The sequence below is a fragment of the Thomasclavelia saccharogumia DSM 17460 genome, from assembly GCF_000686665.1.
Taxonomy (GTDB): Bacteria; Bacillota_I; Bacilli_A; order Erysipelotrichales; family Coprobacillaceae; genus Thomasclavelia; species Thomasclavelia saccharogumia.
In genome coordinates this window covers 57672-115342 of record NZ_JMLH01000001.1, presented here as the reverse complement: position 1 = coordinate 115342, position 57671 = coordinate 57672, and the positions used below count along the sequence as shown (strand labels likewise).

49 protein-coding genes and 1 pseudogene (2 of these 50 cut by a window edge) are annotated in these 57671 nt (G+C 29.1%); 39 read left to right on the top strand and 11 right to left on the bottom strand.

Annotated elements, in window-relative coordinates; all coding sequences use genetic code 11:
- On the bottom strand, positions 1-388 hold the 5' portion of the coding sequence (locus tag BR82_RS0100530; protein ID WP_024721358.1) for a response regulator transcription factor. It extends 314 nt beyond the left edge of the window; only the first 388 of its 702 coding nucleotides appear in the window; it begins with the start codon at positions 386-388; its stop codon lies beyond the left edge, outside the window.
- A 140-nt stretch (positions 389-528) separates the two neighbouring features.
- Here BR82_RS0100530 and BR82_RS0100525 point away from each other — a divergent pair, with 140 nt between their 5' ends.
- The 4 genes from BR82_RS0100525 to BR82_RS0100510 all read left to right on the top strand — a co-directional run bounded on the left by BR82_RS0100525 (position 529) and on the right by BR82_RS0100510 (position 5194).
- Positions 529-2967, top strand: coding sequence for a YfhO family protein (locus BR82_RS0100525; protein WP_027088540.1), 2439 nt, complete (start codon positions 529-531; stop codon positions 2965-2967).
- A complete protein-coding gene (locus BR82_RS0100520) occupies positions 2939-3346 on the top strand; it encodes a GtrA family protein (RefSeq protein ID WP_027088539.1) in 408 nt (135 codons plus the stop codon). The genes BR82_RS0100525 and BR82_RS0100520 overlap by 29 nt, the downstream gene beginning before the upstream one ends.
- Positions 3333-4277, top strand: coding sequence for a glycosyltransferase family 2 protein (locus BR82_RS0100515; RefSeq protein ID WP_027088538.1), 945 nt, complete (start codon positions 3333-3335; stop codon positions 4275-4277). The genes BR82_RS0100520 and BR82_RS0100515 overlap by 14 nt, the downstream gene beginning before the upstream one ends.
- Positions 4278-4348: 71 nt before the next feature.
- On the top strand, positions 4349-5194 hold the full coding sequence (locus BR82_RS0100510) for a hypothetical protein (protein WP_027088537.1): 846 nt from the start codon (positions 4349-4351) through the stop codon (positions 5192-5194).
- Positions 5195-5511: 317 nt separating this feature from the next.
- Here the strand turns inward: BR82_RS0100510 and BR82_RS0100505 are convergent, their stop codons facing one another.
- Positions 5512-6192, bottom strand: coding sequence for a PIG-L family deacetylase (locus tag BR82_RS0100505; RefSeq protein ID WP_027088536.1), 681 nt, complete (start codon positions 6190-6192; stop codon positions 5512-5514).
- Between the two features lie 344 nt (positions 6193-6536).
- Between BR82_RS0100505 and nrdD the strand changes: the two genes are divergently transcribed.
- The 16 genes and pseudogenes from nrdD (at position 6537) to BR82_RS0100425 (ending at position 27373) form a co-directional block, all read left to right on the top strand.
- The gene (nrdD, locus tag BR82_RS0100500; RefSeq protein WP_027088535.1) at positions 6537-8696 is read left to right on the top strand and encodes an anaerobic ribonucleoside-triphosphate reductase; all 2160 of its coding nucleotides are present in this window, start codon (positions 6537-6539) and stop codon (positions 8694-8696) included.
- A 2-nt stretch (positions 8697-8698) separates the two neighbouring features.
- Positions 8699-9223: an anaerobic ribonucleoside-triphosphate reductase activating protein gene (nrdG, locus tag BR82_RS0100495; RefSeq protein ID WP_027088534.1), complete on the top strand. Its 525-nt coding sequence runs from the start codon at positions 8699-8701 to the stop codon at positions 9221-9223.
- A gap of 162 nt (positions 9224-9385) precedes the next feature.
- Complete coding sequence (locus tag BR82_RS0100490; protein WP_027088533.1) at positions 9386-10000, top strand: CDP-alcohol phosphatidyltransferase family protein; 615 nt, start codon at positions 9386-9388, stop codon at positions 9998-10000.
- Positions 9997-10872, top strand: coding sequence for a phosphatidylserine decarboxylase (locus BR82_RS0100485; protein WP_027088532.1), 876 nt, complete (start codon positions 9997-9999; stop codon positions 10870-10872). Before BR82_RS0100490 ends, BR82_RS0100485 begins: the two co-directional genes overlap by 4 nt.
- The gene (locus tag BR82_RS0100480) at positions 10872-11642 is read left to right on the top strand and encodes a ParA family protein (protein ID WP_024721348.1); all 771 of its coding nucleotides are present in this window, start codon (positions 10872-10874) and stop codon (positions 11640-11642) included. Before BR82_RS0100485 ends, BR82_RS0100480 begins: the two co-directional genes overlap by 1 nt.
- Entirely contained in the window at positions 11632-12546 is a 915-nt protein-coding gene (locus BR82_RS0100475; protein ID WP_027088531.1) for a ParB/RepB/Spo0J family partition protein, read from the top strand. Before BR82_RS0100480 ends, BR82_RS0100475 begins: the two co-directional genes overlap by 11 nt.
- A 79-nt stretch (positions 12547-12625) precedes the next feature.
- A complete protein-coding gene (locus BR82_RS0100470) occupies positions 12626-13318 on the top strand; it encodes an ABC transporter ATP-binding protein (RefSeq protein WP_027088530.1) in 693 nt (230 codons plus the stop codon).
- Between the two features lies 1 nt (position 13319).
- Positions 13320-14876 (top strand): putative ABC exporter domain-containing protein, encoded by a 1557-nt coding sequence (locus BR82_RS0100465; RefSeq protein WP_027088529.1) that lies wholly within the window; start codon positions 13320-13322, stop codon positions 14874-14876.
- Positions 14877-15204: 328 nt separating this feature from the next.
- Complete coding sequence (locus tag BR82_RS0100460; RefSeq protein WP_027088528.1) at positions 15205-15777, top strand: DUF2232 domain-containing protein; 573 nt, start codon at positions 15205-15207, stop codon at positions 15775-15777.
- A gap of 35 nt (positions 15778-15812) precedes the next feature.
- Positions 15813-17774: a GGDEF domain-containing protein gene (locus tag BR82_RS0100455; protein WP_027088527.1), complete on the top strand. Its 1962-nt coding sequence runs from the start codon at positions 15813-15815 to the stop codon at positions 17772-17774.
- Positions 17774-18220: a 50S ribosomal protein L9 gene (rplI, locus tag BR82_RS0100450; protein ID WP_027088526.1), complete on the top strand. Its 447-nt coding sequence runs from the start codon at positions 17774-17776 to the stop codon at positions 18218-18220. The genes BR82_RS0100455 and rplI overlap by 1 nt, the downstream gene beginning before the upstream one ends.
- A 9-nt stretch (positions 18221-18229) precedes the next feature.
- Entirely contained in the window at positions 18230-19600 is a 1371-nt protein-coding gene (dnaB, locus tag BR82_RS0100445) for a replicative DNA helicase (RefSeq protein WP_027088525.1), read from the top strand.
- A 13-nt stretch (positions 19601-19613) separates the two neighbouring features.
- Positions 19614-20122 (top strand): annotated as a pseudogene (locus BR82_RS14915) (thymidine kinase).
- A 326-nt stretch (positions 20123-20448) separates the two neighbouring features.
- On the top strand, positions 20449-21525 hold the full coding sequence (gene prfA / locus BR82_RS0100435) for a peptide chain release factor 1 (protein ID WP_027088524.1): 1077 nt from the start codon (positions 20449-20451) through the stop codon (positions 21523-21525).
- The gene (prmC, locus tag BR82_RS0100430; RefSeq protein WP_027088523.1) at positions 21525-22382 is read left to right on the top strand and encodes a peptide chain release factor N(5)-glutamine methyltransferase; all 858 of its coding nucleotides are present in this window, start codon (positions 21525-21527) and stop codon (positions 22380-22382) included. The genes prfA and prmC overlap by 1 nt, the downstream gene beginning before the upstream one ends.
- Positions 22383-22648: 266 nt before the next feature.
- Entirely contained in the window at positions 22649-27373 is a 4725-nt protein-coding gene (locus BR82_RS0100425; protein ID WP_027088522.1) for a TIM-barrel domain-containing protein, read from the top strand.
- Between the two features lie 251 nt (positions 27374-27624).
- Here BR82_RS0100425 and BR82_RS0100420 read toward each other — a convergent pair whose 3' ends face one another.
- Positions 27625-28068 carry a hypothetical protein gene (locus tag BR82_RS0100420; protein ID WP_027088521.1) on the bottom strand — a complete coding sequence of 148 codons (444 nt, stop codon included), beginning with the start codon at positions 28066-28068 and terminating at the stop codon, positions 27625-27627.
- Positions 28061-28582, bottom strand: coding sequence for a CarD family transcriptional regulator (locus BR82_RS0100415; RefSeq protein ID WP_027088520.1), 522 nt, complete (start codon positions 28580-28582; stop codon positions 28061-28063). The genes BR82_RS0100420 and BR82_RS0100415 overlap by 8 nt, the downstream gene beginning before the upstream one ends.
- Before the next feature lie 257 nt (positions 28583-28839).
- Here BR82_RS0100415 and BR82_RS0100410 point away from each other — a divergent pair, with 257 nt between their 5' ends.
- From BR82_RS0100410 to BR82_RS0100385, 6 genes are all read left to right on the top strand, one after another.
- Positions 28840-30381, top strand: coding sequence for a prolyl oligopeptidase family serine peptidase (locus tag BR82_RS0100410; RefSeq protein WP_027088519.1), 1542 nt, complete (start codon positions 28840-28842; stop codon positions 30379-30381).
- A gap of 134 nt (positions 30382-30515) precedes the next feature.
- Positions 30516-30890, top strand: a complete 375-nt coding sequence (locus tag BR82_RS0100405; protein WP_027088518.1) for a YbaN family protein — start codon at positions 30516-30518, stop codon at positions 30888-30890.
- The gene (locus BR82_RS0100400; RefSeq protein WP_027088517.1) at positions 30883-32616 is read left to right on the top strand and encodes an ABC transporter ATP-binding protein/permease; all 1734 of its coding nucleotides are present in this window, start codon (positions 30883-30885) and stop codon (positions 32614-32616) included. The genes BR82_RS0100405 and BR82_RS0100400 overlap by 8 nt, the downstream gene beginning before the upstream one ends.
- A complete protein-coding gene (locus tag BR82_RS0100395) occupies positions 32603-34249 on the top strand; it encodes an amino acid ABC transporter ATP-binding/permease protein (protein ID WP_027088516.1) in 1647 nt (548 codons plus the stop codon). Before BR82_RS0100400 ends, BR82_RS0100395 begins: the two co-directional genes overlap by 14 nt.
- Positions 34249-34542, top strand: coding sequence for a nitrous oxide-stimulated promoter family protein (locus tag BR82_RS0100390; protein ID WP_027088515.1), 294 nt, complete (start codon positions 34249-34251; stop codon positions 34540-34542). The genes BR82_RS0100395 and BR82_RS0100390 overlap by 1 nt, the downstream gene beginning before the upstream one ends.
- A 47-nt stretch (positions 34543-34589) precedes the next feature.
- Positions 34590-35084 carry a GNAT family N-acetyltransferase gene (locus tag BR82_RS0100385; RefSeq protein ID WP_027088514.1) on the top strand — a complete coding sequence of 165 codons (495 nt, stop codon included), beginning with the start codon at positions 34590-34592 and terminating at the stop codon, positions 35082-35084.
- Positions 35085-35869: 785 nt separating this feature from the next.
- On the opposite strand, the gene BR82_RS0100380 is transcribed toward BR82_RS0100385, so the two are convergent.
- Together BR82_RS0100380 and BR82_RS0100375 are read right to left on the bottom strand one after the other, a co-directional pair.
- Positions 35870-37102 (bottom strand): ATP-binding protein, encoded by a 1233-nt coding sequence (locus BR82_RS0100380; RefSeq protein ID WP_027088513.1) that lies wholly within the window; start codon positions 37100-37102, stop codon positions 35870-35872.
- A 489-nt stretch (positions 37103-37591) separates the two neighbouring features.
- Positions 37592-38791 (bottom strand): ATP-binding protein, encoded by a 1200-nt coding sequence (locus BR82_RS0100375; RefSeq protein ID WP_027088512.1) that lies wholly within the window; start codon positions 38789-38791, stop codon positions 37592-37594.
- Between the two features lie 717 nt (positions 38792-39508).
- Between BR82_RS0100375 and BR82_RS0100370 the strand changes: the two genes are divergently transcribed.
- From BR82_RS0100370 to BR82_RS14910, 9 genes are all read left to right on the top strand, one after another.
- Entirely contained in the window at positions 39509-41440 is a 1932-nt protein-coding gene (locus BR82_RS0100370; protein ID WP_240474473.1) for a PP2C family protein-serine/threonine phosphatase, read from the top strand.
- Between the two features lie 184 nt (positions 41441-41624).
- Complete coding sequence (gene tilS / locus BR82_RS0100365; RefSeq protein WP_240474472.1) at positions 41625-42860, top strand: tRNA lysidine(34) synthetase TilS; 1236 nt, start codon at positions 41625-41627, stop codon at positions 42858-42860.
- A gap of 25 nt (positions 42861-42885) precedes the next feature.
- Positions 42886-43416: a hypoxanthine phosphoribosyltransferase gene (gene hpt / locus BR82_RS0100360; protein ID WP_027088509.1), complete on the top strand. Its 531-nt coding sequence runs from the start codon at positions 42886-42888 to the stop codon at positions 43414-43416.
- A gap of 9 nt (positions 43417-43425) precedes the next feature.
- The gene (ftsH, locus tag BR82_RS0100355) at positions 43426-45372 is read left to right on the top strand and encodes an ATP-dependent zinc metalloprotease FtsH (protein WP_027088508.1); all 1947 of its coding nucleotides are present in this window, start codon (positions 43426-43428) and stop codon (positions 45370-45372) included.
- A gap of 141 nt (positions 45373-45513) precedes the next feature.
- Complete coding sequence (gene hslO, locus BR82_RS0100350; RefSeq protein WP_027088507.1) at positions 45514-46383, top strand: Hsp33 family molecular chaperone HslO; 870 nt, start codon at positions 45514-45516, stop codon at positions 46381-46383.
- A 227-nt stretch (positions 46384-46610) separates the two neighbouring features.
- Complete coding sequence (gene dusB, locus BR82_RS0100345; RefSeq protein ID WP_027088506.1) at positions 46611-47603, top strand: tRNA dihydrouridine synthase DusB; 993 nt, start codon at positions 46611-46613, stop codon at positions 47601-47603.
- Between the two features lie 48 nt (positions 47604-47651).
- Positions 47652-48500 (top strand): bifunctional methylenetetrahydrofolate dehydrogenase/methenyltetrahydrofolate cyclohydrolase FolD, encoded by an 849-nt coding sequence (gene folD, locus BR82_RS0100340; protein ID WP_027088505.1) that lies wholly within the window; start codon positions 47652-47654, stop codon positions 48498-48500.
- 1 nt (position 48501) lies between these two features.
- Positions 48502-48684, top strand: coding sequence for a DUF951 domain-containing protein (locus tag BR82_RS0100335; protein WP_034863767.1), 183 nt, complete (start codon positions 48502-48504; stop codon positions 48682-48684).
- Between the two features lie 114 nt (positions 48685-48798).
- Entirely contained in the window at positions 48799-50331 is a 1533-nt protein-coding gene (locus BR82_RS14910) for an LTA synthase family protein (protein ID WP_051592706.1), read from the top strand.
- Positions 50332-50486: 155 nt separating this feature from the next.
- Here the strand turns inward: BR82_RS14910 and BR82_RS0100325 are convergent, their stop codons facing one another.
- Together BR82_RS0100325 and BR82_RS0100320 are read right to left on the bottom strand one after the other, a co-directional pair.
- A complete protein-coding gene (locus tag BR82_RS0100325) occupies positions 50487-50978 on the bottom strand; it encodes a hypothetical protein (protein ID WP_027088503.1) in 492 nt (163 codons plus the stop codon).
- 90 nt (positions 50979-51068) lie between these two features.
- Positions 51069-51962 (bottom strand): M15 family metallopeptidase, encoded by an 894-nt coding sequence (locus BR82_RS0100320; protein ID WP_027088502.1) that lies wholly within the window; start codon positions 51960-51962, stop codon positions 51069-51071.
- Between the two features lie 427 nt (positions 51963-52389).
- On the opposite strand from BR82_RS0100320, the gene BR82_RS0100315 reads away from it, so the two are divergent.
- Positions 52390-53127 (top strand): acyl-[acyl-carrier-protein] thioesterase, encoded by a 738-nt coding sequence (locus BR82_RS0100315; protein WP_027088501.1) that lies wholly within the window; start codon positions 52390-52392, stop codon positions 53125-53127.
- Between the two features lie 374 nt (positions 53128-53501).
- Positions 53502-53603 (top strand): peptidoglycan-binding domain-containing protein, encoded by a 102-nt coding sequence (locus tag BR82_RS17390; RefSeq protein ID WP_084300635.1) that lies wholly within the window; start codon positions 53502-53504, stop codon positions 53601-53603.
- Positions 53604-53789: 186 nt separating this feature from the next.
- Here the strand turns inward: BR82_RS17390 and BR82_RS0100310 are convergent, their stop codons facing one another.
- The gene (locus BR82_RS0100310; RefSeq protein WP_027088500.1) at positions 53790-54965 is read right to left on the bottom strand and encodes a hypothetical protein; all 1176 of its coding nucleotides are present in this window, start codon (positions 54963-54965) and stop codon (positions 53790-53792) included.
- Positions 54966-56164: 1199 nt separating this feature from the next.
- Positions 56165-56509 carry a hypothetical protein gene (locus BR82_RS0100305; RefSeq protein WP_027088499.1) on the bottom strand — a complete coding sequence of 115 codons (345 nt, stop codon included), beginning with the start codon at positions 56507-56509 and terminating at the stop codon, positions 56165-56167.
- 410 nt (positions 56510-56919) lie between these two features.
- Between BR82_RS0100305 and BR82_RS17545 the strand changes: the two genes are divergently transcribed.
- Together BR82_RS17545 and BR82_RS17540 are read left to right on the top strand one after the other, a co-directional pair.
- Positions 56920-57174, top strand: a complete 255-nt coding sequence (locus BR82_RS17545) for a hypothetical protein (protein ID WP_240474471.1) — start codon at positions 56920-56922, stop codon at positions 57172-57174.
- A 64-nt stretch (positions 57175-57238) separates the two neighbouring features.
- Positions 57239-57487, top strand: a complete 249-nt coding sequence (locus BR82_RS17540; protein ID WP_240474470.1) for a hypothetical protein — start codon at positions 57239-57241, stop codon at positions 57485-57487.
- A gap of 90 nt (positions 57488-57577) precedes the next feature.
- Here BR82_RS17540 and BR82_RS0100295 read toward each other — a convergent pair whose 3' ends face one another.
- On the bottom strand, positions 57578-57671 hold the final stretch of the coding sequence (locus BR82_RS0100295) for a methyltransferase domain-containing protein (RefSeq protein WP_027088498.1). It continues 713 nt past the right edge of the window; only the last 94 of its 807 coding nucleotides appear in the window; the start codon falls outside the window, past its right edge; the stop codon is at positions 57578-57580.

Here is a 57671-nt window from a genome sequence, read left to right as displayed (position 1 = left end):
ATTTATCAACTTTTCCTTGATAGATATAATATCTTCTTAATAATGCTTTAACTCTTGTTGTTAGTTCATTGTAAGAAAAGGGTTTTGAAAGATAATCATCGCCACCACTAGAAAAACCAAGGGTTTTGTCACTTTCTTGAGTTTTAGCTGTTAAAAATAAAATAGGAGCATTTGATTTTTTACGAATTTCGATACATGCTTGATAACCATTTATAACAGGCATCATAATATCAAGAATATATAAATCAATATCAGCATCAATTAAGTTAATTACTTCTTGACCATCTTTAGCTTCAATAACTTCATAACCTTCACTAGATAAAAGTACATTTAGAACTTCTCGAATCTCAGGATTATCATCAGCAATTAAAATTTTATTATTTATCATATATTCACCAACTTTCGTATTTATTATACATTATATTGATTATTAAGAAATTAATAAACCAAAAATTAAGAAATATTTAGATGTTCTTTAGGCTGTTCTTAAGGAATATGGTAGATAATACTAAACAGGAGAAGATTGTAATGAAAAGAAGAAATGTTTATCCGTTTATATTTTTAACATGTTTAGCTATATTGATAGTTTATTTTATTATGCCTTCTTTAAGTATCTTTGGTTCTAATACAGATTGGCTTTCGCAACATGTTAATCTGGCTGATTACATTAGAAATGTAATGTTAGAAAACAAAACGATTTTTCCTGACTTTGCTTTTAACATTGGTGCTGGACAAAATATTTATAATTTATCTTATTATGGTTTATTCAGAATAGATGTATTAATTAGTTGTCTATTACCGTCAGTAGAAATGAAAGATATAATAATTACCTATATGCTAATTAATATAGTTTTAAGTGTTAATTTATGCTATTACTGGTTAAAACGTAAGCAATTTAATATTTGGTTATGTTTAACTGGTGCAGTTACATTACTATCTTCTTCTTTGCTTTTTCAAAGTCATCGCCAAATAATGTTTGTTGATTATATGGCAATGTTGATTTTAGCGTTAATAGCAGTTGATATATATATTGAAAAAAAGAAAGTAAGTCTGTTGATCGTGGCAGTTGTAGGAATAATTACAAATAGTTATTTTTTTAGTATTGCTGCTTTATTAGTGATTTTTAGTTATTATTGTTTTGAAATGATAAGACTTGAAAGAAAATTAAGTTTTAAAGAAGTACTTTTCTTTATCAGGCCCTTAATAATAGGAATAATGATTTGTGCTGTTTTACTGTTGCCTACCGCATATGTAATGCTTGAAAATCATCAAAGCAGCAATACGTCAATAAATATAGGGAGTTTATTGATTCCAAGATTTAATTTTGAATCATTATTGTATGATCATTATGGATGTGGACTTGGTTATTTTGCCTGGATAGGATTGATATTGGGATTAAAAATCAAAAAAGTTCGTTATTTAAGTATCTGGCTATTATTACTTTTGTTTATTCCCGTTTTTTCATTTGTTTTAAATGGTTTTTTATATCCCAGAGCAAAGATTTTAATACCCCTAATTCCTTTAATAATATATTTAACTATTTATGTATTACAATATTTTAAACAAAATTCAATAAAGCTGGATTTCAAGATAATTATTTTATTACTTTTACCAGTAGTAACAATTTATCGACAGCCGTTAGTTGTTTTGGATATGGCAGCATGTATGATAGCTTTGTTATTATATTTAAAATTTACAAAATCTAAAGTTTTGTTATTAATGACATTTCCCCTTATTATAAGTTATTTTGATAATCAGACCGAAAATTTTGTTACAACTACGACATATCAACAGGTCTCTAAAATAAATAATCTTAAATATGATAATGATAGTCGAACAGATATTTTTAAAGAGTCTTTAAATACCGTAAATCAGGTAAAAGATAATATTTTTAGAACTTCTATTTATAGTTCAATCAGTAATTCGCGATATAACCAATTTTATTATGATATTATTAATAATCCGATAAGTATCCGAAATAGAGTTGCGTGTTTATCTAATTCAAATATATTTTTTCAAGGACTGATGGCAGTAAAAACAATATATAGTGAAACGATCGTTCCTATCGGTTATCAAGAAATAGAAAATCATGTGTATCAAAATAATGATGTATTACCATTAATATATGCTTCAAGTGATATTTATGGTGAAGATGAGTTTGATAAATTAACTTTTCCGAAAACACTAGATACGATTTATAATAACACAATTGTAAAAACTGATCGAAGTGATTATCAAAGTAAAGTAGAATCAATTGATTTAAAAACAACAATTAATAATAAAAGTGACGATTTAGGGATAATTAAGTTAGATAATGGTTATCGTATAAATACAAAGAAAAAATCTGAGCTGGTATTAAGTCTTGAGCAGAATTTAGAAAATAAGATTTTAATTATTGAGTTTGATTTAAAGAAAGTGAAATTGATAAAAAATACAGATACAAGTATTACGATCAATGGCATCAAAAATAAATTATCAGCAATGAGTGCTCCATACCCTAATCATAATGATCATTTTACATATGTATTAAGTCAAAATGAAAGATTAGATAAATTAGCGATTGAATTTTCAAAAGGACGATATGACTTATCTAATATAAAGATTCATGTAATCGATTATGATGTTATAAAAAACCGTAATCAGGAAATTGATGCTTTTAAAGGTGAATATAATCAAAGAAATACGCTTGCAAAAGGCATGATCGATGTAAAAGAAGATGGCTATCTTGTAACCTCATTTGTTTATCAAGATGGTTATAAAATATTAATTGATGGTAAAGAAGTAAAAAATGAATGCGTTAATAAGGCTTTTTTAGGGGCAAAAATATCTAAAGGAAAACATCAAGTTACAATTATGTTTAATGCTCCGATGAAAAATGCTAGCCTTTTAATAAGTTGTTTAGGAATTATTTTATTAGTTTTTCAAGGGAGATGGCAGGATGAAAAAAGAGTTAAAAGAATTGATTAGTTATGTGTTTGTAGGTGGTTGTACAACCATGGTTAATTTTGTTATTTATTGGTTCGTTATTAAGATCATTAATCAAAACTGGTTGATTGCAAATGTTGTTTCATGGATCGGGGCAGTAATTTTTGCATTTTGGGCTAATAAGCGTTTTGTTTTTAAAAGTATTAATGAAGCGGGAAGGGAAGCTTATCATTTCTTTGCAATGCGTTTAGGAACATTAATCGTTGAAAGTGTCTTATTGTTTGGGTTCATCCAGCTATTGGGAGCTAATGAGCTGCTCTCTAAAATAGTCGTTAGTATAATTACTGTTATTTCAAATTATAGTTTATGCAAATTTAGTATTTTTGCAGTGAGAGGGGATCATGAATATGGACAAAATTAGTGTTATTGTTCCTTGTTATAATGAAGAAGAGGTCTTACCATTATTTCATCAAGAAGTAACTAAAGAGTTGGAAAAAATTGAAAATATTGACTATGAAATCTTATTTATTGATGATGGCAGTAGTGATCATACGATCAGTTTATTGAAAGATATTTGTGCTATAGATGATCATTGTAGTTACTATTCTTTTTCTCGTAATTTCGGAAAAGAGGCGGCAATGTTTGCAGGGCTAGAAAAATCTGCAGGTGATTATTGTGTTATTATGGATGCTGATCTCCAGCATCCGCCTAAATTATTAGCTCCAATGTATCAGGCCGTTAGTCAAGAAGGATATGATTGCTGTGCTGGAAAACGGATGGATCGCGAAGGAGAAGGCGCTTTACGTAATTTTTTAAGTAAATCTTTTTATAAAGTTATGCAGCGTTTGTCAAAATTGGATATGTCAGATGGCGCTGGTGATTTTAGGATGATGAGTAGATTGATGGTAAATTCGATTTTAAAAATAAGGGAATATAATCGTTATATGAAAGGTCTATTTTCTTATGTTGGTTTTGAAACTAAATGGATTCCCTTTAATAATGTCGAAAGAGCTGCGGGATGTACAAAGTGGAATTTTAAAAGTTTATTTTCTTATGCTTTAGAAGGAATGTTTTCTTTTTCTACAGCACCACTAAAATTAGCAGGAGTTTTTGGAGTATTTCTATTTATTGGATCAATAATTTTATCTCTTTATACCGCCATATCAACTTTATTATTTGGAAATAGTGTTAGTGGTTATACAACAATAGTTTGTTTAATTTTGTTTCTAAGCGGGACACAAATGCTACTGATTGCTATAATAGGAGAGTATGTGTCTAAAGACTATATGGAAAATAAAGCACGACCTATTTATATAGTTAAAGATAGTAATCGTAAACAGGAATATAATTAAAGAGAAATCCTTTTTTGACTTATAGAATAAAAGGAATTATAATTAGATTAGAGGATATGGAGGTATATAAAATGAAAAAATTTTTAAATATACTTTTAACAGTTATTATGGTGGGGGTAACTATAATATTATGTGTAAATTTATCAATTCGAACAATGTCGACAAAAACAGTAACTAATGCAGTTGTTGTTCAAGAGGCAAGCACTGGAATTAAAGAAATTTTAAATAGTACATTTCCAGATGTTAGTAATGAAACTATTGATAAAGTTGAAGATGTAATCAAAAATAATGATACATTAAATAATGTTACTGGTGATTTATTAGATCAGATTACAGAATCTATAAATAATGGCAGAGAAGTGAAGACGGATGAAATTTTATCACAATTATCAGATGCTCTAGATAAAAGTATTCCTGAAATCGAAGAAGCAATTGGAAAAGAAATTCCCCAAGAACAAATAGATAAAATTCAAACTAAATTAGCTGATGAAGACAGTACATTACAAAATAAGATAAAAAGCACAGTGGAAAAGATTCAGACAGCAACCCCAGGAACAAAACAGTTTATTAAAACATATAGTACTTTAAGTGATACTTTTACTAGAGTGGCTTGTATAATTAGTTTAATAGTTATTATTGTATTATTAGGGGTGGTTAATAAATCATATTTTAAATGGACTTTATATAGTGGAATTAGTTCATTGAGTTCAGGAATAATCATTGGCTTATTCTTACCTTTAGTAGTTAATGCCATGGAATTCACTATTGGAATGAGAGTATTAGGTATGAGTATTGATATTCCTGTCGACAGTTTACATTTTTCAGGCTTGATTTGTGGTGTAATAGGTGTCGTGTTGATTATTGTTTATATGATTTTAAAGCGTAAATATCCTACATATGATCGTAATTATTATTGAGTGTTATAAAGTAGCACTCTTTTTTAATGATATTATTGCTCATAATAATAGATGATATTATTATGGTTTAAGGGCAGGAAAAATATAATATTTATAATAGCTTTTTTCGACAGAATGTATGTAATGTTTTTGGAAAAAATAATTACATAATACAAACGTGTTAAGTAATTAAATAAAAAACTTGCGACAATAGAATGCAACAAAATTCTAGTTTACTGTAACAAAAAAGTCTAAATATTATTTTACTTAGCATATACTAAGAATTAATAATTTAGACTTTTTATTCATTTAAAAAGATATTAAGTAAAAAATATACTTTAATGCCAGTCATTATAACTGATCCAATTTTCATATGGGAACATATGACTTAGATTATCACATACTTTCTTCTGAGAGCGATAATTAGAAATCAGCTGATTTTTTTGTATTAATAAATTATCATCATAAGTATATTTCATTGGTAAAATAGGATTGCTTTTTTTATAGTAACGACCAAAATAAAATAAATTATTAGTGATTTTTAAATTTTTAACGATATTTGTAACAATAGTACTAGTCATTTTATGATGCTCATGGCCGTATTCACCTTGGGGGTTATGGGTAACGATTGTTGAAAAGGAATGATTAGCTAATATGTAATTTAAATCAGCTTCAATTTCATGATAAACTTTTTTCCAGTTATCACGTTTACCATTAGTTTTATCAGGATAATCAAGAATAATCCCAGTATTATGACTTTGATTCATAACTTTCTCGAATTCTTTAGCACGAATCTGATTATTTCCATTAGTTAAGCAAATTACAAGATAATCATCTTGTAAAAGATGGCCACCTCCCCAAATTGTTTCATCATCAGGATGTGCTGCGATCATAATATTTTGATAATTAGAAATATTAAATTTATCAAATAAATCTTTATTTTTTATTTGCTGTATTTTAACACTAGCATTTGTACAGCCGCAAAGTAATATTAAACAGATAACGATAATTTTTTTCATGTTTTAATTTTAACATGATAATGAATTAATAAAATAAAAGCTTTCTTAAAAGAACTTAAGATTATCTAAATATTGATTTATTTAGATATAATTGTTAAAATCTCTTTCGTTGGTTTAAATAGATATTTGGTTGTTTTAGGAAAAAGCAACAATGTAAATTATTGAGGAATGAATGAGTTTGAATTTTTATTTACTAATTTTCTAAAATTGAAGAAATTCGTTGTGATTTCAGTTATAATTAGTAATTGTTTGAAGATAAGATGCTAGTAATGGTGCATATTATTTTTATATTTGGTTATTTTTTGATACGATGGATATAGAATTTTTAGGAGGGAAAAGGTAGTATGAAAGTAGTAAAAAGAGATGGACAAAAAGTTGAATTTAACGCTGAGAAGATCGAAAATGCGATATTAAAAGCAATGAAATGTGGAAGTGGCATCGTTGATGAAAAATGTGCTCATGATATTGCAGTAGAAATAGAAGATTGGCATAAATATGATGGAAATAATATTTCAATTTATCGTATTGAAGGACAAGTTTTTGAAAAATTGATTGAAAAAGGTCAGATTTTAACTGCAAAAGCGTATGAAGGTTATCGCAAAGTAAGAGAATTTCAACGTGAAACTAATACAATTGATAATGAAATTTATGGAATCGTAAATCAAACTAATAAAGAGGCAATGGAAGAAAATTCTAATAAAGATGCAACTGTTTTAGCAACGCAAAGAGATTTGATTGCTGGTGAATTTTCTAAAGATTATTGTCGTAGACTACTTTTGCCTCCGAAAATCGTACAAGCTCATGATGATGGAATCATTCATTTTCATGATATGGATTATTACATTCAAAAAATGCATAATTGTGATTTAGTAAACTTAAAAGATATGTTTGCTCATGGAACAGTAATTAATGATAAATTGATTGAAACACCAAAATCATTACAAACAGCATGTACAGTGGCGACACAAATCGTTCAGCAGGTGGCCAATGGTCAATATGGTGGTCAGACGATTTCTTTAGCACATTTATCACCATATGTTAGAATAAGTTATGAAAAACATCAACGTAATGTTCGTCATGAAGGACGTTTGATCGGTATTGAATATACTGATGAGCAAGTAGAAAAAATTGCCAATACAAGATTAAAAGATGAAATAAAGGCAGGAATCCAAACAATTCAGTATCAAATTAATACATTTTCTACTACTAATGGTCAAGCACCATTTTTGTCAGTATTTATGTATTTAAAAGAAGAACCAGAATATATCAAAGAAACAGCAATGCTTATTGAAGAAACATTACGGCAACGCTATGTTGGGATGAAAAATCCAGTTGGAGCTTATGTAACACCAGCTTTTCCAAAACTGTTATATGTGTTAGATGATAATAATGTCCCTCAAGATAGTGAATATCGTTATTTGACTGATTTAGCGGTTAAATGTGTTTCTAAACGGATGATGCCAGATTTTATTTCGGCTAAAGTTATGAGAGAAAATTATGAAGGACAAGTATTTCCATGTATGGGATGTCGAAGCTTTTTATCGCCTTGGAAAGATGAAAACGGTGAATATAAGTGGTATGGACGTTTTAATCAGGGAGTCGTTACTTTAAATTTAGCGGATGCTGGATTATCTGCTAATCATAAACTTGATAATTTCTGGAAAATTTTAGATGAAAGATTAGAATTATGTAAAGAAGCTTTATTATTACGTCACGAAAGCTTGAAAGGAACATTAGCTGATGTAAGTCCGATTCATTGGCGTTATGGAGCTTTAGCCCGTTTGAAATCAGGAGAAAAAATTGATAAATTATTAGAAAATGGTTATTCAACGATTTCTCTTGGCTATATAGGATTATATGAATGTGTTGTGGCATTGATAGGGCAAACTCATACTTCAAAAGAAGGTAATGAGTTAGCTACTAAGATCATGGAACGTTTAAGAGAAGCTTGTGACAGCTGGAAGGAAGAAACAGGTCTTGGTTTTGGATTGTATGGAACACCAGCAGAATCGACTACATATACTTTTGCGAAAGCCTTGAAAAAACGTTTTGGAATTATTGAAGGAATTACGGATAAAGATTATTTAACTAATTCATATCATGTTAATGTAAAAGAACATATTGATGCTTTTGAAAAATTAGAAGTGGAAGCTAAATTTCAAAAAGTTTCTTCTGGAGGGGCAATCAGTTATGTTGAAGTAACTAATATGTCAGAAAATTTAGATGCCCTTTCTGCTTTGATCGATTATATGTATGAAACGATTCAATATGCAGAAATCAATACTAAATCTGATTATTGTCAAGAATGTGGTTTTGATGGTGAAATTTTATTAGATGAAAATCGTGAATGGTATTGTCCAAATTGTGGCAATCGTAATCATAAGACATTAAATGTATGTCGTCGGACATGTGGATATCTAGGTGATAATTTCTGGAATCAAGGAAGAACTCAAGAAATTGCTGAACGTTTTGTTCATTTAGATAACCATTTATATGAGGAATAATAATGAGATTTGCTCAGATAAGAAAAACAGATATTGCTAATGGCGAGGGAATAAGAGTTTCGCTATATGTTCAGGGATGTCATCGTCATTGTCCTAATTGTTTTAATCCAGAAACATGGGATTTTAATGGTGGAGAAGTATTCGATGATGAAATTGAAAATATTTTGATTGAGTTAATAAATCAGCCGCATATTGTCGGTTTAACAATTCTTGGTGGTGAACCGTTAGAACCAGAAAATCGAAAAGATATATCTAACTTATTAAAGAAGGTCAAACAGCACTGTCAAAATAAAACGATATGGCTTTATTCTTCTTATCTATATGAGGAAATCGAAGAGTTTGATGAAGAGATATTATCATATATAGATATATTAGTAGATGGACCTTTTATAGATGAATTAAAAGATCGTAAATTGAGGTTTCGGGGTTCTTCTAATCAAAGAATAATTGATGTTCAATTAACTTTAAAAAAGCAGGAGATCATTTTATATAGTGGCAGTCGTTATTATAATAAAGAGTTAATGTAAAAGATTTGCGCAGCCTAAAAACTACCTTTAATTAGGTAGTTTTTAAATAATATTGTGCCTGTTTAAAACATTATTTGAGTTACAAAATTTAGATTAATGTACCTTATTAGTTAAATATGTGCTATACTGTTTTTGTTGAAAAAATTATTAGGGAGTAGAAAAATGATCGGTTATTATAGTTATACGGTTATTCTTACATATTTATCATTAGTATTTGCAATGGCTGGAATTCATCTATCATTTAATGGCATGTACCAGTGGGCTTTTATTTGTTTAATTATGTGTGGTATCTGTGATACTTTTGATGGAATGGTAGCGCGCAGTAAGAAAAATCGTACTGATGAAGAAAAACGTTTTGGAATTCAGATTGATTCATTATGTGATTTAGTTGCTTTTGGTGTATTTCCATCTATTTTAGGTTATAATGTGGGCTTAAGTTCGATGGGATGGCTAGCAATTGAAATATTTTATGTTTTGGCTGCAGTAATAAGATTAGCTTATTTTAATGTTCAAGAAGAAACAAGACAAAAGGAAACTAACGAAAAGAGAAAATATTATCAAGGCTTACCAGTAACAACATCATCATTTATTTTACCAATGGCATATGCTTTACGTTATGTGGTTTTTGATTTATCATATGTATATGGGACATTAATGTTGATTACGGGAATTTTGTTTATTGTAGATATTAAGGTTCCTAAGGTTCAATCAAAAGGATTAGTAGCACTAGGGATTCTTGTTATTGTGGAATTAATTCAGATTGTGGTGATGAAATGATAGTCGTTGATCGTTTAGGAAATGTTATAACTAAAGGGGAAAATCAAAATAATTTATTAAAAAAATTATATGGCACATTTTTAGGAAGATGTGTTTTAAAAGTCCTTGTTTGTAGATTTGTAAGTAATATTGGCGGCTGGTACATGAATTCTAGTTTATCAAAATCTAGAATCGAAGGATTTATTAGAGCTAATGAAATTGATATGAGTCAGTATGAGCAAAGGGAATATGCTAGTTATAATGACTTTTTTACGCGTAAAATTCTTGATGGAAAAAGGCCTTTTTTAGTAGATGATAATGTTTTGATCAGTCCAGCAGATTCTAAATTGACTTGCTATAAAATTGGTTTAGATAGTCATTTTACGATCAAAGATACTGTTTATTCATTAGTGGATCTATTAGATGATGAAAAATTGGCTAATGAATATTTAAATGGTTATTGCATGATTTTTAGATTAACAGTAGATGATTATCATCGTTATAGTTTTATTGATGATGGGAAAATTATAAGAAGTAAATACATCCCAGGGATATTTCACACAGTTAATCCAATAGCTAATGATTATTATCCAATTTATAAACAAAATAGTCGAAATTACACTATTATTGATTCCAAAAATTTTGGAATGATGATTCAAATGGAAGTTGGGGCAATGATGGTTGGTAAAATAGTTAATCATAATAAAAAATATTGTCTTAAAGGTGAAGAAAAAGGATATTTTGAATTTGGCGGTTCTACAGTAATTATTTTATTAAAAGAAAATCAGGTAGTCATTGATAACGATATTATAGAAAATACAAATAAGAATAAAGAAACAGTAGTTAAACTAGGTGAAACTATTGGCCGGAAGTACTTAAAGGAGGTTAAATAATGACGAAAATAATTGCGATTACAAATCAAAAAGGTGGCGTTGGGAAAACAACAACCAGTATTAATTTAGCAGCAGCATTAGCAAATGCTAAAAATCGGGTACTTCTAGTTGATATGGACCCCCAAGCCAATGCTACTCAGGGAATTGGAATTGATCGTGATAATATTGAACTATCTACTTATAATATTATAGTTGAAGAATGTGATATGAAAGATGTGATCATCCCTTCATATATTGCTAAACTCGATGTGGCACCTGGCAGCATTGATCTAGCTGGAGCTGATTTAGAATTAGCAAATGTTAAACGTGGTCGAGAACAACGATTAAAAAAAGCTTTAGATGCTGTTAAAAAGAATTATAATTATATTATTATAGATTGTCCTCCGGCACTAGGTTTATTAAATACAAATGCCCTTACTGCATGTGATTCTGTTTTAATCCCAGTCCAATGTGAATATTATGCCCTTGAGGGATTGACACAGTTATTAAATACGGTACTGTTAACACAAAGTGTGTTTAACCCGAAACTAACGATTGAAGGTGTTTTATTAACGATGCTGGATCAAAGAACTAATTTAGGAGTTGAGGTATCTCAGGAAGTTCGTAAATATTTCAAAGAGAAGGTCTATAAAACAGCAATTCCTAGAAATGTTAAATTATCAGAAGCACCATCAGAAGGATTAGCAATTTTTGATTACGATAATAATTCTGAAGGTGCTAGAGCATACCGAGATTTTGCAAAGGAAGTGTGTAAACGTAATGCCAAGTAATACAACTAAAAAAACGACCGTAAAAAAAAGTGGGACAGTAAAAAATAAAAAACTAGGAAAAGGTTTAGACGCTATTTTTGGCGGAGATATATCAACTTTAATTGATGATATAGAAAAAAATACGCCTGAATCAAAACAAGTAAAAGTTGCATTAGATGAAATTCGTCCTAATCCTTATCAGCCACGACGATTATTTGACGAAGAAAAATTACAGGAATTAGCAGTTTCTATTAAGGAACATGGAATCTTTCAGCCAGTTATTTTAAAATCATCGATTCAAGGATATGAAATTGTTGCGGGAGAAAGAAGATGTCGAGCAGCGAAAATTGCTGGATTGACAGAAGTACCAGCGATAATCGTTGAATTTAGCGATGATCAAATGATGGAAATAGCTTTACTGGAAAATATTCAAAGAGAAAATTTGAATTCAATTGAAGAAGCAAATGCTTATCAAGCAATGATGGAAAAATTAGAACTTACGCAAGATCAGTTAGCGAAACGGATTGGTAAATCAAGAAGTTACATTGCTAATACTTTAAGATTATTGCAATTACCAGAAATGATCCAAAACTATGTCTTAGAAGGTAAACTGACAATGGGGCATGCTCGAGCTTTAATAACTTTACCTAAAGAAAAAGCTGAGAGTTTAGCTAAAAGATGTATTGATGAAGGGCTATCAGTTCGCGATATCGAAAATATCGTTAAAGGAATTGAACTGGGAAATAGTCGCAAAGATCGTCCTAAAGTAGAGAAACCTAAAGAATATACTTATGTTGAAGGGTTGTTACGAAAGAAATTTAGGACAAAAATCAAAGTTGATGATAAATCGGTGGTAATTAAGTATACGGATACTAAGGATTTGAATCGAATTTTGGAATTAATGGGAGTTATTGAGGAAAGTTAGATGATTATCTAACTTTTTATTATTATATTTGCTAAATATAAATAATATATATTAATATTATTATTAAGGGAGGTATTTTATGATTGAAGTTATAAATCTAACGAAACAATATGATGGTTTTAAAGCTGTAGATAATCTTAATTTTGAAGTTAAACCAGGGAAAATAACAGTTCTATTAGGACCAAATGGTGCTGGTAAATCAACAACGATCAAAAGTATTGCTAATTTATTGAATTTTGAAGGTAAAATAAAAATATGTGGGTATGAAAACGATACGATTGAAGCTAAAAAGTGCTTTGGTTATGTACCAGAAACTCCAATTTTATATGATTTATTAACGATTGATGAACATATTGATTTTATTGGTAATGCTTATCGAATTAAAAATTATCAAGAAACTGCTCAAAAATATCTTGAATTATTTAAAATTACAGAAAAAAGGAAGAGTATTGCTAAAGAATTATCAAAAGGAATGACTCAAAAACTTAGTATGTTATTAGCTTTATTAATACAGCCTAAAGCATTGTTAGTAGATGAACCAATGGTTGGATTAGATCCTGGAAGTATTGAAGATGTACTGAATATTTTTAAACAATTAAAAAAAGAAGGGTGTGCAATTTTAATAAGTACCCATATTATTGATATTGTAGATGACATTTATGATGAGGCATATATTATGAATAAAGGAAAAATTATTAAACATGTTTTAAAAGATGAGTTAGAAAAAGAAACATTAAAAGAATACTTTTTTGAATTAACGGATGGTAAATAAGATGGGGATATTATTTAAATTATGGTTATTGAAATTAAAAGGAACGCTTAGAAACTTATTTAAACATAAACTTAGTGGTGTTTTTGTAATTATAATGATTATATTTTATGGAGCGATAATTGTTAGTCTTTTTAATATTGATAATACGCAAATGATTTCAACAAATAAAAATGATTTTCATATAAGTATTTTAATTTTAATTGGTTTTCTAGCTTTACTGCTCTTTTCAACTTTGATGCAGTCTAAAAAAGCTTTGTTTTATGGTGAAGATGCTTTTTATTTATTTACAGGACCATTTACTAAAAGGCAAATCATGAGTTATTTAACATTTCAAACGACAGTTCAATCAGCATTGCTGAGCCTGATAGGGTTAGTTATTTTTGCTTTTTTTAGTATAGGAAGTGGTTATACTTTTACATTTATTTTTCTTGCTTATTTAGTATCAACATTAGTAGTATTTTTCTTTTTGTTATTAACAGATTATCTTTATGTTTTATCGATTGGTGATGAAAAATATCGTATTTATTCAAAGCTCATACCTGCTATGATCATAGCTTTTGTTGCATTGATTATTATAGTTATATATATCCAAACTGGTAATTATAAGACATTGTTTATAGATTTTATAAAATCTGATTTATTTTATATTGTACCGGTTTTTGGCTGGATGAAATTAGTATTGGTGGCATATGTAGAACAAAATTATCAGTTGGTATTATTGGGATTTGGCTGTTTATTAGGAATAATAATTCTAGTATATGCGCTTTTTATTAATTATAAAGGAAACTTTTATGAACAAGCTTTACAAGATGCTTTGGATTTATCAAGAAGAATGAATAAAGCAAAGGCTGGTAATCAAGATGCTCTTAGAAATATAAAAATAAAAAAGAGTGTTTCTGGAAATTTTAAACAAGGTGCTTATGCAGTTATGTCTAAAAACATATTATTGATGAAAAAGACAAATAATTTTATTGGCATCAATGATTTAATTTCAATTGGTATTTATATTGTGGTAACGATCGTTACAGATATTGGTTTTGGGATGTTTGTTTATATGATGGTTATATGGGTTTTTTCATCATTACAAAATTCTGCTTTGACAAATGAATTGAAGAATTATCAAATATATTTAATTCCCGATAAACCATTTAATAAATTAATAGCTGTAATCGTGCCTACATTTATTAAAATATTTATTGTAACAGCAATTGCTTTTATTTTAATGGGATTATATTATCAAATTAATTTAGTAATGATTTTTACTTACTTATTATATGTTTTAGGATATACAAGTATTTTTATTAGTGGTAATGTTTTATCACTTAGAATTCTTAAGAGTCGTTCTTCAGCAATGTTTGAAAATTTTATGAGAATGATAATAATGTTAATAGGATCTATTCCTAGTGCCATTATCATTGTTGTAATTTATCTTATTGTTGGAAGTAGAGCTATAATATGGGGAAGTTATGTGAGTTTAATAATGAATTTTGCTGTTAGTTTTTTAATTTTATATGGATGTCAAAATATGATGAATGGACGAGAATTAAAAAGTGAGTAGTAAACGTCATGATAAAATAATTTTTTAAAGAACATATATTAATAACAAATAATTGATATTAATATAATAAAAAAGGGCGCAACTGGGAGAGGTTTAGTTGCGCCTATTACTAATTATAGACCAAATTATTAATATTATACAATATCATAAAAGTCCTAAATAGGTTAAAGAGTCCTTTTGTAAAATGAAAGTAAAAATATATAGTGTTTAAATTTGTTGAAAACATGATAATTGAATATAAGTCATTAATATGTTATTATTTGATAAATTAACGCACAAATATGTCTTAGATGATTAGCAAAAGTGTTTTGATATAATGGAGGTAATTATGAGTGGAAGTAAAGTTAGAATAATGGCTCAAGGAGCAATGTTAGCATCGTTATTTGGCGTATTAGGAATTATTAATATCTATACTGGTAGTTTTTTTGATATTATTTTTGCTTATATAATGGTTTTAGGATTAACTTACTACACTTATTTATATGGTTATAAAGCTGGATTAAGTGTTTTAGCTGTAACTTTTGTAGTATTGTTTTTAGTTGGTGAGATGTTCTTTACATTTTATGCAACCGCTACATTAAGTATGGGAGTATTTTATGGTTATAGTTTAAAAAGTAAAAAAACGAAGCGCTTTTCTAAATATGGGTTAATGATTATTTCTGCAGTTAAAAATTTCTTGATTTTCTTTTTATTGGGAGGTCTTTTAGGGATCGATGTTTATCAAGAAGGTTTAGAGATATATAGTGATATTATTGGAATGATTCCATTTTTAAAAAATGTGTTTACACCGGAAGTTACATTTGTTTTGTTATGGGTGTTCATGTTTATTTGTGAATCATATGTTATTAGAGTATATTCAGATATATTAATAAGTAAGTTAATGAAAAGAAAATTGAATTAAGGTATAATAAAGTTATTGACAGGATGGTGAGGAAAATGACGGTAAAGATGACACGACTTAGAAATGGAATTATAATCTTATTGTTGATTGAATTGGTTATTGGAATGTTAGGTTATATCTTTTTTTCAAGTAGAACATCTTTAGTGTTGGCAATATATATTTTTGTTAAAAACATTATTATTTTTGGTTTGCTTTTTTATGTAACTAGTTTGATTACAGAAAATAATTTAAGTGTTAGTGAGATTTTGAATGATGAGGCTAAAAATGCGTTTATTTTTGGAGGAATTGGATTAATTAAATATGATGAAAATAGAAATATTTCATGGATAAGTGATCTATTTACAGAGATGAAAATAAATATTGTAGGTAAAAAGTTATTAGAGTGGCAACCGTTATTAGCATCGTTATTTGAAGATGATGATATAAAAATTATTGATATTAATTCGCGAAAGTATGAAGTATATAATAGTAAAGAAAATAGAATCCTTTATCTTAAAGATGTCAGTGATTATGTTGGGATTTCAAAAGAATTTGAAGATCAACAAATTTGTGTGGCTTATATCACTGTTGATAATTATGATGAATCGATTGAACAGGCAGATGAACAGACAGCAGCTTCGATTCAATCAACAACAAGACAAATAATTATTGATTGGGCTAAAGAAAATGGTGTGGTTTTAAAAAGATATAAAAGCGATGGATATATAGCTGTCTTTAATGAACGTACTTATCGAAAGCAGGTAGAAGATAAATTTAAATTATTAGATTATTTTAAGGAACAGGCAGAACAGTTAGGTCAAGTAATGACATTATCGATTGGAATAGGACGTGGCAGCAACATTTTGCGTGAATTAGATGAATTAGCTTTTTCAGCTTTATCATTGGCCTATTCTCGAGGTGGTGATCAGGTTACCGTGAAATCAAATGATGAACCTATTCGTTATTTTGGTGGTAATAGTGAAAGTTATGAAAAATCTAGTATGATTAGAGCTCGGGTTATTGCTCAAACATTATCGACAATAATAAAACAGTCAGACAATGTGCTTATTATGGGGCATAAGCAATCGGATTTTGATTCTTTTGGTGCTTCTATTGCAATGTATGCGATGTGTAAGGCTTATGAAAAGAAAGTATCGATCATTATTAATTATGATTCTTTAGAAGAAAAAACTAAAGTAATTGCTACAAGTCTTAGAGATGATGAAAGATATCGCGGAGTATTCGTATCACCACTAAGAGCTCAGGAGCTGTGTCAGGCTAATACTTTATTAGTGATCGTAGATAATCATAAGCCATCTCTAGCAATCGATTATAATATTTTAGATTTAGTAAAAAATAAAGTAGTTATCGATCATCATCGTCGGGGTGAAGAATTTATTGAATTACCATTACTGACATATCTAGAACCTGCTGCTTCGTCAACAGTTGAGCTGATTGTTGAATTATTTGAATATCAAAAAGAAAAAATCAGTGTAACTGAACGAGAAGCAACAATTATGTATACTGGAATGTTAATTGATACAAATTATTTTAGAACAAGAGTTGGAACGAGAACTTTTCAAGCTGCAGCAAAATTAAAAGAACTGCAGGCAAATGTTAGTGAAGCATATAAGTATTTAGAGGATGACTATGATACGACTTTAACGAAATTATCAATTACGCAAACTGCATATCGCTATGGAAGTGATATTTTGATTGCTTTTGGCAGGTCTGATAAAATTTATAGCAGAACTTTATTAGCTAAAGCGGGTAATGAACTGTTAGGAATTAGCGGCGTAAAGGCAGTCTTTATAGTTGGAAAAACTGGTAAAGAGGAAGTTTCCATCAGTGCACGTAGTACAAGAGATATAAATGTTCAGTTGATTATGGAAAAACTTGGTGGTGGCGGGCATTTTTCGATGGCTGCCTGTCAATTAAAAACAGAAGAAGTTACAAGAGCGATAAATTTATTAGAAGAAGCAATAAATACATATTTAGATGAAAGGAAGAGTGAATAATGAAAGTTATTTTATTACAAGATGTAAAGAAATTAGGAAAAAAAGGAGATATAGTTAAGGTTGCAGATGGCTATGGACAAAATTTTTTAATTAAAAATAAATTAGCTGTTTTAGAAACTGATACAAGTCGTAAAATTGTTGAACATGAAAAAGAAGCAGCTCATCAACTAGATTTAGAAAATCAAGCAAAGGCTAGAGAACTAGCAAAGCAAATAGAGTCAGTGACTCTTGAATTTACTTTGAAATCAGGTAAAGATGGAAAAACATTTGGAAGTGTTTCAACTAAGCAAGTAGTAGAACAGCTAAGAGATAAATATGATATTAAAATTGATAAAAGAAAGTTTGTTGATGCTCATCCAATTGGAGCACTAGGATATACGAAGTTAAAAGTTGAGTTATATAAGGGAATAATTGCAACAATAAATGTTCATCTAAAAGAACAGTAGGAGAATAGTATGGCAAATCGAGAGTATCCTCATGATATTGAAGCAGAAAGATCATTGCTTGGGGCGATGTTAATATCGAAGGATAAATGTATTGACATTTTAAATAAGACTAATGAAGATGATTTTTATGATAATAATCATCAAACTATTTTTAAAGCAATGGCTGCTATTAATGATAATAATACACCAGTAGATGTTACTACCGTAACATCTTATCTTATGGATCATAATCAATTAGATAAAGTCGGTGGTGTAGACTATTTATTTCGTTTAAGCGAATCTGTTCCCACTGTAGCTCATAGTGATTATTATTTAAAAATATTGCATAACAAGGCAATACTTAGACGGATCATTAAAGAAACTACTAAGATTGCTGAAAGTGCTTATGATGATGTAGAGAACATAGATGTTTTTATTGACGAAACAGAGAAAACGATTTTACAAGTTACTCAAGATCGTAGCGCTGGTGAATTTAGAGAAATTCGTAGTGTTATCAAAAGTGTCACAGATCGTTTAAATTTATTGCAAAAGATCGATGGAAATATTTCTGGTGTTAGATCAGGATTTCGTGATCTTGATAGAATTACTTCAGGTTTTCAAAAAGGTGATTTAATTATTCTGGCAGCACGTCCAGCGATGGGAAAAACAGCTTTTGCTTTGAATATTGCTCATAACGCCGCATATAAAGCAGATGAACCAGTAGCTATTTTCTCATTAGAAATGCCAGCTGAACAATTAGTTCAGCGTATTATTTGCTCTATGGGAAGTATCGAAGGTTCTTCAATGCGGACCGGAGAAATTTTAAAAACTAATGCTAATAAATATTATGCTGCTGCAGAGCGGGTTTCTAAATGTAATTTATATATTGATGATAGCCCAGGAATTAAAATCAATGATATTGTTGCAAAAAGTCGAAAATTAAAAACGGAGCATGGTTTAAAAATGATTGTAATCGATTATTTACAATTAATTACTTCATCTTCAAAAAATCGTGAAAGTAGACAACAGGAAGTTTCTGAAATTTCTAGAACATTAAAAGCGTTGGCAAGAGAATTAGAAGTTCCGATTATTTCGCTTTCACAATTATCACGTTCAGTGGAACAACGTCCTAATAAGCGTCCGATGATGTCAGATTTAAGAGAATCAGGAGCAATCGAACAAGATGCTGATATAGTTTCGTTTATTTATCGTGAAGATTATTATAAAGATCCTAGTGAAGGTGAAGATAATGGATTGACAGAAATAATCATTGCAAAACATCGAAATGGGGCTACAGGAGAAGTCAATTTAGCGTTTGAAAAAAACTATAGCCGTTTTTCGGATTTAGCCCAAATAGGACCAGATGGCACTAGTGAGGGTGTTCGTGATCTTAGAAGCTAAAAGGAGGGCTTAGATGTATCATCAATATCGTGAAGGCTGGCTAGAAGTAATTTGTGGTTGTATGTTTGCAGGTAAAACAGAAGAGTTGATTCGTAGAATAATGTATTAAGTTATGCTAAAATGAAGATTATTGTTTTTAAACCTCGGATAGATGATCGTTATTCAGCTATAGAAATTGTGTCTCATTCAGGAATTAAAGTACCATGTTTAGTAATTAATAAAGCTGAGAAAGTATTAAAAGAGATAAAAGCAGATACACAAGTTGTTGCGGGATTGGATAAAGATTTTAGAGAAAAACTTTTTGGGGTGATGCCACAATTACTTACAAGAGCTGAGTTTGTTACTAAGTTAACAGCTGTGTGTACTAAGTGTGGTGCTCCTGCAACCAGAACCCAGCGATTGGTTAATGGCAAACCAGCATTTTTCAATGATTCGATTGTATTAGTAGGTGCAGTTGAGCATTATGAGCCAAGGTGTAGACATTGTCATGAAATTTTTGATAAACCAAATAAATTTGAATAAAAGAAAGTTTTATATCGACTTGCTTTTATTATAAATAATTATATATGTGATTATTTTAGTAAATAAAATTTTATAGATATTTTAACGAAAATAAAGACAAGTTACTTTTGGGTAACTTGTCTTCGTTTTCTATGATTAAAGGGAGGGGTAGTTTTCTTACTACACTTATATAATAAAATGATTAGGTGAACTCAATGTGAACTATAATTATTATATAATAATTTTTTTACTAAAATTATACTATAAGTAAAATTAAAACAAATAAAATATATTTTGCTTATTTTCTATGTTTATTATATAATATGAGAGGTTTGGAGGTATAAATCATGAATGAAAGTATGTTAGATCGTTTAAAAACAATGGAAAACAGATATGAAGAATTAGGACATATGCTGATGGATCCAGATATTGGCAGTGATATTAAAAAAATGACTGAAGTTACTAAAGAACAGGCGTCATTACAAACAGCATATGATTTATATCAAGAATATAAAGAAATTGAAGCGGGAATAGAAGATGCTAAAGAATTAACAAAAGAATCAGATCCCGAGATTAAAGAAATGGCTAAAATGGAATTAGCTGAATTGGAAGAAAAATTGCCAGAAATTATAAAAAAGCTGGAAATTGAATTAATTCCTAAAGATCCAAATGATAATAAAGATGTAATTATGGAAATTCGTGGTGCTGCAGGTGGAGATGAAGGAAACATCTTTGCTGGTGATTTGTATCGGATGTATGTAAAATATGCAGAATCTCAAGGTTGGAAAATCGAAGTAATGGAAGCAGTTGATGCTGAAGCTGGTGGTTATTCATTGATTTCTTTTATGGTTAAAGGCGAAGGGGTATATGGAAAATTAAAATTTGAATCTGGTTCTCATCGTGTTCAACGTGTTCCAAAAACAGAAACTCAAGGCCGCGTGCATACTTCTACTGCTACCGTTTTAGTTATGCCGGAAGTTGAAGAAGTAGATGTTGAAATTAATAAAAGTGATTTAAGAATTGATACTTATCGTGCTAGTGGGGCTGGGGGTCAACATATTAATAAGACAGATTCAGCAGTAAGAATTACGCACCTTCCAACGGGAATCGTTGCAGCCAGCCAAGATGGTCGTTCCCAACATGATAATAAAGATAAAGCAATGAGAGCTTTAATTGCTAGAATCTATGATTATTATCAACAACAGCAAGATGAACAAGTTGGAAATGAAAGAAAGAGTAAAGTTGGTTCAGGTGATAGAGCAGAGAAAATTAGAACTTATAATTATCCTCAAAATCGAGTAACTGATCATCGTATTGGTTTGACGATTCAACAGTTAGATCGAATTATTGATGGTAAATTAGATGATATCATTACAGCTTTAATCAATGAAGATCAACGTTTAAAAATGGAAGGACAGCATTAATGGCAACTGTAAAGGAACTAATTAAACAAGCAGAAAGTCGCTTAGATGATGATAATAAAGATGTTAATGTTGCAAAAGTATTGTTTTATCATTTAGCTAAAAAAGAACCGCATGAGTTATACTTAATGTATGATCAAGAGGTTGATGATGAATTAAAAAAGGAATTTTTAGCGGGAATGGAAGAGTATTATAATGGTAGACCAATTCAATATATCAAGGGAGTAGAAACATTTTTTGGTCGTGATTTTAAAGTAAATGAAGATGTTTTGATTCCTCGTTATGAAACAGAAGAATTAGTTGAAAATATTTTATATCGTATAGATGATTATTTTGCGGATTATCAGACAATTACTTTATGTGATGTTGGTACTGGGAGTGGGGCTATTGCTACAAGTTTAGCGTTAGAAGAGCCAAGATTAAAGGTATATGCAACAGATATTTCTGTAAATGCTGTTAATGTGGCTAAAGAAAATGCTAAAAATTTAAATGCAGATGTTGAATTTATGGTCGGTGATATGCTGGAACCATTGATTGATCGTAATATAAAGGTAGATATTTTTGTCTCTAATCCTCCTTATATTCCTCAAGAACAGGAGATAGAAGCTATTGTTAAAGATAATGAACCACATGTTGCTCTTTTTGGTGGTGCTGATGGTTTGTATTTTTATCGTAAGATCTTCAAAGGCGTGAGAAGTTTATTGAATGATCGTGCACTGCTTGCATTTGAAATGGGGTTTGATCAACGGGAACTAATGGAAGAAGCATTACAAAAATATTTTCCTGATGATTGTTATGAAATTATTAAGGATATTAATGGTAAGGATAGAATGTTGTTTATTTATCATAATTTGAAATAATAAAAAATACTAAGATAAAGTGTGTGGATAAGTAATGAATTAACTCATGTTATTACACACTTTTTGTTTTTAAAATATTATGGCTATATAATTCTTTGTAAAAAAGTATTTTTTTCATCAAGGATGTAATTATTGAAATAAATAATTACAAAAATCAGTAATTGTAAGCGCATGCAATAATTGTTATTATATAATCAGATTGGTATGTGTTGTATTTTGGCAGGGGTAAAGGAGTGACATGATATCAACGTGAAAGGAGAAGGAAAATGATTAGGAAAATCAAAAAAAGTACATGTTTATTATTAGTAGTAATGATTTGTATTTCGACATTTTTAGGTTTAAGGGTTGATACCAAAGTATTAGCTGCTACGGAAAGCGTAATAGGCAATTATACAGATCATAATAATAATGAAGATGGAAATGTGCTTATTTTCAACAATGAAAATGCACAAGTAAAAATTGAATTATGTACTGCTAGAACAATAAGGGTACAATTATCACTTGATGGTAAGGAAGGATATCGACCAGAAGATCCACAATATTATATGGTCCAAAAAAATGATTGGCCATTAGTTGATAAAACGGTTACTGATCAAGGTGATTATATTCAAATCTTGACAGAAGCGATTGAAGTCAGAGTACAAAAAGATCCGTTTCGGGTTGGAATGTATGATTTAGAAGGAAATTTAATTAGCAAAGATGCTGATGATCAAGGAATGTATTGGAATGATTCAGGTGTTCGGGGAGTAAAAAAAGTAGAAGGTCAAATAAATGCTGGTGGTATTTTTGGATTTGGTTCAGGGGATCATGGTCGAAGAAGTAATCTAAATCGGTATGATCAAGATTTTTCAGAATTTTCAATGTCTCACGGTAGAGTAGTAGCACCGTTTTTTATGAGTACTGTGGGATATGGGATGTTTTTAAACACGATAGAAAAAGAAACGACATTCTTTAAACACGGTGGTGGATTTCAGACTAAGAATTATTTAGATTATTATTTTATGTATGGTCCTGATTTTAAGACAATATTGAATGAATATGCAGAAATTACTGGAAGAATGGAAATGTATGGTAAATGGGCCCATGGATTTATGTTGTCTAAATATGGAAACGATAATGCAACTCAAGAAGAATTTTTGGAATGGATTCATCGTTTAAGAGATGAAGATTATCCAAGTGACTGTTATGTTTTCGATTTTGGCTGGCGTGGCGATGTTGCTGATAACGGTGGAAATCAAAGCGGTGCTGGTGAAAAGTGGGGGAAACAAATGTGGAGTAATGATACTACCAAATTCCCTGATATTGCAGCTATGTTTGAAGAAGCTGATGAATTAGGTTTTAGAGTGGGTCTTCATAACAACGCAGGAACTCCAGAAGCTTCTGGTGGAGCAGAGTTATATAAACCAGAAAATGAAGAAATATGGGTAAAATCATATATGGACAGTGTCATTACAACTGGTTATGGAGATTGGTTCTGGCCTGATGAATTTGATGTTTTGGGAAGTAATACAGCACCAACTTTTTCATCAAAAGGGGCATATGAGGCTTGGCAGGAATACACAGATCAAAGTCGTCCGATGTTTATAACTCGTGGAAGTTATGCAGGGCAGCATTATGCAACTGCCTGGTCAGGTGATATTAATCCAACTTCACAAGAATTAATCAATCAAATCGGTTATAGTATTGATACTGGGCTAATTGGTTATTGGGCAACATCACATGATCTTGGCGGATTCATGAAAAGACCAACTGATGAATTGTATACTCGCTGGGTTGGAGAATTTGGAGCTTGGAATGGGATTATGCGGACTCATGGTCATGATGGTCGTGAACCTTGGGATTATAACGAAACAGCTCAAGAAACATTAAGAGAGAATTTAAAAATACGTTATTCTTTATACCCATATACATATTCACTTGCTTGGCAAGGATATAGTCAAGGTGTTCCAATCATGAGAGCAATGCTTTTGGAAGATGATAGTCAATATAATCCTGATGCTTGGGATTTAAATGAACAATATTATTATGGGGATTATTTTTTAGTAGCACCTGCTGCAGATACTAAAGATACAGTGGTATCAGTTTGGTTGCCACCAAAAACAACATGGTATAATTATTATAGTGGTGAGCGCTATGAAGGTGGCGAAAATGGAAAAACTATTAGAGTAGCAGCTCCATTAGATGAAATACCAGTATTTATAAAAGCAGGGGCAATTGTACCAATGGGGCCTGATGTAAATTATGCTGATGAAAAACCATTGGATCCATTAACTTTAGATATTTATCCAAAAGGTGAAAGCACATTTACATTATATGAAGATGATGGGCAGACACGTGAATATATCACTAAAAATGCTTATACTACAACTAAATTTGATTGTGCAGTAAATGGAACAGAAATTAATTTTAAAATTAATGAAAGAGTAAATGGGAATGCAGATGTATATACGCCAGTAGATCGTAATTACAATTTGAAATTTAACCATATTGAAGCATTAGCTGGTGTTTATGTTGATGGTTTAGAGATTACTGAAGTGAAAACTTTAGATGATTATAACAATGCTACACAAGCATATTGGTTAGATACAGAAAATAATCTTGTTTATGTAAAAACTAAAGATACGGGAACAGAAATTAATATCAAACTACTTGATGTTGTTGAAAAAGAAGTAGAATTGGGTGAAGAAGAACAAAGTGTTCCACCACAAAAAATCAATGATGGGGATGTTTTTGAATTAGAAGAAGCTAAAATGTATGGTAGTGTCTCTGTTGATACAGAATGGAAAGGGTATACCGGAACAGGATTTGCTAAAGGATTTAAAACAGTTGGAGATGCAGTAGAATTTAGTGTTGATATTCAAAGAGCCGGAGATTATAACTTAGTATTAAATGTTAATAATGGAATTAAAAATGATTCAAGATATGATAATAGTCCACGACAGGGAACAATGTATTTGAATGGTCAAAAGCTTCAGGATATGGAATTTGCGATAACTGATAAGTGGGGTGAAACGGTTAATGGAGTAAAACAAGGCGTATGGGTCAAATATACAATTGAAAATGTTCCTTTAGAAGCTGGTGTAAATACATTTAAATTTGTCGCCGAAGGGGATACAAATCCTGGAAATTATAACTTAGATTCATTGACATTTAATCGAATTGATCGTTCTATTGACGCATTTAGTCAAATAGAGGCAGAAAATGCTACTGCTTCAAAAGGATTTACAATTATTGACGATGATGCAGCAGGTAATCGCAAAATTATGTCAACAAATACAAGTGGTTCTTGGCTAGAGTTTAATGAAGTTAAAGGTGAAGACAAAGGTGGTATTGCAATTAGATTAAAGAGTAGTACTGGTGGGAAGATTACAGTATATGAAAATGGTATAGGTGATAAGATTCTAACCACTTTAGATATACCAAAAGATGATCAGTGGACAACATTAGAAGTAATGTGTAAAGATACAGATGCTATTGAAAGTAATATCTTTTTAGAATTTAATGGTATAGATGATACTGATTTTCAGTGTGATGTTGACTGGTTCTATTTTGAGCCTAAATTACCAGAAATTAATCCTGGTGATATTTTCGAGTTAGAAAATGGTGAAGGAGTAACTGATTCATCAAAAAATCAATTAAGAATTGATAGAGAATGGAAAGGATATTCAGGAACTGGTTATTTGGCAGGATGGAAAAATGTCGGAAACTATGTGCAATTCACAGTTGATTTAAAAGAATCTGGTATTTATAATTTAGTATTAAATGCTGGATGTGGTAAAAAAGGATCAGCAGTTTATGATGATACACCACGAACTGGAGCATTATATATTAATGATGAAAAAAGAGCTGATTTTGAAATTGAAGTAACACCAACATGGGGTGATAGTCAGAAAAATGGTGTATGGAATGAAGTTGCAATCAGTAATATAGCATTAAAAGCTGGTAAAAATACCATCATGATTCGCTCAGAAGGCGATATTAATCCAGGAAACTTTAATCTTGATTATATGCGTTTTGATAAAGTTGAAATCAATAAAGATGAATTACAAGGATTATATGATGAATGTTTAACTCTTAAAGAAGAAAACTATACATCCCAAACTTGGGCATCATTTATTGAGACAATGACAGAAGCTAAAAATATATTAGATAGTGAAGAGGCAACTCAAGCAGAAGTAAATAATGCAGTAATATTGTTACAAACTGCAAAAGATGCTTTAGTTGAACAAGTAATCGAAAGTGATAAAACAGCTTTACAAATTGCTATTGAAATGGCAGAAAAAGCCGACTTAGAAAATATCGTACCAGTTGTAGTAACAGAATTCAACGAAGCTTTAACAAATGCAAAAGAAGTATATGCAAAAACTAATGCCACTCAAAGTGAAGTAGATAATGCCTTTGATCGACTAGCAGATGTAATGCATATGCTACAATTCTACAAAGGTGATAAGAGTGCATTACAAAAACAAGTAGATCAAATCAATGGTTTAGATGAAAGCAAATACGTTGAATCATCATGGTCTGATATGTTACCAGTATTAGATAAAGCAAATTATGTATTGGACAATGTTAATGCAATGCAAGGTGAAGTTGATGAAGTATATAGTGAATTAGTAAAAGCGTTCTTGAACTTAAGATTAAAACCAAATAAAGACTTATTACAAGAGTTGATCAATAAGGCAAATAACTTAAACGCGGCAAACTACAGTGCTGAATCATGGGCAGTAGTCACAGATGCTTTAAATGAAGCCAAGGCGGTATTAGAAGATCCAGAAGCAACACAGGATCAAGTTGATAACGCTAAAGATATCTTAGCAAAAGGGTTAGCTAGATTAGTAGCTAATGAAGGAAATATTAATCCAGCAGTAAAAGCCGGAGATACAACGGTAAGTATCAAGACTGGAGATGACAGTTTAATTGGTTTATTTGCAGGACTTGGATTATTAAGTATGGCTACAGTTGTAACGAGTTACAAAAGAAAAGAAGACTAATGTATAAGTCATAATAGTATCTATAGATATCTTATTTATAGATACTATTTTTATTTATCTTTACAATGATAATAAAGATATTTGTATATTGTTTTTGATATAAAACGAAAAATGATTTTTAAATAAAAATGAAGCTGTCTATTCGACAACTTCATATAAAGTAATTTTAATTATTACTTGTTTATTTGATAAAAGTGACTCATTATTTGAAATATCTTATTTTTAGTTGTTTATTACGAATAATTATAAATTTAAAATTCCATGATCTTATTTTTAATATAATCATCTACTTTATCAATTGGCATATTTAATACAATTGCAACTTCTTCATGAAAAAGAGTTTGGGTTTGTTTTAAATAATCTAATTCATATGACTGAGCTTTATGAAAACGATGGCGCAAATAAATTGTTTTTATTAGTTTGATCCATTCTATTTCTAAGTAGCTATCAAACGTTTTTCGATATAGTTCTTGACGAAAGCGTTCGCTTGTTATTTCTAGAGTGCGGATATAGGGAATTCGCTCAATAATTTCTTCGAGTTCCTTTTTAGTTGTGACTTTTCGAATAATATCTTTAGAATCAGCTAAAATAGAGTTGTTGTTTAAAGGAGACTTTAAGGTGATCTGATTATTTATTGCAATGATTTGATAAATATGATTATTTTGATGAATTACGTAATCATTGATACTATACATTATTGTTACCTTTTTCGTTTAATTTAATGTTTTTTAAAATAAAAGGAAGAACCTCGTCAGGTTGAATGTCTAAAGTATAAGAAAATTCTTCATAAAGCATTTTTTCAGCGGCATCAAGTAAATACATGTCTTGAACATGAAATTTTTTGCCTTTTTTTATTTGCTCTTGTTTGTTTAAATACAAAGTTTTGATCAGTTTGACGATTTGTTCATGGTCACCTTTTATAATAATTTCATTATACTTTTTTTTTCGTAAATTTTTATCTTTTATCCAAATAGTTTCATTATCAGGCATAGCTTCAATAAGTTTATATATTTCTTCTTTTGATAAAATTTTACGCATTTTTGCTAAAGAAAGTTCATTATCTAAAGGAACAAGAATTTTCATTTTATTGCTGGAAGAAGTCAAGAGATAAAATTTTTTTTCTTGATTATTGATTACTCTTGAAACAATATCTGTTATTTTACATACCCCTTCACTACCATATAAAACATTTTCACCAATTTTATACATTTATTATCCTCCTATAATTAAAAAAGTGTAGTTGCAACTGGATTTACGTTCTGCAAACTACACGTTGATCTGTTTATATTATAACATTTTTAAATCAACATTTCATATTAAAATTTCAAATTACATATCATAAATTTATTGTTTTTTCAAGACTAAATTTTATAAATATAGTACCAATTTTTGAACCTAAATGTATAAATATGTAAATACAGCTAAAAGTAAGCAATGTTATAATAATATTTAGGAGGTATAAGGAAATGAAAAAATTTAGAAAAATTTTTGCAGCTGCTGCCAGTATGGCATTAGCGGTAACCGCTTTCAGTGCACCGGTATTAGCAGAAACTGTAGATACTACTTATGATTGTAGTTTATCTGCAAGAGTCACTGATGCGGGTGAAGTGGTAAACAAAATGACAATTGATTTTGGAGCAGGGTATAGGGTTTCAAATGTAGATCTTGATACTTTTACAGTTACTGCAAAATCAACTATTAAAATTGAAGACGAGGATTATAAAGGAAAAGAGCAATACAATGGCAATCGTAAAATTGTAAAAGTAGAGACAGATGGTCAATATGTTAATGTTTATTTTGATGAAAACGATGGGTATGGATCAACATTGACATACATAAGTGATGCCAAAAAAGGATATGCAAGAAATTATCCTGCTGAATTAGAGTATACGATCGTTCAAAATAAAGGTGTAACATTGACTGCTGCTGATGGTCGAGAAATCGATGATAATTATATTGCAAAATATACTACAGATAATACTGTAACTAATGATGAAACAGCTAAATTTGAATCTGTAATAGTCGAAAATGGTATTAACTATCAATATTATGATGCAGGGAATGCAGATTCACTTATTGTTTGGTTCCATGGAAATGGTGAAGGAGATCTTTTAAATTCTGGTAATAACGTAGCTCAAATGCTTGCAAACAGAGGAACTGTAGCTTGGGCTAGTGATGAAGCACAAGAAATTTTTGGTGGGGCTCATGTTATGTCATTCCAGGCACCTGATACTTGGTATTATGCTCAAAGAGATGGTTTATTAGAAATAGCATATAATGAAATCAATGATTTAATTAAAGCTAAAAATATTGATCCTGAAAAAGTATATGTATCAGGTTGTTCAGCTGGTGGTTATATGACTACAAGAATGTTAATTGCATATCCTGATTTATTTAAAGCTGCTATGATCAACTGTCCAGCTTTAGATGTAGCGACTGCTCGTGGTGGACAAACACCAACTGATGAAGAATTAGCTTCACTAACAAAATCTGATACTGCAATTTGGTTAGTTCAAGGGGTAACAGATTCAAGTGTTGCAACAGATGAATGTTCAAAGAGAATGTTTAAGATTTTAACTGAAGGTCAAGAAACTACGGAAATAAGATATTTGCAAAATATTAATTCTGATTTTACAACTTATGAAACTAAAGACAATAAATATAAATTAACATTATATGATACAGTAAATGTTGATGGTGCCAATAAAATAAATCTTGAAGAAGATTATGATATGGATAGTACTCCTACATTAGTTCATTATAATGATCACTGGACATGGATTTTTACATTAAATAATAATCCAAAAGATGCTAATGGAACGTCAATTATGGAATGGGCAGCTAATTATAATGTTAGTGTAGAGCAACCAGTAACACCAGTTGCACCTAGTCCAGATAGTCCTGAAAAAGCTGTACCAACTGGTGATAATGTTTTAACTAGTTTGTATGCAACAGCAGCATTATTAAGTGTTTGTGGATTGGCATTTGTAAAAAGAAAATTTAATTAATATTTAAAGGGTTCGTGAATTTATCATGAATCCTTTTTTTTATGATAGATGTTAAAAAAGACTAACATTTATATTGAAAATATCTTTTGATAATGTTAAAGTAAATCTGATATTTATAATAAAAAGGAGATAATATGAAATATTTGTATTTTATTTTGGGATTGGTATTTATGCTGATTGGAATGATAGGTGTGGTGTTGCCGATTTTACCAACAACCCCGTTTCTTTTGGCTGCTTTATTCTTTTTTACGAAGAGTTCATCGCGGGCTAAAATTTGGTTTCAAGGAACTAAATTGTATCAAAATCATTTAAATGATTTTGTTACTAGAAGAGCAATGACATTACGAACTAAAGTGATGTTATTATCGTTTGCCAGTACTATGCTTTTAATTGCATTTTTAATGATGAATAATATTTATGGAAGGATAACGATTGTTTTATTAGTGATATTTAAATATTATTATTTTATATCCCGAATAGAAACAATTAAAAAAGTGGGTAATGATTAATAAAAGATTAGTTAGTTATTTAAAAGATGATAAAAAATATGTATATTTACAAGTATTGATGCAATGGTTAGGACTAATCATGCAAATTATGATCATTGCCATTATGGCTGATATGATAAATAAGGTTTACTACTATAGTAAGACAGATTATTTTATAGTTAAGATAATAATTATCGTAGTCTTAGTTTTAATAAAGGGGTATTTTGGAAAACTGGCATCCACGTATTCTTTTAAAGCTGGAAAAAATATAAAAGGGAAACTTAGATGTGATATTTATAAAAAAATCTTATTATTAAATAATCACTATAATGAAGTGATTAGTACTGCTTCACTTACCCAGTTAATGAGTGAAGGCGTAGAACAGTTAGAAATATACTTTGGTAAATATTTACCTCAGTTCTTTTACAGTATGTTAGCACCAGTGACATTGTTTATTATTCTTGGGCAAGTAGAATTTAAGGCAGCATTAGTGCTTTTTATTTGTGTTCCGTTGATTCCGATGTCAATCGTATTAGTACAAAAATTTGCAAAAAGATTATTGAGTAAATATTGGGGATTGTATGGAAATCTAGCAGAGCGATTTTTAGATAATGTTAAAGGCTTAACAACATTAAAAGGGTATCGTGGTGACCAATATAAACATATTGAGATGAATGAAGAAGCACAACGTTTTAGAAATATTACGATGAAAGTATTAGTGATGCAGTTAAATTCAATTAGTGTTATGGATTTAGTTGCTTATGGTGGTGCTGCACTGGGAATTATTATATCGTTGTATAGCTATCAAGCGGGTGCAATTGATTTAGGACAAGCGTTTATGATGATTATGTTATCAGCTGAGTTTTTTATTCCGCTTAGATTATTAGGATCGTTTTTCCATATTGCTATGAATGGTAATGCAGCGAGTGAAAAGATTTTTAGATTATTAGATGTCGAGATTAAAGATGATAAGAATTTAGAAATTGAAGATATTAATGAAATTGAAATTAGCAATTTATCGTTTGGCTATGATGAAAAAATCGTATTAAAAGATATCTGTTTAAAGATCGATCAACCTGGTGTTTATGGAGTCGTTGGAAGTTCGGGAAGTGGAAAGAGTACGATTGCAAAACTGCTAATGGGTTATTATGATAATTATCAGGGTAAATTGACTTATAATGGTAAACAGGTAAATAAAATCAATCATCATAGTTTAATGAAAGAAATAACTATGGTTGAGCATGATCCATATATTTTTGCAGGAACTTTACGTTCAAATCTATTAGATGGTAATTGTAATAGTGATGATACAATGATGATAGATGTTTTGAAAAAAGTTAATTTGTGGAATTATTTTGATGGGATAGCAGGATTAGATAGTGTAATTGAAGAACGGGGAAATAATTTATCAGGTGGTCAAAAACAACGTTTGAGCATTGCTAGAGCATTATTACATGATACAAAAGTATATATTTTTGACGAAGCTACTTCAAATATAGATATTGAAAGTGAAGAAATTATCATGAAAGTAATTGAACAAATGCAAAAAGATAAGATCGTTATTTTGATTAGTCATCGTTTAGCATGTGTTGAAAATTGTAAGTGCAACTATGTCTTTAGTCATGGTAAGCTTGTAGGTTATGGAAATCATGAAATGTTAATGAAAGAAAATGAGGAATACCGAATATTAGTTAACACGCAAAAAGAAATTGAAAATTATGGGGGTAATACAAGTGAAAAAGCGTAGTAATTTAAAGGTTGTAATTAGCTTGATTGCTCTAGTTAAATCGATGATATTAACGATGCTGTTGGCAATTGTCCTTGGTGTAATTGGTTATTTGGCGGCTATATTTTTGACAATTATTGCAGGAGAAATAATAATTAAAATAGTAAACAAAGAAACTTTTACTAATTTACTTTATCTTTTGATTGCTTGTGGTGTTTTACGTGGTTTTTTACGTTATGGTGAACAGTGGTGTAATCATTTTATTGCTTTTAAATTATTGGCAATGATAAGAGATATTGTTTTTGCAAAATTGAGAAAATTAGCACCAGCAAAACTAGATGGAAAAGATCATGGGAATTTAGTTGCAATGATCACTAGTGATGTTGAGCTATTAGAGGTATTTTATGCTCATACAATTTCACCAGTTATGATAGCTTTAATTGTTTCAATTATCATGATTGTTTATTTAGGAAGTTTTCATATTGCACTAGCCTTGTTGGCGGCGCTAGCATATTTATTTATTGGTGTATTCATTCCACTAGTAGTAGGTAAAGTATCTGGTAATAAAGGATTAGATTATCGAAATACTTATGGTAAATATACTAGTTATGTATTGGAGTCTGTTCATGGGTTAAGGATCGTTGATCAATTTCTATGTGGTAAAAAACGTTTAAATGAGATTGCCCAAAAAAGTGAATTACTAAATGATCAAAACGAAGAGTTAAAAGATTTAGAAGGGCAGTATCGCATGATCGGAGATATCAGTGTTAGCTTATTTTCATTGGCGATGTTTATTTTAAGTTATTATTTATATCTTCATCAGTTGATTAGTTTTAATGGTGTTTTAATTGGAACGATTGCTTTAATGTCTTCATTTGGACCAGTATTGGCTCTATCATCACTAGCACATAATTTAGTAATAACATTTGCCAGTGGCAATAGGGTTCTTGATTTGTTGGATGAAATGCCGCAAGTTGCTGAGGTTAGTGATGGGTATCAAGGTGATTTAGGAACAATTGAAATAAAAGATGTATCATTTAAGTATGAAAATGAAGTGATTTTAGATAAAATCAATATGGTAATCAAACCAGGCGAGATAGTTGGAATAGAAGGTCGTAGTGGTAGTGGAAAGACAACGTTATTAAAATTATTAATGCGTTTTTATGATCCTAGCAGTGGTGATATTTTGATAAATGGCCATAATCTAAAATCATGGCAAAGTGATTCTTTAGCTAAACTTATTAGTTATGTTACCCAAGATACTTATGTGTTTAATGATAGTATTATTAATAATATAAAATTAGGAATGGAAGCTAGTCAAGAAGAAGTAATAGAAGCTTGTAAAAAAGCCAATTTACATGAGTTTATTATAAGTTTAAAAGATGGATATGAAACAATGATCGGAAGTCTTTATCAATCTTTATCGGGCGGACAATTACAAAGATTATCATTAGCAAGAGCCTTTTTGCATGATTCACCATTAATTTTATTAGATGAGCCAACAAGTAATTTAGATAGTTTAAATGAAGCATTAGTTTTAAAATCATTAAATGATAATCGTGAAGGAAAAACGATTATTTTGGTAAGTCACCGACCTTCCTCATTAAAGATTTGTGATCGAATAATTAAAATTGAACAAGGTAGGCAAAGTTAATGACAACAGAAAAAGAAAAAGAATTACTAACAATAATGATTTCAATATATGAAAAAGGTCATCAGCAGGATTTAAGTGAATTAAAAGAATATGCATTTAAAAGAATCGATTGTTGTCCTCGTAAAGATGAAAAAACATTCTGCTCCTCTTGCCCTATTCATTGTTATCAAAAAAAATATCGTAATCAAATAAAGGAAGTAATGAAATATTCGGGCAAAAGAATGCTGTTTAAACATCCTCTCATAACGATAAAACATTTAATAAATACAATCAAATATGCTATAAAAGGCTAAAATAATAATATAATTTATGTTATGATAATTATCGGTGAGGTGGCAGGATGGAAACTTTTGAAACTCAGCGTTTAATAATAAGGGAATTAACTATGTCTGATGCAAAGCGTTTAAGTGAATATCGTAATAAAAAAGAAGTAGCGTTTTATCAGTCGTGGTGGCGATATCCTTATAATAAAGCAGTTAAAAGAATAGAATATTGTTTAAAACATCCATTTGATGGTTCTAGAGGCAGTTATCAGTTAGGTGTGGTATTAAAAGAAAATAATTACCTGATAGGTGATTATTTTTTAGAAGTTATAGAAACTAGTTCCATAATGATTGGCTATACTTTTGATAGTGATTATTGGCATCGGGGATATGCAACGGAGTCGCTCAGAGTATTATTAGATGTTTTAAAAAATGATTATAATTTTAAAAGTGTATTTGCACATGTTTATAATGATAATTATCGTTCAATCAGGTTGTTAGAAAAATTAGGTTTTAGCCAGTATGAGCGTTCTTTATTGATGGGAGATATTGGTTTTAGATTGGATTTATAGTAGAAAAAGCGTTAAAAATTTTAACGCTTTTTATGTATTAAACACCAACTTTAAGTCATTTAGGTTTTTACTTGATAATAAGTGATATAAAAGATTTAAAAACAAAATTTTTTCAATAGATATTTGACTGTTAAATATGATATGCGTAAGGTCAAATAGGAACTAACAGTATTTTAATTGCTGTTTTTTATTTTTTAAAATTGGCAACGTTAAATAGCTTTTATTATTAATTATATAAATATTTTTAAATTTTTTATAAACATCGAAATTTATTAAATAATACTTATTTTCTATTACTTATAAATTAAAACAGATGTCTTTTTTATTATTTTTAGTTTATCAATAAAAATTTCATATTTATTTTTTGTATGAGCATAAGTTCATCATAAAATTTTGTTTAATCATTTTTTTATATGTACAATTTTAAAAATGCTGATAAATTCAATATTTTTGCAAATAAATCTGCTTCATTATGGCGTATTTAACTAGATTATTTTAATTATTAAATACAGATTATTTAACTTTACCCCCCTTTAAAATCAAGTAATTCCAATCTTTTCTATTTTATTCTGTACTTATTAATTCATATAAATCATGAATTATTTTGGTATTTTTTGGTGTGAATTATGATAAAAATAATTCAGCGAAATATTACATATAAAAAGAAGATACCGACCATAGCCAATATCTTTCTGAACCCATTTTTGAATATTATCGTATAACTTTATTTCTGTCAATGAATTTCATTAAGTTTATACAAATGAACTATTTTAATCTCGTAGTGATTAAAATAGTTCATTGTTTTTCATAAAATCTATGATATTAATATGTTTGATTCCATTTCTTTTTTGTAGTAAATAATCCGTCGTTGCAACGTATTTAGGATAATTATCTTTGATTTGTTCTAGTGGTTTATACTCTCTATCTTCTGTTTCTTTATTTAACATTATTGTATATGATACTTGAACATAAGAATAATTTAATTCTCTATCACGTAAAATAAAATCACATTCTAATTTACCAATTCTTCCAATGCTTACTGAATAATCTTGACTTCTTGCGTAAATATATACAATATTTTCTAGACATGGTCCATAATTCATTTGATTATCTGTATTAAGTGCATAATAAAAACTTAAATCCGCTATATAATACTTCTTTTCTCCCTTGATTGCTTTTTTAGATTTCATATCAAATCTATAACATTCATAAATAATTTTAGCATCTAAAAGCGCTTGAATATATCTAGTGACTGTTGCTTTACTAATTAAAGTTCCTGTCTTTCTCAATGAATTAACAATACTATTAATACTAATCAAAGACCCATAATTATTGATTATAAAATTTTTCACTATTTCAAATGCATCTCTATCTCTTACTTTTATTCTCCTTCTTATATCTTTTTCAAATATTTCTTTTATGACACTCTGTGTATAAGTCCTTTTATCAGCCAAATTATCCATTTGTACAGTACGGGGAAATCCACCTTCTAATATATATGAGTTTAATTCTTCTAAAAGATTAGAACTAACAGTTTTATTATAAAACTTCTTCATATCTATATATTCTTCTAAACTTAAAGTGAACATTTCAAATTCTATATAACGCCCAGTCAATTTTGTTATCAGCTCTCCACTTAACAAATATGAGTTAGACCCAGTTATAAAGATTGAGTATTCCCCCTCATTTCTAAATCCATTTAAAACTTCTTCAAATCCATTTACATTTTGTACCTCATCTATAAAAAGATATTTTAATCCCTCAATATTTTCTATTTTTTTATCAATTACTATTTCTAATTGATCAGCATCTTTTATTTTTCTAAATTCTCTTTTATCTAAGTCAATATATATAATATTTTCTTTTGAAATACCATTAGATATAAGTTCTTCAGCTATAGTTTGCATTAATGATGATTTACCACATCTACGAACTCCTGTAATAACTTTGATAATATCTTCTGCTTCATAAAAGCCTCTTATCTTTTTTAAATAGTTTTCTCTTTTATATAATTTCATAATAATCTTATATCACCTCTCGAATTTATAATGCATAGATCTCATATCACCATTCATATTATAACACATAGTTTTTTATTTTAATGATTTAACGTTGCTATTTTTTTGTTTTTTTTAAAAATGGTAACGTTAAATCACATTTTCATTAATTGTGTAAATGTTTTTGAATGGGAAAAAGCTTCTTTTTACCAAAAAAATTTTTTCATTATAGCGTATTTAACTGGATTATTTTAATTATCAAATACATATTATTTGACTTTAAACTCCTTTAAAAACAAGCAATTTCAATCTTTTCTATTTTATTCTATCTTTATTAATTCATATTATTTAGGAATAATTTTGATATTTTTTTGATATGAATTATGATAAAAATAATTCAACGAAATATTACATATAAAAAAGAAGATATCGACCGTAGTCAATATCTTTCTGAACCTGCTTGAATATTAACTTACGACATTGCTAATATCAATGAATTTAACTTTTAACCTATTTATTATTTATCAACCAATCTGCAATATCTATAACTTTTATACCTTGAATCGTATACATTTCTTGATGTGTTCTCGCTATAATTATTTTAGGATAGGCATCTTTTATCTTCAACAAAGGTGTTACTTCTCTATCAATTGTATTTTCATCTTCTAAGAACGTTGAAACTTGAATATAAATTTGCTCATTTCTTTTTAATGCTACAAAATCAATTTCTTTCTTATAAAGCTTACCAACATAGACCTCATATCTTCTTCTTAATAACTCTATATAAACAATATTTTCTAATGTTCTACCTAAATCTTGATTCTTAATTCCAAGAGTTGCATATTTAATAGAATGATCAACAAGATAATATTTTTGTTCAGTAGCTAAATACTTTTTCCTTTTTATATCAAATCTCTTTACTCTATAAAATACAAATGCATGACAAAGATATTTTATATAATTGATAATCGTATTGTGACTAACTTTATCATAATTACTAATTAAGTAGTTTGTAATGTTTCTAGATGATGTTAAATTGGAGATGTTGTCAATAAGATAATTTGTTAAATTTTCAAAAAGGCCTTTGTTTCTGATCTTATATTTTTGAACAATATCTCGTGTCACTATTGTTTCATAAACATCTTTTTGAATATAATCATACTTTTGTTCTATTTGGTGATATAAATATGATCCAGCAAATCCACCAATTCTTAAATAATCATTAAATGCCTGATCTGTATCATCTCTATCAAAATAAACAAGAAACTCTTGAAAGGAAAAAGGAAAAACCTCTATTGTAAATGTTCTTCCTGTGAATAAAGTTGCTAAATCACTACTTAATAAAAAAGCATTAGATCCTGTCACATATATATCATATATTTCTTTAGCATGAATACTATTTACTGCTTTTTCAAAATGTGTGCATAATTGAACTTCATCTATAAAAAGATAATTATTTTTGCCTTCAACATATTGTTCTAAAATGTAATCATGCAAACAATGATATTCTAAAAATTGTTCATTTTCTGTTTCTTGCAAATTAATATATACAATATGAGAATCCTGTTCTTGTTTTTTTAACCATTCTATAAATGAAAGAAGTAATTTTGATTTGCCTGAACGCCTCACTCCTGTAATAACTTTTATATCTGGTGTATTCTTAACGTTTATTAAAATATTTAAATAATCTTTTCGTTTAATTAACTTCATAAATTAACAACTCCTTTAGTATATCTATTATATCATATTATTGACCAAAATTGAAAAAAAATCATTTTTGGTCAATAAACTTCCAAGCTGCTTTTATACCAAAAACATTTCTAACCCATAAACAAACTTACTATTCAATTATTAATGAATTAACACCATCTATAAAAAACATCCAAAATAATGAATAAAGCTTTAATAATAAAGCCTTTTTGGTGAAAAATCGCACAATTATTTTTATTTTTTTGGTATGAGTATAAATTCAGAATAAAATTTTGTTTAATCATTTTTTTATATATACAGTTTTAAAAATATTGATAAATTCAATATTTTTGCAAATAAATCTGCTTCGTTATAGCGTATTTAACTAGATTATTTTAATTGAACTTAAAAAATGACAAATTATTTATCATAAATTCATATAATTTATAGTACGAGGTGAATGAAATGGATTTGTCAGTAGAAAAAAATAAAGTAAAAATAAAAAATGCTGGGATGACTTATATTACAATTTTTTGTTTAACCCTCTTTTTAGGTTTAGTAAAAATATATAATACATCGCTTTGTTTTATAATTCCGATGCTAGTAATATCATTTTTATGTGGATATCGACATCTGATCGTATATATGAGTGCTTTAGTATTAATAACCTATCTATCTTATGAAAATTACATGTTATTGTTAGTCTCCTTAACAAGTGTAATACTAATGCAGGTACTAATGCATTTTAAATTTATTAAAAGTAAATACTTGGCCTTTGTAGTTACTTTAGTAAGTTTAATCTTTCTTTACATATATAATTATAACTACATAGAAGTACTAGTTATTTTATCCTTTACATTAATACATAGTTTATTATGCTTAGAAGTAGTTCCCGTCTTTATCCATAATACAATTGAAGTATATACGAATAAACGGATGATAATTCTTTCCGTGATGATAATGTTAGCTATTGTTTCATTGGTAGAAGTTAATCAGTTATACATGATGATATTACTACGCTTCTTTTTATTATTAAGTACGTACTATTTAGGTATTAATAGTACGATGCCAGCGATTTTATATATATCAATTATTTTAATGTTTATTGATCCCTTACTTAAAGATGAAATACTATCGTTGATCCTTCCTTTCAGTATCTTCTTTATGTACAACCCTAAAAATAAATTAACTTGTTCATCAACATATATATTAAGTCATTTAGTTCTTCCATTTTTTATTAACTATGACTATTACTATCATAATTTTATTATTATAGTAAGTGCAGCTTTATTTTTGTTTATTCCTACTTTCAAACGTCGCCCTAAATTGCTTAATGAAGACTATAAAAATATTACAAGTCGTAATAAATTGATTCAGCGAGCCAATACATTTGCCTCGTTATTTAAACAATTAACTAATATTTTTCAAGAAGCTAATCATAATGTGAATGTTGGAGAATTTGTTGGTTATGTATATGAAGATGTCTGTTTGCATTGTCCAAGTCGAGATTTATGTTTTTATCAAGATGGCAGTGTGGGTAGATTAGGTAAACTTATTAATAAGGGCTTTAAATCTAAATATAGTGAAGAGGATTTAAAATATATAAATAGTAATTGTATTAGTCCTGATAAATTTTTAAAAGGAATTAATGAGTATAAAGAAAGTTATGAAAAGATAAAAAGAGTAAATCAGGAAAATCTGCATTTAAAAAGAGATTTGTTTTATGAATTTTCTTTATTGAGTGAAGTGTTTGACAATTTTAGTAATTCTTTAGAACAGGCACCGTTTGGTGATCAACAGCTGAAGGAACATTTACTAGGGTATCAATTTAATATTACATATTTGTATAAACATCAAATATCTTTAGATGTTTATACCTTGGAAATAGGTTTAATGGATATAAATAAAGAAGATGTAATCAATGAATTAGTGCCAATTATTGAAAGCTATTTAAACGAATCATTAGAAATTATTTCAATCAAAGATGCAATGCATTATTTAGGTTATACTTCAGTGGTTTTAAAGCACCAGCCAAACTATTCTTTACAGTTTGGGTTACAGCAATATGCATTAGAGCCCTTAAATTGTGGAGATTCTTTTAGTGCTTTTCATCAAGATAATCTACATTATTTAGCTTTGAGTGATGGAATGGGTCAGGGAAAGATGGCAGCAGCAGAAAGTAAATTGACTTTGGAAGTACTATCTAAATTAATTTTAAATGGTATTAGTTTAAAAGATACTATTGATTCTATAAATGCGTTATTAAAAATAAAAAATCATAATGATATGTTTACGACATTAGATTTGTGTCATATAAATTTAGCGAATGCGAAAATGAAATTAATCAAATATGGGGCTAATCCCAGCTATCATATTCGTAATGGAACTGTAGAAAAAATTGCAACTAATTCATTACCGGTAGGAATCGTTTCTAAATTAAAGATGTCTAGTTATGAAATGTTATTAAAAGATAATGATATTGTCATTATGTCTAGTGATGGAACTGGTAGTAATTTTGAACAGATTATTAAAAGAAATATTAAGATAATCAATCATATGCATCCTCAAGAGGCAGCAACGTTATTAATGGATCGGGTTTTAGAAGAAAATAATCTCGATGATATTAGCATTGTAGTAATCAAAATAGTAAAAAGTGAATTGTTGAAATAAAAGGTACGTTAAAAAGGAAGAATTGGTTTTATTGAAATTCAATAATTTTAAATCTTCCTGTTTTTGTTTATAGTTTTAAATAAAAACTGTTATAAACGTGCTTTTTTAGTGACTAAAATAGTTAAAACTATATGTAAAAAAAAGGATAATTTGTTATAATGATAAAGGTATTTGAGGTGATGTGATGGAGAAATTATTAAATTTGAAGCAGCTATACATAGTAGGGGTATCTGGAGGCTGTGATTCAATGGCACTTTTGGATATGATGTATAATCACGGATATCAAATCGTTGTTTGTCATGTTAATTATCATTTAAGAGAAGATAGTGATTTAGATCAAAAAACAGTTGAAAACTACTGTCATAAGCATAATCTTCCTTGCTATGTAAAGGAAATAGATACATGTGAATATGGAAAAGAAAATTTTCAAACCCAAGCTAGAAAACTGCGATATTACTTTTATCGTCAAATAGCTTGTAAATATAATGTTGATAAAGTTGTTTTGGCGCATCATCAAGATGATGTAATTGAAAATATCGTAATGCAGCTGCAACGACATAATACGAAAGGATATTTAGGAATAAAAAATATTAGTGAAGTATTTGGGGTGACTGTAATTAGACCACTTTTACGAGTTAATAAACAGGTTTTAAGAGCGTACTGTCATGATCATAATGTTAGTTATCGTGATGACTATACTAATTTTCAAACAGATTTTACTCGCGATTTTGTTAGGAATGTAACACTAAAAAATTATACGGAACAGCAGGTAAAAGATTTATTAAATAAGGCTGATTTGCATAATCAGCGGTATCTAAAAAATATCGAAAGGGTGAAACCATATCTTGATAAGTATCATGATGATAAAGTTATTGATTACCGTTTGATCCCTTATGATCTTTTAAATAGTTTTATTTATGAAATAGTTAAAGAAGAAGTATATCCTCCTTTGATCAGTGATGCTTTGATTAAAGAAATCATTAAGCAGATTAAAAGTGATAAACCAAATATTGAAATGGATTTACCTGTTAATATTAGGTTCATAAAAGAATATAATAATATACGTGTTTCTAAATTAAAAATTAATATAGGCTATTGTTTAAAATATGAACAAATAGTTTATGATAAACATGAGCACTTTTATTTAAGTAAGAAAGGTCATTTAAATGAAGGAATTTATTTGACAAATGAAGATTTTCCTATTACGATAAGAACGTTTAGACCAGGTGATACCATAGTTAGTGCTGGAGGAAGTAAAAAATTATCACGTTTATTTATTGATAATAAAATTCCTAAAAGTGAAAGGGAAATTTGGCCAGTTGTTGAAAATTGCCATGGTGATATAATTCTTGTACCACATCTTGCAAAAAATATTGGGTATTTATATTCAAAACCTAATTTATATGTGGTAAAATTATAGTCATATATGGCTAGGAGTGAATAAAATGCATAAGAATATAAAAGAAGTGTTGATCACTGAAGAACAAATAAGTGCAAAGTGTGAAGAGTTAGGAAAAATTATTGATAAAGATTATGAAGGTAAAGAAGTTTTGTTAGTTGGCTTATTAAAAGGATCTGTGCCTTTTATGGCTGAACTTTCAAAACATTTAAATAGTGATGTTACATTTGACTATATGAATGTAAGCAGCTATGACGGTGTTGAATCTAAAACGCTTGTAGTTAAACAAGATTTAAAAGAGGATGTAATGGGTAAAAATATTTTAATTGTTGAAGATATTCTTGATACTGGTAAAACATTGTTTAACGTTAAAGAGATGCTTTTAAAGCGTAAAGCCAATAGTGTTAAAATTGTCACAATGCTGGATAAAGAAGAAGGTCGTGTTATTGATATGAAAGCAGATTATGTCGGATTTAAAATTCCTAATGCTTTTGTTGTTGGCTATGGATTAGATTTTAACGAAAAGTATCGTCAATTGCCATATGTTGGTATTTTAAAAGAAGAGTGTTATAAGTAAGGAGAGTTTATGAACAATAAGAATGGATTATTAAAATCAATTCTTCCCTGGCTGTTAGTACTAGTCTTAATTGGTGGAGCGGTTACTTTTATGAATCAAAGTAACGGTAAAGAAATTAAGTATAGTGAGTTTGTGGAAGTAGTACAGGATGAAAAAATCAAGGAAGTTGAAATTGTTCCTTCATCTTTAGTTGTTGACGTTTCAGGTAAATATACGAAGAAAGTCGATGGAAAATCTACAGAAGTTGAATTTACTACAACTATTCCTAATACTGAAGCTGAGATACAGTCATTGACAAGCTTATTAAGCGAAAAAGGAATTGAAACTACAATTGTAGATGCTAATGATCGTGGCATGTTTATGCGTATCGTTGCAAATATCTTACCTTATGTATTATTACTTGGGGGAATGTTCTTTATTTTTAGAATGATGTCTCAAGGTGGCGGTAATGCTAAGGCTTTTGATTTTGGAAATTCTAGAGCTAAGTTAGAAAAAAATCAAAAAACAAGATTTTCTGATGTAGCGGGTGCTGATGAAGAAAAAGAAGAGTTAAAAGAGCTGGTTGAATTTTTAAAAAATCCTAAAAAATTTGCGCAGATGGGAGCTCGTATTCCTAAGGGAGTATTATTGGTAGGGCCACCGGGTACTGGTAAAACATTACTTGCAAGAGCTGTTTCTGGTGAAGCTAGCGTACCATATTATTCGATTTCTGGGTCTGAATTCGTAGAGATGTTTGTCGGAGTCGGAGCTGGACGTGTTCGTGATATGTTTAAAAAAGCTAAACAAACAGCACCATGTATCATTTTCATTGATGAAATTGATGCAGTTGGACGTCAAAGAGGTACTGGTATGGGTGGTGGACATGATGAACGTGAACAAACACTTAATCAGTTATTAGTTGAAATGGATGGATTTAGTGGTAATGAAGGAATTATCATTTTAGCAGCAACAAACCGTGCTGATGTTTTGGATCCGGCATTGTTACGACCAGGTCGTTTTGATAGACAGATACAAGTAGCTAATCCGGACAAAAATGCTCGTACAGAGATTTTAAAAGTACATGCGCGTAATAAAAAATTTGCACCTGATGTTGACTTTAATAACATTGCGCAAAGAACGCCAGGATTTTCTGGAGCAGAATTGGAAAATGTATTAAATGAGGCAGCTTTATTAGCAGTTCGTGAAGATCATAAAGTTATTTCAATGGCAGACATTGATGAAGCAGTAGATCGAGTTATGGGTGGACCAGCTAAAAAATCTCGAAAATATAGTGAAAAAGAACGACGTTTAGTTGCATACCATGAAGCTGGACATGCCGTTTTAGGATTAACTTTAGAAGATGCTAATAAAGTGCAGAAAGTTACGATCATTCCTCGTGGACAAGCTGGTGGTTATAACTTGATGACACCAAAAGAAGAAACATATTTTCAAACTAAAACTCAGCTAGAAGCAAATATCGCAGGATTTATGGGTGGACGTGTTGCTGAAGAAATTTTCTTTGGTGATGTAAGTTCTGGGGCTCATAACGATATTGAACAGGCAACTAGAATTGCAAGAATGATGGTTACTGAATTAGGAATGTCGGAGTTAGGACCAATTAAATATGATTCTGAGCAAGGAAATGTTTTCTTAGGACGAGATTACACTCAACATAGTAATTCTCATTCAGGACAGATAGCTTATGAAATTGATGTTCAAGTTCGAAAAATTATTGATGAATGTTATGCTAAAGCAAAAGAAATTATTGAAGCAAATAAAGATAAATTGGTAGTTATTGCTGATGCTTTATTGGAATATGAAACATTAGCAGGTGAACAAATTGAGGCATTGTTTAATACTGGTCGAATGTTAGATCGTCATGATGGAACGGTAGATGATCGACCAAATGATGAGAATTCAAATAGTTCAAGTTCTTCGTTTGATGATGCTGATGATTTGTTAGATGATATGAAATAAAGCGGTATCCGCTTTTTTTCATATTTAGAGGTGGAAAAATGAAAAAGTATAGTAAAAAGATATTTATTTTATTTATTGTTTTATGTATGATAATTCCAATGATTTTATCGTCAATTGCAGTGTTTTTTTAAGGAGGGTTATATGGAAGATTATTTAGTTAGAGGTTTAGTTAATAGTAAAAATTGTCGAGTTTTTGCATGTAGAACTACAAATCTAGTAGAGATTGCCAGAAAAAAACATAATTTGTGGCCAACAGCATCTGCAGCATTAGGAAGAATGATGTCAGCGACTTTGATGATGGCTAGAATGAATAAAAACGCTGAAAAGATGACCGTTGTAATCAATGGTGGTGGTCCAATTGGAACAATGATGTGTATTACTAATGGAAATGGTAATATTAAAGGCTTCGTTGCTAATCCAGAAGTACATTATACATATAATGATACTGGTAAATTGGCAGTAGGTGTTGCTGTTGGACATGAAGGGACTTTGCAAGTCATCAAGGATATGGGGTTGAAGGAACCATTTACAGGAGCGGTTCCTTTACAAACAGGTGAGATCGGTGATGATTTTAGCTATTATTTTGCAGTAAGTGAACAAACACCATCAGTTGTATCAGTTGGTGTGTTAGTAAATGATACTAATGAGGTATTAGCATCTGGTGGTTATATTATTCAACTATTGCCTGAAGCAACTGAAGAGGACATTAGTTATATCGAAAAAGCTGTAAAAGAATGTCCACCAGTTTCTGAATTGATCAATAACAAAAAAGATCCTGAAGATATATTAAAATCGTTATTTGATGACGTGGAAATTACAGAAACGCAGGATTTATTTTTTAATTGTGATTGTTCGAAAGAAAAAATGGCAGATGCTTTGATTACGTTAGGAAAAGATGAACTGCAGGCAATGATCGATGAGGATCATGGTTGTGAAATAAATTGTCAATTTTGTAATACTAAGTATCAGTTTGATGAAAATGAATTAAAAGCTATAAAAGAAAAAATTTAATAGTTTATGTTATATAAAAAGAAAGGCGGGGGATGCCTTTCTTTTTAGTTGGTTTACCAACATATTTAGGAATATAACTAACTCGATAACTTACTTCTATTTCGGGGAGGAAAATAGCGGGGAAGTGTAAGTTATCTGTAAATATTATAAACAGAGTAAAAATTTTTATACATTTATATTTCTTTTTTTTAGAATAATTGTTAAGATACTGCATGAGGAGTGAGTAAATGTTTAAAATAGGAAATGTTGAGATTGAAAATCCTGTTGTTATGGCACCGATGGCGGGAATTACAAATATGGCTTTTCGAAAAATAATTAAAGATTTTGGAGCAGGATTAGTTTATTCAGAGATGGTTAGTGATAAAGCTCTTTGTTACGGTAATGCTAAAACGATAGAGATGCTTCAAGTAGATGAAGGAGAACATCCTGTTAGTATTCAATTATTTGGTGGTGAAGTAGAAACTATGGTCAAAGCTGCTAAATTTATTGATCAGCATTCTAATTGTGATATTATTGATATAAATATGGGATGTCCAGTTAATAAAGTATTAAAGGCTGAAGCCGGAAGTAAGTTATTACTTTATCCTGATAAAATATATGAAATCGTTAAAGGAATTGTTGAAAATGTTTCTAAACCAGTAACTGTTAAAATTAGAAGTGGTTTTGATAAAGAACATATCAATGCTGTAAAAATTGCAGAGTTAGTTGAAAAAGCAGGGGCTAGTGCTATTGCTGTCCATGGAAGAACGAGATCGCAGATGTATGAAGGGAAGGCTGATTGGGGTATTATTGCTGACGTAAAAGCAGCAGTAAAAATCCCTGTGATTGGCAATGGTGATATTAAATCTGTTGATGATGCTAAAAGAATGTTAGCCCAAACAAATGTGGATGCTGTGATGATTGGTCGTGCTGCTCTAGGAAATCCCTGGTTGATAAAACAAGTTGTTGAATCTTTAAAAACCGGTGAAGAAATTTTGGAACCAACATATCAAGAAAAAATCGCTCAATGTTTAGCTCATGCAAAAAAATTAATGGAAATAGAACCAGAAAAGGTTGCGATGTTTCAAATGCGAGGACATGCGCCATGGTATATAAAAGGATTGAAGTCATCAGCAAGAGTAAAAAATGAACTATCAAAAATTGATACATACGAGCAGTTAGAGACGATTTTAGCTGAATATAAGTTATATCTTGATGGGATATCTAATTGTTGCATGTAGAAAATATTTTGGTATAATTGGACTTAATAATTTAAGGGGGATATAAAAATGATCATTAGCGGAAAAGAGATATCAATGAAAATAAAAGAGCAGTTGAAAGAAGAAGTTGCAGCTATTAAAGAAAATTATTCCCGATTGCCAAAATTGGTTGTAATTTTAGTAGGTGATAATCAGGCAAGTAAGACATATGTAAGAAATAAAGAGCGGGGATGTGCTTATATTGGAATTGAATCAGAAGTGTTAAAACATGATGATACATTTAGTGAAGCAGAGTTATTAGCAGAAATTAGCCGTCTAAATAATGATGATAGTGTTGACGGTATTCTTGTACAGTTGCCTTTACCACAACATATTGAAGAAGAAAAAGTGTTGAAAGCTATTGATCCAAATAAAGATGTAGATGGTTTTCATCCTCAAAATGCAGCAAGATTATTTTTAGGACAGCAGTCATTTGTACCATGTACGCCTAAAGGAATGTTAGTATTGTTAGATGAGATCAATTATGATTTGAAAGGTAAAGAGGTTGTTGTTGTTGGGCGTAGTAATATCGTTGGCAAGCCAATATCTTTATTATGTTTACAAAAAGATGCGACTGTGACAATAGCTCATAGTAAGACTAAAGATTTAAAAAAAATATGTTCTCGAGCTGATGTTTTGATTGCGGCAATTGGTAAACCTAAGTTTTTTAATCATGAATATATAAAAGATGGAGCTGTTGTTTTAGATGTAGGAATCAATCGTGATGAAAATAATAAATTATGTGGTGATGTAGATTTTGAAGATGTAAAAGATAGAGTAATGGCTATTACACCAGTTCCTGGAGGAGTTGGACCAATGACGATAACGATGTTAATGCAAAATACACTAGAAGCTTTTTATAAACGGAATGGAGAGTAAAATGAATTATAATTTAAATGATATTGTGGAAATGAAAAAGCAGCATCCATGTAAAAAATCGAACCAATGGCAGATTATAAGAATGGGTGCTGATATTAAAATTAAATGTTTAGGGTGTGGAGCTATAGTGATGTTTTCACGTCGTGAATTTGAAAAAAAATTAAAAAAAGTCATAATTCAATAACGCTCTAAATAGTATTAATAATATAGTTTGGCACTAAAATTTTTGGATAGACATATTTAGTTAACAAAATGTATGTATATTAGATATCGTGATATAAATAGAGAGATGATGTAAATGTTAAATTATATTTTTAAATTGATAACAATTAAAGAAGTTGTGGGGTCGGTATTAATATTTGTGGGATTATTAGCTGTTTTTTCAATTATTTGGGGTAATCGAACGTTTTCTGTAAAGACCTTAAATCAAATGATTTTTCATTTAAAAGCACCTGCTGATGGAACTGACGGTGGCATTTATGCAGATTGGTTTATAAAAACTGTACCAGCTAGTTTTGTTATTGTAATGGTTACAGAAATTATTTTATTTAATTTACCGTTTAAAACGTTGCATTTATTTTTGACCGATCATATATTAACGATTGGTTGGATAGTGATTATAATGGCAATAGTTTATGCATTATATAATTATCAAATAGTTGGTTATCTATTTGATATGATTAAAAAGACCACTCTGTATGAAGATCATTACGTTGATTTTAATAAAGTAAAAATAACTTACCCAAAGCAAAAAAGAAATCTGATCCATATTTATTTGGAATCAATGGAAAACAGTTATTTAGATATCGAATCTGGTGGAATTCAACAGACAAGTTATATGCCAGAATTGCAATCGCTTGCAAAGGATAATATTAATTTTTCACATAATGATTTAATTGGTGGAAGTATGACATTGGAAGGAACGCAGTGGACTGTTGCTTCAATGGTTGGTCAAGAATCTGGTATACCGCTTTTAATCCCTTTTAATGGAAAATCATATACCCATACTTCAAGTTTTTTACCAGGGGTTTATACGATTGGAGAAGTATTAGAAAAGCAAGGATATGTCAATGAAATCATGATGGGTAGTGATGGTGATTTTGCTTGTACATCTAATTTTTATCGACAACATGGTAATTATAAAATAGCTGATTATAATTATTTCAAAGAAAATGGTTATATTCCAGATGATTATTTTGTTTTTTGGGGAATTGAGGATGCAAAATTATTTAAGTTTGCTAGAAAAGAACTCACGGAATTAGCCTCTAATAATAAGCCCTTTAATTTTGAACTGGTAACAATTGATACGCATACACCTGATGGGTATGTTTGTCCATATTGTAAATCTATTCATAAAAACCAGTATGCTAATGTTATTTCTTGTCAATCAAAACAAGTAAGTGATTTCATTGAATGGTGCAAAAAACAGTCGTGGTATGAAAATACTACAATCGTTATTACTGGTGATCATAAAAGTATGGCAGAGAAGTACTTTAAAAATGTAGATAAAAATTATTTACGAACACCATATAATTGTTTTATAAATAGTGCAGTTAATAAACAGAATACAAAAAATCGAAAATTTTCAATTCTTGATATGTATCCTACTATTCTTGCTTCGTTAGGAATCGATATTGATGGAGATAGACTTGGATTAGGTACTAATTTATTTTCAAATAAGAAAACACTTATTGAACAATATGGGTTTAATAAAATTAATTCTGAAATTAAAAAATATTCTAGTTATTATCAAGAACGTTTAGTAGGCGAAACTAAAAGAAAGAAAAGTAAAAGATTTTCTTCGTATAAGACAAAAAGTAATAAGAACTAATTCGGTTTTTACTTGATTATAAATAGTATAAAAATAAAGAGATTTCCAAATTAACTGATATAGTTATTTGAAAATCTCTTTTTTACGCTTATCCTAAAGTAAAAAATAATGAATAATTTTTTTGTTGGGAACATATTATTATTCTTTTTATATTACTATCTAGTTTTTTGCAATGCTTTTTTTAATTTAAAATCATCTATAAAACGAAGAGAAGTTTCAAATGATTTTTGTCCATAAACAAATCTAAGTTTTTTTGCTTTAGGATATGTAACACGTTTTATTTTACGATAGTCTAATTTAATTTTACCAATCATCATTTGGCGATGACCAACGTAGATAATTTGTTGTAATAAAATACTGACAGCTAATGTTACAATAGTAAGGATGTTTAATGGTGCATATGCTCCATCTAAATTATTAGAAATAACATTTAAGATTATAAGGGTTAAACAAATACAAAATGTAAAAGCATAAAAAATCAATAAAGCTATGTAAAAATATTTCCCAGACTCACTAAGACATGAAGTCAAAGTATGATCATCTTTAGTGGTGCGATATACGATTATGCCATAAGAAATGTTTATGTATGTAAACCATAATAAAGCTAAAAATACCAAAAAAGGTAAGATATTAAAAACAGTATTCATTAAATATACTCCTTCTTTCAATAACATTATTATACAAGAAAATCGTTAAATATTACATATTAAAATTACTAAAATCTATATATAAGTCATTTAAGACATAAAATTACGAGCATAATATTCATCGTAAGTAAGTTTACTCTTTGTTACTTTCTTAGCTAAATCTTTTCCTAAATAGCGAAGATGCCAAGGCTCATAACTATAACCAGTCAAAGAATCTTTACCCTCAGGATAACGTATAATAAATCCATAATCTGATATTATTTCAGCAAACCATTGGTAATCAGGATGATTAACGATAGTTTCAAAAGAATAATTATCTAAAGCCACATCACATGCTAAACCTAAGGTATGTTCACTGTGACCAGGACGACTACATGTTTTATCAGCTTCATCAACACTAAAGGTATTAACCATATGATTATAACTTTTTTCTTGTGCTAGTGTTGAGCGATAGCCACTAACAACATAAAAACTTATTCCTCTTTCACGGCATTTGTTTCTTAATGCTACAAAATCGTTATAAACAACGCTTGACATTTGATGTTTGCGATATTTATAGGCGGGATCATTAGTACTAGTATAGCCATCATTGATATAGACGAGATCTGAGGGAGAAAAATTGTTATCTAAACGATAATATTTATTTACAAGTGTATTTAAAGCACTAGGATTAGACTGGATAATAATATGGTCATAAAAATTATAATCTAAATTCATATTAACATAGGTAACTACTTCTTCATCTGATAAATCAGGATATTTAGTTTTATAATTTTCATAACGTTTTTTTTGTGAAGGTAAATAATAGTTTAGTGATGTAAAAGGATCTTTTTTTGAAACTTTCTTTGCTTTTTGAACAGTAGGTGTATTTGGTGTACTGATTAGAAAAATTATATTTATTATTAAGTATATGATAATTGAAATAATGATTGTAAAAACAGCTGCTATAAAGGCAACTCTTTTTTTATTTATTCGACGTTTCATTTTTTTACCTCTAAAGTAATAGAATAGTTCTTCTATATAAATAATACCATAAAAAACTTTAATTTTTTATGAACAATTACTATACAATTAAAGTTTTTTGCATTATTATTAGCTCAATAGAAAACATAAAAAATAAAAAGAAGGATAAATGTCAAGAAAATAGAATACAGCAGTAGGATATAGATAAACTAAAAAATGATAAGCAGATTTAGTTATCTTTGGTTTTTCACTTGTAGTATAAATAAGATATATTAACAATTATTTATGATTTATGTAATAGGTAGTGTTGGTATGAGGCGTTTATCATATTACAGAAGCAGGTAACTATTGATAAATTTTTGAATTTTATGCTCTTGATGATAAAATAAAATGATCAATGTGTAATTTTTACTTGACAAAAGTCACTTCATAACAGAAAGGAGCAAATATGGAAAATAAAATTTCATCATTAAAAGTTTTAGTTCAATGTCAAGAAGCTGATTATAAAGGTAATTATCGAATCTCTTCTTTAATGTCCAAATTATCAGATTTAGCTACTATAAATGCATTTAAAATTGGAATTTGGAATGATAAATTAGCTGAAAATTATGGTTTTGTTTTAGCTAAAGAAACAATAATTTTAAAAAGGCCAATTAAAATAAATGAGTTAATCAACTTATATACAAGGGCTTCAGGATATAAAAAAATCCAGTTTATGCGTAATTATTGGGTGGAAGATGAAAGTGGTGAAGAGATTGCGGCCGTCTATTCATTATGGACTTTGATTGATTTGAAAAAAAGAAGAATTACTAGGCCAGAAAAAGCTGGGATTATTATTCCGCAGATTGTGCCATATAAATATAGTATAGACACTTTTCATAAAATTAAAGAAGGATTGGAATTATCATTTATAATGGAGCGAACTGTTTTATATAGTGATGTTGATGTAAATCAGCATTTAAATAATAGTAGATATATTGAATGGGCGTTTGATGTTTTACCATTTGAATTTTTTGAGAATAATTATTTCAAAAAAATAAGTATTATTTTTAAAAAGGAAATGATGCCAGGAACGACAGCTAAGATATATCGTTATATTGATGATAATTATATAAAAGTAGTTTTTAAAGCAAAAGACGATATAGAAACATATTTTGAATTAGGAGCAGAAATAAGCTGCTGTTAATAAATTTTATTTTCATTATTTGAAAACTGATTTTCATCATTTGAAAACAATTTGTAAAATAATATGCTATTATAATCATGTCCCAAATATCTATAATAGTATTCGTTTTCCCGTATAGAATACAGATATTGAAAGTCTCTTGTCCCAAAGAGACTTTTCCCGTTTTATAGAGCTTTTGGCACCACCGTGGCACCAATAATTTTTTAAAATTAAATTTTAATAAGAAAAATCCCTGAAAATTCATCAGGGATTTTATTGATTTATAAGTTATCCAGTATATTTTCAGTTTGGAGCTGGATTAGTTGTAGATGGTATAAAAGGATTTAAGACATTAAATGCTTGTCCTATAGTTAAAAAAAGGAGGTGAAGGCAACATAACACGATTAATTCAAGAGAGATTAAACAGTGTAGGGTTTAGCTTAACAGTAGATGGAATTTTTGGTACAAATATGTATAATGCAATAAAAGTATTCTAAAAGAACCGTAATTTAACGCAGGATGCTAATGGAAAGCCTTTAGACCCTTGACAGGAGTATCTATTAAAAGAAAAACTAAAAACCCATAGTGTACTAAGTGTGGGTTATGTAACATTTGTAGTAAACAATAAATATATAAAGTTTAAGCCTAGATCATAACGACCTAGGCTTTTTTATTATATTAATTTACCTTCCCCACACGGTTCTAGAATTATTGTATGGAGAATAACTTTCATTATGTTTCATTATAGGACCCTGTCCCCATTTTGATTGTACTGTACATTTTTTACCGTTAGCAGCACTTGAATTAACCGAGATTACATTTGCCGAATGTTGTTTTTCGCTCCAATACATTTTTGCTCCACTTTTCACATTTGAATAATTAAGCTTCCAATAACTACCATCAGACATATATTTACTTGGATCATCCATCCAGTATCTATTACTTGTTGATGAAAGATACCATGCATAAGAATGACAGTTATATTTTTTACTTGCTGATGCTACTATTGTTGCTTGAGGGTATTCTTTTCTATAAGTTGCGTTTATTTGTTCTTTTTGTTGAGTAGTAAATTCCGCATCAGAAATAGTAATAACAACAACAGAAGAACCCCTGGGAGTTAAAACAGTCGCAAATCCGTTTCTATTATTTTTTCCAGAAACGATGGCTCTTACTGTAAAAAAGGTGTTAACTGAGGTACCATACATTTCTTGGTTTTCTGATTTTTCTTTCATTTTATTTTCTGCTATTACAATTAATGCTTCGGCTTCGTCTTCCTTGAATAAGTTAAATACTTGTGGAACTGCTAAAACTGTTTCTTTTACAGTGAAATCTAACATAGTATTTTGGGAGTTAGAACGTTGTTCTTTATATTCTTCTTTATTTAAAACTGGTGTGTCTAAATATATTTTTGCTAAATTAACAGCAAAATCTTCTCTTTCTAATAATGCTTTTGCTGCATCAAAATCAGATACAAAAGAATCAAAGCCTTGTGTATAGTCATTATAAGAAAGAACCTCAGTATCTAATAATGGATGATTGATAACTGAAAGTGTTAAAGCTTCCGTTGACATAGAGTCAACTATTTCAGATGGTATTTGACAAGCATCCATCATTTCATCTTTGGATTTAAAACTTTCCCACTCTTTTGTTCCTGGTAATATTGGGTATACATATGGTTCGTTTATAGTTGAAAACTTAGTTTTCTTTTTTGAGTTTACTCTATCGTTTATCAATTTAATAGCTTCTTCTAAAGTCATAACATTAGAATTGTCAGCATAAACTTGTTTTTCAGAAACTATGAAAAAGACTGTAAATAAAATCGATATACAGAGTAAATATGATATAATTTTTTTATTCATTTTTTCCCCATTCCGTGGCTCCCGCTTTCTACTTTTTATTATTTTATTATTTTGTAAAATAAATTATAATGATAAGAAAGGTACCTTCTATTATTAGAATACTAATATGAAGTACAAAAGTCAAGCAATACTGTATTTTATTTTAATAATCCCTAATATTCCGCAGTATTTGCCTCTGCTTCTTGTTTCTTTTTATCCTTTAGATTCATAAAATCATCTCATGATTATTTTGGTAGTGTAAAAAATCAGTATAACTGATACAAATTTACTACTTTTATTTGTTTCTATTCCAAACGATAAAATGATTATTGATTATATCTCTTTTATCATCTTTTTTCGTTTTATACTAAAAAAGACAAAACTTCCATGTTATACTTGTTTCACCATAAAACCAATAAAAAAGGAGTTTCATCACGGATAGTATAACAACGATTTTAAATAATATAAATATTTTTTCTAAATCTCTTTTTAAATTCTCTCAATTCTTTCAACCTTTACTTATTCCTAAGCATTTTCCCTCTGATATTGCTTATCTTTTAAACTCTGATGATTTTTTATTTCATCTTGATCAAGCTTCTTTTCATATTAACTGGTTAAATGATTGCTTCTTTCATCATATCTCTAAAATTCTTTATAAAGAAATTCCCTGTTAAAAAAACTAAAGATATTGATAAAACTATACCCTATTATATATATGTATAAATGTGACATATTTTTGTGTATAAAAATTACGGTTTGTAAAGATTATTTTAAATTGCAGCATAACAAAAACGAAAGTTTTAAAGCAATTAAAAAGTAAACACATCACATAAAATTACTTCCTATATAGAATACAGATATTAAAAGTCTCTTGTTTCAAAGAGATTTTTCTTGTTTTATAGAGTTTTTGGCAAAGTTTAAAAAAATAAATTTTAATAAGAAAAATCCCTGGAAATTTATCAGGGATTTTATTAATTTATAAGTTATCCAGTATATTAAGAATTGTTTTCCTTTTACTTGGAAACATGTGACTATAAACTCGTTTTGTTATTTCTTTAGAATGTTCTAACCTTTCTGTAATTGTAAAACTATCAATCCCATTATTTATGAGTAAACTAACATGGCTGTAACTAAATCTATGTAAAGTTAATCTTGTTTTATATTTGGAATTACATATTTTTTCATCTGATATAGCGTATTAACATATGATTTTTTTATTTTTAAACAGTATCTTTTTTTAGCTTTGCAAATCCTACAAATGATAAGATCATTTGTACAATAACAAACATAAAATATGGAATAAATAAAACCATTGCGACTGCATATAAAATTGCACCAGCAAGAGCAAATCTACGTTTCTTCATAAATAGACCTAACCCATTAAATATTGTTACTAAAACTGTACAGATCATGTGAGGTGTAACTAATGCAGTAGCAATAGCTGCACCAGCTTGTTCAGTACCTTCTGAGCCACCAATTGCACCACCAAAATATGCTATTACATATATTGAATAGATTACCCCTAGTACAAATGAAACCAAAAGGCATTTGTTTAAATTCTTCATAAAATTATTTCTCTCTTCTTTTTTATATAAACATTATGAAGTGTGTTTACCATATATATCAGAATTGATAATAAAGATATCTTTCTTTTTCAGAATAGCATCTATAGTATTTTATGTAATGTTATTTTAGAATGTTTTGTAAAAGAATCTAAACAGTACAAAGGCAATAAAAGTAATATCATATTTTAATTAAGTGTAATGAAGTAGTAAAAAATTTTTAACAAAGCATTAGATTTTAATAAAAAAACTCTAGGGAATACAAATATAGAGTATTTAAATCATTAAATATAAATTGTTTTAGAATGATAGGATGCATAAAATTAAAATATAATGATAATTATTTATTATCATATTGTTAACTAAATTAAATAGAATTATGTATAATATGCATAATGAAGGAAGGTGGCATGATGATTTTAGATTATCCAAAAGTATATATAAAAGATAAATTTGTAGGGCATGGTGGTAATCAAGACTGGTTTTTAGATTCTTGGGCAAGAAAAGCGGGATGTGCTAGTGTCAGTGCTACAGATATTTTTCTTTATTATACAAAAAAGGATCATAGATTTGATAAAGATATCTATCTTGATCATATGACTGAGATGTTTAAATTAATGGAGCCTCAAAAAAAAAGGTTTTCCATATGTATATTTATATGCACGTAGATTAAGCAAATTATTAGATAATTGTAAATATTACATATTGAGAAAACCAAATGTTGAAATAGCTGTGAAGGTAGTAAAGGAAAGTATAGATAGTGCAAATCCGTTAGGATTATTAATTTTAACACATCGAAGACGTCAGATTCGTGATGATTTGTGGCATTGGGTAACGATTGTCGGTTACGAGGAAACTGGAGAAGGACTTGATATTGTCTTTCTTGATTGTGGGGAAATAAAAAGAATTCCAGCTAGAATAGTGTTTGAAAAAAATTGTTTTAATGTTGTTAAAATGGTGAGATTTTGGTATGTTAAATAATTTTATAGAAAAATATTGTTTTAAAAGAAAAGATGATGTAAATTATTGATCAATAATTTACATCATCTTTATTAATTATAAATAAAATTTTTATGTACTATAGATTGTAATTTTAATATCAATTGTAATATCAAGTTTATTTAGAGTGTCTAAAATATTACGGCGCTCTTTTTTGATATGATAA

Coding starts and splice junctions, on each gene's coding strand:
- BR82_RS0100525 (WP_027088540.1), top strand. CDS start 529: ATGAAAAGAAGAAATGTTTATCCGTTTATATTTTTAACATGTTTAGCT.
- BR82_RS0100520 (WP_027088539.1), top strand. CDS start 2,939: ATGAAAAAAGAGTTAAAAGAATTGATTAGTTATGTGTTTGTAGGTGGT.
- BR82_RS0100515 (WP_027088538.1), top strand. CDS start 3,333: ATGGACAAAATTAGTGTTATTGTTCCTTGTTATAATGAAGAAGAGGTC.
- BR82_RS0100510 (WP_027088537.1), top strand. CDS start 4,349: ATGAAAAAATTTTTAAATATACTTTTAACAGTTATTATGGTGGGGGTA.
- BR82_RS0100505 (WP_027088536.1), bottom strand. CDS start 6,192: ATGAAAAAAATTATCGTTATCTGTTTAATATTACTTTGCGGCTGTACA.
- nrdD (WP_027088535.1), top strand. CDS start 6,537: ATGAAAGTAGTAAAAAGAGATGGACAAAAAGTTGAATTTAACGCTGAG.
- nrdG (WP_027088534.1), top strand. CDS start 8,699: ATGAGATTTGCTCAGATAAGAAAAACAGATATTGCTAATGGCGAGGGA.
- BR82_RS0100490 (WP_027088533.1), top strand. CDS start 9,386: ATGATCGGTTATTATAGTTATACGGTTATTCTTACATATTTATCATTA.
- BR82_RS0100485 (WP_027088532.1), top strand. CDS start 9,997: ATGATAGTCGTTGATCGTTTAGGAAATGTTATAACTAAAGGGGAAAAT.
- BR82_RS0100480 (WP_024721348.1), top strand. CDS start 10,872: ATGACGAAAATAATTGCGATTACAAATCAAAAAGGTGGCGTTGGGAAA.
- BR82_RS0100475 (WP_027088531.1), top strand. CDS start 11,632: ATGCCAAGTAATACAACTAAAAAAACGACCGTAAAAAAAAGTGGGACA.
- BR82_RS0100470 (WP_027088530.1), top strand. CDS start 12,626: ATGATTGAAGTTATAAATCTAACGAAACAATATGATGGTTTTAAAGCT.
- BR82_RS0100465 (WP_027088529.1), top strand. CDS start 13,320: ATGGGGATATTATTTAAATTATGGTTATTGAAATTAAAAGGAACGCTT.
- BR82_RS0100460 (WP_027088528.1), top strand. CDS start 15,205: ATGAGTGGAAGTAAAGTTAGAATAATGGCTCAAGGAGCAATGTTAGCA.
- BR82_RS0100455 (WP_027088527.1), top strand. CDS start 15,813: ATGACGGTAAAGATGACACGACTTAGAAATGGAATTATAATCTTATTG.
- rplI (WP_027088526.1), top strand. CDS start 17,774: ATGAAAGTTATTTTATTACAAGATGTAAAGAAATTAGGAAAAAAAGGA.
- dnaB (WP_027088525.1), top strand. CDS start 18,230: ATGGCAAATCGAGAGTATCCTCATGATATTGAAGCAGAAAGATCATTG.
- prfA (WP_027088524.1), top strand. CDS start 20,449: ATGAATGAAAGTATGTTAGATCGTTTAAAAACAATGGAAAACAGATAT.
- prmC (WP_027088523.1), top strand. CDS start 21,525: ATGGCAACTGTAAAGGAACTAATTAAACAAGCAGAAAGTCGCTTAGAT.
- BR82_RS0100425 (WP_027088522.1), top strand. CDS start 22,649: ATGATTAGGAAAATCAAAAAAAGTACATGTTTATTATTAGTAGTAATG.
- BR82_RS0100420 (WP_027088521.1), bottom strand. CDS start 28,068: ATGTATAGTATCAATGATTACGTAATTCATCAAAATAATCATATTTAT.
- BR82_RS0100415 (WP_027088520.1), bottom strand. CDS start 28,582: ATGTATAAAATTGGTGAAAATGTTTTATATGGTAGTGAAGGGGTATGT.
- BR82_RS0100410 (WP_027088519.1), top strand. CDS start 28,840: ATGAAAAAATTTAGAAAAATTTTTGCAGCTGCTGCCAGTATGGCATTA.
- BR82_RS0100405 (WP_027088518.1), top strand. CDS start 30,516: ATGAAATATTTGTATTTTATTTTGGGATTGGTATTTATGCTGATTGGA.
- BR82_RS0100400 (WP_027088517.1), top strand. CDS start 30,883: ATGATTAATAAAAGATTAGTTAGTTATTTAAAAGATGATAAAAAATAT.
- BR82_RS0100390 (WP_027088515.1), top strand. CDS start 34,249: ATGACAACAGAAAAAGAAAAAGAATTACTAACAATAATGATTTCAATA.
- BR82_RS0100385 (WP_027088514.1), top strand. CDS start 34,590: ATGGAAACTTTTGAAACTCAGCGTTTAATAATAAGGGAATTAACTATG.
- BR82_RS0100380 (WP_027088513.1), bottom strand. CDS start 37,102: ATGAAATTATATAAAAGAGAAAACTATTTAAAAAAGATAAGAGGCTTT.
- BR82_RS0100375 (WP_027088512.1), bottom strand. CDS start 38,791: ATGAAGTTAATTAAACGAAAAGATTATTTAAATATTTTAATAAACGTT.
- BR82_RS0100370 (WP_240474473.1), top strand. CDS start 39,509: ATGCATTTTAAATTTATTAAAAGTAAATACTTGGCCTTTGTAGTTACT.
- tilS (WP_240474472.1), top strand. CDS start 41,625: ATGGAGAAATTATTAAATTTGAAGCAGCTATACATAGTAGGGGTATCT.
- hpt (WP_027088509.1), top strand. CDS start 42,886: ATGCATAAGAATATAAAAGAAGTGTTGATCACTGAAGAACAAATAAGT.
- ftsH (WP_027088508.1), top strand. CDS start 43,426: ATGAACAATAAGAATGGATTATTAAAATCAATTCTTCCCTGGCTGTTA.
- hslO (WP_027088507.1), top strand. CDS start 45,514: ATGGAAGATTATTTAGTTAGAGGTTTAGTTAATAGTAAAAATTGTCGA.
- dusB (WP_027088506.1), top strand. CDS start 46,611: ATGTTTAAAATAGGAAATGTTGAGATTGAAAATCCTGTTGTTATGGCA.
- folD (WP_027088505.1), top strand. CDS start 47,652: ATGATCATTAGCGGAAAAGAGATATCAATGAAAATAAAAGAGCAGTTG.
- BR82_RS0100335 (WP_034863767.1), top strand. CDS start 48,502: ATGAATTATAATTTAAATGATATTGTGGAAATGAAAAAGCAGCATCCA.
- BR82_RS14910 (WP_051592706.1), top strand. CDS start 48,799: ATGTTAAATTATATTTTTAAATTGATAACAATTAAAGAAGTTGTGGGG.
- BR82_RS0100325 (WP_027088503.1), bottom strand. CDS start 50,978: ATGAATACTGTTTTTAATATCTTACCTTTTTTGGTATTTTTAGCTTTA.
- BR82_RS0100320 (WP_027088502.1), bottom strand. CDS start 51,962: ATGAAACGTCGAATAAATAAAAAAAGAGTTGCCTTTATAGCAGCTGTT.
- BR82_RS0100315 (WP_027088501.1), top strand. CDS start 52,390: ATGGAAAATAAAATTTCATCATTAAAAGTTTTAGTTCAATGTCAAGAA.
- BR82_RS0100310 (WP_027088500.1), bottom strand. CDS start 54,965: ATGAATAAAAAAATTATATCATATTTACTCTGTATATCGATTTTATTT.
- BR82_RS0100305 (WP_027088499.1), bottom strand. CDS start 56,509: ATGAAGAATTTAAACAAATGCCTTTTGGTTTCATTTGTACTAGGGGTA.
- BR82_RS17545 (WP_240474471.1), top strand. CDS start 56,920: ATGATTTTAGATTATCCAAAAGTATATATAAAAGATAAATTTGTAGGG.